The sequence below is a fragment of the Sulfitobacter sp. R18_1 genome (genome assembly GCF_017743915.1).
In the GTDB taxonomy this organism is placed as follows: Bacteria; Pseudomonadota; Alphaproteobacteria; order Rhodobacterales; family Rhodobacteraceae; genus Sulfitobacter; species Sulfitobacter faviae.
Genome location: NZ_JAGHRG010000004.1, coordinates 217,404 through 272,571, shown reverse-complemented (window position 1 = coordinate 272,571; position 55,168 = coordinate 217,404). Strand labels below are relative to the sequence as shown.

Sequence of the window (55,168 nt, the reverse complement as noted above, 5' to 3'; positions counted from 1 at the left end):
CAGCATAGCGCCGCCGACCCGCAGGGCCCGATTGTCGCCGAAGGGGTCGATGACGAACCGGTAGAAAGCAATCGCCGCATATTCACCGGGCGCACCTATCTGGTCGTTGCGGCCATGTCGGCGATCTATGCCTTCTTTCACATGGCGGCACTCAACGGCATGTCGATCGGAGAGCTGACCGGCATCCGCATCCCGCTTCTGCCGACCTTTCCGATGGAGACGTGGAACTTCCGCATCGTGCACATCGCGGGCGCGCTGATCCTTGGCTTTACCCTCTATTCCGCGCGGGGCTTTGTCGACGAAGGCACCGGGCAAGGCCGCCACCCGCTGGATTTCGTAGCATGGGCTGCGATGATCCCGGCGCTTTATTCGATTTGGACCGCTTGGAGCATCGCCAGCCAGATCGCTGGCGGCACCCAGTGGAACGGCATGAGCCCCGAGTTCAAGACCCTCGAAATCTATCATTATGGCCTGCCGCTGGTGGCGGCGACGGCCATCGGCATCGTCGTGGGGTGGCTGCGCGGACGCGAGCGGGGGCAGGTTTCGCCTGCGGACCTGTTGCTGTCCATCTGCGGGGTGGCCGTGGCGATTTACCTGATCACTATGTACGGCACCTTGATGCGCAACTCGACGGGCACGCCCTTTGCGCCCATCGGCATCTCTATCGCCGCGGTCGCGGGCACCGCGCTGATCATGGAGCTGACGCGCCGCGTGGCGGGGCTTGCGCTCATCGTGATCTCGGGTGTCTTTCTGGTCTATGTCTTCGTAGGGGACATGCTGCCGGGCTTCCTGAACGCGCCCAACATCCAGTGGACCCGGTTCTTTAGCCAGGTCTACACCGATGCGGGCATTCTGGGGCCGACCACGGCGGTGTCATCGACCTATATCATCCTCTTCATCATCTTCGCGGCCTTCCTTCAGGCGTCGAAGGTGGGGGACTATTTCGTCAACTTCGCCTTTGCTGCGGCGGGCCGCTCGCGCGGGGGGCCAGCCAAGGTCGCGATCTTTGCCTCGGGTCTTATGGGGATGATCAACGGCACCTCGGCGGGCAATGTGGTGGCGACAGGCTCGCTGACCATTCCGCTGATGAAAAAGGTGGGCTACCCGGCCCGGACCGCAGGCGCGGTCGAAGCCGCCGCCTCGACCGGGGGGCAGATCATGCCGCCGATCATGGGGGCGGGCGCCTTCATCATGGCCGAGATCACGGGCATCCCCTACACCGATATCGCCGTGGCGGCGATCATCCCGGCGGTGCTCTACTTCGTGTCGATCTACTTCATGGTGGATTTCGAAGCGGCCAAGCTGGGCATGCGCGGAATGCGTTCCGAGGAACTGCCCAAGCTCAAGGATATGCTGCGCCGGGTGTTTCTGTTCATTCCGATCATCATCCTGATCTATGCGCTGTTCATGGGCTATTCGATCATCCGCGCGGGCACGCTGGCGACGGCGGCAGCGGCAGCGGTGTCGTGGTTCACGCCCTTCCGCATGGGGCCGCGCAGCATCGTCAAAGCCTTTGACCTGGCCGGGATCATGTCGATCCAGATCATCGCGGTCTGCGCCTGTGCAGGCATCATCGTGGGTGTCATCAGCCTGACCGGTGTCGGCGCGCGTTTCTCTTCCGTGCTGCTGGGTCTGGCAGAGGCGAGCCAATTTCTCGCCCTGTTCTTTGCCATGTGTATCGCCATTCTGCTCGGCATGGGCATGCCCACCACGGCGGCCTATGCGGTGGCGGCTTCGGTCGTGGCGCCGGGGCTGGTGCAACTGGGCATTCCGCTGCTGACGGCGCATTTCTTTGTCTTCTACTTCGCCGTCGTCTCGGCCATCACGCCCCCCGTGGCGCTGGCCAGTTACGCGGCGGCGGGGATTTCGGGCGCCAACCCGATGGAGACTTCGGTGGCGTCGTTCAAGATCGGCATCTCGGCCTTCATCGTGCCCTTCATGTTCTTCTACAACGGCGCGATCTTGATGGACGGCACGTGGTTCGAGGTGATCCGTGCCGGTGTCACGGCGATCTTCGGGGTCTATCTGCTGTCTTCGGGCATGCAGGGCTGGTTCGCGGGCAGCGGGGCGGCTTGGTTCATCCGGCTGGGTCTGATCCTCGCGGCGCTTTGCATGATCGCGGGCGGTCTGATGACCGACCTCATCGGCATCGCAGTGGCGGCGGTGACCTTTGCGGTGCAGTGGAAGTTCCGCCCCGCACCCGACGCCCAAATCGCGGTACACGGCAGCGATTGACCCGTGATTGATCCATGTCCCGGCCCTTTGGGGCCGGGGCCGCCCGTTTGAGGCAACGCTCCCTGTTGCATCTGGGCCAAGCCGCGCCTAGGGTCCGCGCGATCCTTCCGGGCGGTTAATATGTTCACTATATTTTTGGCCATCGCGCCGGTCTTCGCGCTGATCCTCATGGGCTATGGCCTGCGCCGGGGCGGTATCCCTTCGACCAAGTTCTGGAACCTGAATGACCGGCTGGTCTATTGGGTGCTGATGCCCGCGCTGTTCTTTGCCAAGATCTCGGCGGCGGACCTCAGCGGCGGCTTGGGCGACTATGCGCTGCTGCTCTACGCTGGGTTCTTTGCAGCGATCTTTTGCGGCTGGCTGTTCGGTCGGGCCTATGCCGCGCCGCAGGGCAGTTCGCTGATGCAGGGCAGCGCGCGGTTCAACACATTTATCGGCCTCGCGATTGCCGAAGCCGTCTTTGGCACGGCGGGGCTACAGATTGCCGTTCTCGGTTCGGCCCTGCTGGTGCCCGTGGTGAATGTGACGGTGGTGACCCTGATGACCCGGCAATTGGGCGGCGGCGGCAAATCTATCCTCAAAGGCTTGGTCAAGAACCCGCTGATCCTCGGCATTCTGGCAGGGGTGCTTTTCAACTTCGCGGGGCTGCACCATGTGCCTGTCTTGCATGAAAGCGCGCGCATCTTGGGGGATGCGGCGCTGCCGATCATGCTGCTTTGCGTCGGCGCCAACCTGCGGCTGCGCGGGTTGTCGGGCTCGGTTTCGGTCATCGGCCTGTCGATCATCGGCAAGCATCTGGTGAACCCGCTGGCGGTGCTGCTGGCCGCGATGGTGCTGAACCCTGCGCCGCTGACGCTGCAAATCGCGCTGATCTTCGCGGCCCTGCCAACCGGGGTGGCCAGCTATACGCTGGCGCGGGAGATGCGCGGCGATGCGCCCTTGATGGCCGCGATCATCACCACGCAGACGTTGCTCAGCTTTTTCACCCTGCCGCTCACGCTCTATCTCGGCAGTCTGATCTCCGCGCCCTAGAGCGCGCTCCATGCGCGAAACGCGATTGTGATCTGCGCGGGCTGCATGGTCGCTGATTTACAGGTTGACATATTTGGTTCAAATGTCCAATTGCGCCTTGACCCATGTTGAGGAGCCCGCATGACCGAACTTGAAAAGACCGTGCTCGACGCTGCGCTGCATGTCTTTTCCCGCTATGGGGTCAAGCGCACCAGCATGGGTGATCTGTGCGAAGAGGCGGGTGTCTCGCGCCAGACCCTCTACAATCGGTTTCGCAACAAGGATGACATTCTGCGCGGGCTGATCGGGCGCTACACCGAATTGGCGCTGGAAGAGATCGCCGAAGAGATGCCCAATGCGCCCGATCTGGCGGCGCAGCTTGATCTGATCTTTGATCGGATGGTGGTGCGCGGCTATGACACGATGCAGGCGATGCCCAATGCGCAGGATTTCATCGACGGGGCCAATGCTGTCAGCCAAGAGGCGCTGCAATGTTCCGCCGGGCGCTTTCGCGACGTGATCGCTAAGGTGCTGATGCCCTATGAGGCGTCGATCACCCGCAATGACTTGAGTGTCGAGGCGCTGGCCGATTTCATCCAACGTTCCGCCAAGGCCGCTGGCATGCATGCGCTGGACCGTGACCATTTTCTCGCGCAGCTGCGCACCCTCAAACAACTTAGTCTGACCGCCGCCCTTGGGCCCGTGCCGGATGCTATTCATAAGGAAGACTGACCATGGCCAAGTGGCTTGTTGAGACGACGCGCGGGACCGGCGCGGGGCGGGTGTTGGGATTTGCGCTGGCCTTGGTCGGCGGTATCGCCGCGCCGATGGTGGCGGCCGCCGAAAAGCCGGTGGTAAAGCTGCAAACGGTCAAGGTCAGCGATGCCGAGATGGAGCGCGTGTTCTTCGGCAAGGTGGTTGCACGTGAAACCGTGGACCTCGCCTTTCAGGTTGGCGGCCAGATCGAGGAATTCCCCGTCGAAGAGGGGGCCACGGTCAGCAAGGGCACGCTCGTTGCGCGGATGGATCTGGAGCTGTTTCAACTGGCGTTAGAGCAGGCGCAGGCCAATGACGCACAGGTGCGCCGGACGATGGAGCGCTATCAAAAGCTTGCCGGGTCTTCGGTGGCCGAGGTCAACCTGCAAGATGCGGAAACCGCCGTGACGGTCAACGATATCGCCGTGCGCAACGCCGAGCGCGACCTTGAGAACGCGACCCTCCATGCGCCCTTCGATGCGATTGTCGCCTCGCGGCTGGTGCCCAATTACTCGACCGTCAGCGCAGGAACGCCGGTAGTGCGCCTGCATGACATGTCCGAGTTGCGGGTCGAGATCGACGTGCCCGAAACCCTGTTCCTACGCGCAGGGCGCGACCCCAGCGTGCGGTTCATGGCCAAGTTCCCGGCCAACGCCAACACCTACCCGATGCAAATCCGCGAATACAACGCCGAGACGGCGGATGTCGGCCAGACCTATAGCATCACCCTTGGGGCGGAATTGCCCGAAGATTTCGTACCGCTGCCCGGCGCCTCGGTCGAGGTGCGCGCCACGCTGAACATCGGCGGGTCGAGCATCATCGTGCCCGACACCGCCATCGTGGTCGGTAATGACCGCGGCACCTATGTCATGGTTTTTGACCCTACAGGGGCGCGCGAAGGCACCGTGACCCGCACCGCGGTCGAGATCACCCCCACCGCGCGCGGCGATGTCAAAGTCGAAGCCGGGCTTTCCGATGGGCAAGAGATCGTGGTGAGCGGCGCAAGCCAGCTTGAAGATGGTGCCGCCGTGCGCCGCTTCGTCGGTTTCGGAGACTGAGCGCATGGATATCGCACGTCTGTCGATCAACCGCCCGATCTATACTTGGATCATCATGCTGACCTGTCTTTTGGGCGGCATCTGGGGCTTTGCCACCCTTGGCCGTCTCGAAGACCCGGCCTTTACCATCAAAACGGCGGTGGTGGTGACCCAATACCCCGGTGCCTCTGCCGAAGAGGTGGCGCTAGAGGTCACCGAACCACTGGAATCGCAAATCCAGAAGATGTCCGAGATCAAGGACATTCAATCCATGAACCAGCCCGGTTTGTCGTGGATCACGGTCAATATGCAGGACACCTTTGACGGGTCCGAACTGCCGGAAATCTGGACCAAACTGCGCAACCGCGTGAACGAGGCCGCCATGCCCAGCGGGGCGACGCAGCCCTATGTGAACGACGGTTTCGGCGACGTTTACGGGCTTTACTACGCCGTGACGGCTGAGGGCTATTCCGACGCCGAGGTCAACGAACTCTCCAGCTATCTGCGGCGCGAATTGCTGCTGGTTGATGGTGTGTCGGATGTGGCGCTTTCGGGCCTGCCCAATGAGGTCATCTATGTCGAACCGCAACTTGCGCTGAGCACCACGCTCGGCATTCCGCCCTCGGCCATTGTCGGCGCGGTATCGAGCGCGAATGAAATCGTCGACGGCGGCGCCATTCAAGACGCGGACGGGCGCACCCTGATCCAGCGGCCCGAAGGCTCTGACAGCGTGTCCGAGATCGCCGCGCTGTCGGTGGGGGTTGGTGGTCAGGTGATCAACCTTGCCGATGTGACCAACATTAACCGCACCCGGGAGGCAAACCCCGATCTGGTGATCCGCCACAACGGGCAGGAGGCCTTTACCCTCGGGGTGGCCGGGATCGCGACCGAGAATATCGTCGATATCGGCAAACGGGTGGACGACAAGCTTGCGCAGCTGCGCGAAACGCTGCCCTTGGGCATCTCGATTGAATCCATCTACCGCCAGCACGCGGTGGTCGAAGAGGCGTCGAACGCCTTTTTGCTGAACCTCGCCATGTCGGTCGCCATCGTTGTGGCCGTGCTGGCCGTCTTCATGGGCTGGCGCGCGGCGGTGGTCGTGGGTTCCACCCTGTTGCTGACGGTGGTGGGCACGCTCTTTTTCATGGCGCTTGGCGCGATTGAGATGGAGCGTATCTCACTCGGGGCGTTGATCATCGCGATGGGGATGCTGGTCGACAACGCCATCGTTGTGGCCGAGGGGATGCAGATCTCCATGCAGCAGGGCAAAAGCTCACGCGAAGCGGCGACCGAGGCGGCGAGCAAGACACAGATCCCGCTTTTGGGGGCGACCGTCATCGGCATCATGGCCTTTGCCGGGATCGGGCTGAGCCCTGATGCCACGGGCGAATTCCTCTTCTCGCTCTTTGCCGTGATCGCGATTTCGCTGCTGCTCTCTTGGGTGCTGGCCATCACCGCCACGCCGCTTTTGGGGCACTACTTTTTCAAACGCGGCGTTGAAGGCGGGGCTGGCGGCTATGATGGCGCGATCTTCAAGGGCTATGCCGCCGTGCTGCGTGCCTCGCTCAAGCTGCGCTGGCTGGTGGTTGTTGGCCTCATCGCGGGCACGGTTGTCTGCTATGCCCTCTTTGGTCAGATCAAGCAGCAGTTCTTCCCCGACAGCAACACGCCGCTTTACTTCGTGCACTACAAACTGCCGCAGGGGTCGTCGATCCATCAGACCTCCAACGATCTGGCCGTGCTCGAGGACTGGCTGGTGGCGCGGGACAATGTCGAAGACGTGACCTCCTACGCGGGGCAGGGGGCTGCGCGTTTCATGCTGACCTATCAGGCCGAAGACCCCAACCCCAGCTATGGGCATCTGATCGTCCGGGTGTCTTCGCTTGAGGTGATCCAAGACGAGATGAACGCGCTTGAGGCTTTCGCCGCCGATGCGGTTCCGCAAGGGGAGTTCCGGGCCAAGCGTTTGGCCTTTGGCCCCGGCGGCGGTGCCCCGATCGAGGTGCGCTTCTCGGGCCGCGATCCCAATGTGCTGCGCGATCTCGCGGATGAGGCGATGGACCGGATGCAGGCGGCGTCGGACAATATCATCACCCCGCGTCAGGACTGGCGCGAGCGTGAATTGGTGCTGCGTCCGATCTATGCCGAAGAACGTGCGCAGGACGCAGGCATCTCGCGGACCGAGATCACGGAGACCCTCAAGTTCGCCACCGAAGGCACCAGCGGCGGCACCTTCCGCGAGCGGGATCGTCAGATCCCCATCGTGATCCGCGCCCCGCAGGATGCCGATTTGGCGCTGACGGATCATGTGATCTATGCCCAGAACACCAATGCGCTGGTCCCGATGGAGCAGGTGATCGACGGTTTCCGGTTCGAGCCGCAGGACACGCTGCTCTATCGCCGCGACCGGGCCGATGTGATCACCGTAGGCGCGGATATCCCGCGCGGCGTCACGGCGGCGCAGGTGCAGGCCGAGGTGCAGGAAACCATTGAGGCGATGGAAATCCCCGAAGGCTATGCCATGGAATGGGGGGGCGAGTTGGAAAGCGCGGGCGAGGCGCAGGCCGCCTTGGGCAAGCAATTGCCCTTCAGCATCATCATCATGGTGCTGATCTCGGTCCTGCTGTTCAACGCGCTGAAGCAGCCGATCATCATCTGGCTCTTGGTGCCGATGGCGGTGAACGGGGTCAGTCTAGCGCTGTTGGGGGCGGGTCTGCCCTTCACCTTCACCGCGCTTCTGGGGCTCTTGTCGCTCTCGGGGATGTTGATCAAGAACGGCATCGTGCTGGTCGAAGAGATCGACCTCACCCGTGCCGCCGATCCGACGCTGGACCTGAAGGAGGCAATCGTGACAGCCTCGACCTCGCGTTTGCGCCCGGTCTTCTTGGCCGCCGCGACGACCATTCTGGGGATGCTGCCGCTGTTGTCGGATGCCTTCTTCCAGTCGATGGCGGCGACGATCATGGGCGGGCTGGCCTTTGCCTCGGTCCTGACGCTGATCGCGGCACCGGTGCTCTACTTCCTCTTCTTCAAGCGCAGCGCCGCGCGTGAGGCGGAGGCTGCTCGGGCTGCCTGACCGGCGCGTGGCGGCGAGGCAAAGGGCGCGTTCGGTCACTCCGGGCGCGCCCTTTGTCGTACTCGGGGCGGTAAAAATTCCGCGCCGCCGTGCGATCCCGCCTTGGTTTCGCGAAATTGCCAGCTATCTTACCGTTTTCAAACGGCATGTCGCCGTGTCAGGCCATTGTTTCAAGGAGTTCTCGCCCATGGGTCCCCGCATTCTTTCCACTGCCGCCGCCGCTGGCCTTGCCGCCACTTTGGCCTCTGCCGCCTCGGCTGAGATCACCGTATCGTCGAAGATCGACACCGAAGGCGGCCTGTTGGGCAACGTCATCGCACTGGCGCTCGAAGACGCGGGCCTGCCGGTTGAGCGGCGTCTGCAACTCGGCGGCACGCAGGTCGTGCGCGAAGCGATCCTGTCGGACCAGATCGACATTTACCCCGAATACACCGGCAACGCGGCCTTCTTCTTTAACGAAGCGGAAAGCGATGTCTGGAAAGACGCCGCCAAGGCCCATGCCCGCGCCAAGGAATTGGACGGCAGTGAGAATAACGTCACATGGCTCGACTCCGCACCGGCCAACAACACCTGGGCCATCGCCGTGACCGGCCCGGTGGCCGAGGAGAATGACCTCACCACCATGTCCGATTTCGGCGCATGGGTGGCCGAGGGCGGTGAGGTGAAACTCGCCGCCTCGACCGAATTCGTGTCCTCTCCGGCTGTCTTGCCCGCGATGCAGGAGACCTATGGCTTCGAGCTGAGCCAAGACCAGACCGTGATCCTGTCGGGCGGCGACACGGCTGCGACCATTCAGGCGGCTGCGCGGGGCACATCGGGCGTAAATGCGGCGATGGTTTACGGCACCGATGGCGGCGTGGGTGCCACGGGTCTGGTGGTGATGGAAGACGACAAGGGCGTGCAGCCGGTCTATGAACCCGCCCCCATCGTCCGCGCCGAGGTGTTGGAGGAATACCCCCAAATCGCCGAGGTGCTGAACCCGATCTTCGCCGGGCTCGACATGGCGACCCTGCAGAAGCTTAACGGTCGCATTCAGGTCGGCGGGGAGCCTGCTGAGGCCGTGGCACGCTCCTATCTGACCGAGACCGGGGTGCTGGACTGATCTCCGCCGCCCGCACAATAACTGGCCCCGGCGCAGGAGTTTCTGCGCCGGGGCTTTTGTTCGCTGTGCTGGGCGCGGCGGCACTTTTCGTGCCTTTCATGACCCTTGCCGCCAACCGGATCGTGGCGGGCGAAGGGGTGATGGCATGGGGCGTGGCCAGCCTGCTGGTGGTGCTGCTGGGGCTTGCGGCGATCGGGGCGGGGCTGCTGATGGGGCTGCCTGCGGGCCGTAATGGTCTGCGTATTGCCGGGGCGGCTTTGGGCTTGGGCGGGCTGTTGTGGCTGCTGACCCAAGGCGCCTCCGGCCTGCTGGCCGAGGCGGGTGACTACGCCCGTGTCTCGCCCTCGGTGGGCTTCTGGTGTCTGCTGGTCGTTTTCATGTTGCTCATGGCAGATGCGCTTGCCGCGATGGCACCGGGGCCGCTGATGCGCGGGGCCGTGCTGGCGGGCGTGCTTGCGGTGCTTGGCGCGATCCTGTGGTCGGGGGCGCTGTCGGAGCTTTCGGTGATGCAGGAATACGCCAGCCGGGCCGATGCCTTTGGCCGGGAGTTCCTGCGCCATCTCGGGCTGGCCTTCGGCTCTCTCGCCGCGGCGGCGGTGATCGGCTTCCCGCTTGGCGTGCTCTGTCACCGTCTTGCCGGGCTGCGCGGAGCTACCTTGCCGGTGCTGAGCTTTTTGCAAACCATTCCCTCGCTTGCCATGTTCGGGCTGATGATCCCGATCCTCGGCTGGGTGGGGGCCAATCTGCCGGGCGCGCGTGCGCTTGGCATCGCTGGCATCGGCTTTGCGCCCGCCTTTCTGGCGCTGGTGCTCTATTCACTGCTGCCTGTGGTCGGCAATACCGTGGCGGGGCTGGCCTCTGCCCCGCCTGCGGCGCTTGAGGCCGCGCGGGGCATGGGGATGACGCCGCTGCAACGGCTGCTGCGGGTGGAACTGCCGCTTGGCCTGCCGATCATCCTCACCGGACTGCGCATCGTCTTGGTGCAGAACATCGGGCTCGCGGTCATCGCCGGGCTGATCGGCGGTGGGGGCTTCGGGACATTCGTCTTTCAGGGGCTGAACCAAACCGCGACCGACCTGATCCTGCTGGGTGCCCTGCCGACCGTGGTGCTGGCCCTGACGGCGGCCATCGTGATGGACATATTGGTCGAACTGACCCGCAAGACCCCAAAGGACAGCACATGATCGAGATCGACCGCATTACCAAGACCTATGGCGATATCCAGGCGGTGGATTCCGTGTCGATGACGGTGGAGACGGGCACGATCACGGTGATCGTCGGCACCTCAGGCTCGGGCAAGACCACGCTTTTGCGGATGATCAACCGGTTGGAGGAACCGACCTCGGGCGAGGTGCGGATCAATGGCGACTCCACGCTGTCGGTCAAGCCGCATATCCTGCGGCGGCGCATCGGCTATGCCATTCAGGGCCACGGGCTGTTCCCGCATCACAAGGTGGGGCGCAACATCGGCGCGGTGCCGCAACTGCTGGGCTGGCCGCGCGAAAAGATCGCGGCGCGGGTGGATGAGCTGCTTGCGCTTTTCTCGATGGACCCCGCGCAATTCCGCGACCGTTATCCGGCGGAACTGTCAGGCGGGCAGCAGCAGCGGGTCGGCGTGGCGCGGGCTTTGGCGTCGCGGCCCGATCTGTTGCTGATGGACGAACCCTTTGGCGCGTTGGACCCGATCATTCGCACCCGCGCGCAGGAAGACCTGCGGCACATCCAGCAGCGGCTGGGGTCGACGATCATGTTGGTAACACACGACATGGAAGAGGCGATCCGGCTGGGCGACCGGGTGGCGGTCATGGACGGGGGGCATCTGGTGCAGCACGGCACGCCGGCCGAGATCATCGCCGCGCCCGCAACGGATTTCGTAGCGGATATGGTCGGCGATGTGGAGCGGCCCCTGCGGCTTCTTTCATTGATCCCCGTCGCGGAATTGGTGGAAGAGGGCAGCACCGAAGGCGAAGCGCTGCCCGCCGATGCCAGCCTGCGCGACGCGCTCTCGGCCTGCCTGTGGACAGGGCGCGCGGCGGTGCCGGTGGCGAAAGACGGGGTGCCGATGGGCCGGGTGACCCTTGATGCAATCCGCGCCCGGGCCGGGCAGCACGCATGAGGATCGGCTGGATCCTGCGGCCGCTTCTGGTGGCGGTGCTGCTGGCGCTGGTCATGCGGCCTGAGTGGTTCACCCCGCTGCTTGCGCCCTTGGCTCCGGAGAATGGTCCGGTGATCTACACCCGCGCCTCGCTCTTGTCGCTGTCGCTAAGCCATCTGGCGCTGGTGGCCATGGCTTCGGCTGCGGCGACGGTAGTGGCGGTGACGCTGGCGGTCCTCGTGACCCGCCCGGCGGGCGCGGCCTTTCGCCCGCTGTCGCGCACCATCACCAATATGGGCCAGACCTTCCCGCCCGTGGCGGTGCTGGCGCTGGCCGTTCCGGCCCTGGGTTTCGGGGCGGGGCCGACGCTGGTGGCGCTGTTTCTCTATGGCCTGCTGCCGATCTTCGAGAATGCGGTTACCGGGCTCACCAACTTGCCGCCCGCCACGATGGAGGCCGCGCGCGGCATCGGGCTCAGCCGTTGGCAACGGCTGTGGCGGGTGGAACTGCCGCTAGCCCTGCCGGTGACGCTGACGGGCATTCGGCTTTCGGTGGTCATCGCGCTTGGCACGGCGACCATCGGCTCGACCGTGGCGGCGCGGACCTTGGGTGAGGTGATCATCGCGGGGCTTTTGACCAATAACACCGCCTTCGTGGTGCAGGGCGGGCTGGCGGTCGGCCTGTTTGCGGTGCTGATCTATGACGCCATGGTCCAGCTTGAAACGCGGCTGGCGCGGCGCATGGGCGGCTGAGGATCAGCGCCCGTTCGCGGCGATGATCTGCTCGGCCAAATCCGCCAGATCGTCCGAGAGGTAATGCGGCTGCGGCACCTCTTGCACCTCGATCAGGTTGTTGTTGGGCCGGGTGAGGAAAGCCCCCTGACAGCCCGCCGCCTGCGCGCCGATGGTGTCCCACAGGTGGCAGGCCACCATGCAAAGGTCATCGGTTTGTAGGTCCAACGCATCGGCCACCATCTGGTAGGTCGCCGGATGGGGTTTGAATTTTTCCACCTCATCAACGCTAAAGCTGCGGTCGAAGAAATCAGCGATGCCAGTTTTCTCTAGCGGCGTGGGCGCGGGGGAAGGGGGCGAATTGGTCAGCGTGACCAGCCGAAACCCCGCCTCTTGCAGCCTGCGCAGGGCAGGGGCGACATCCGGGTGGGCGGGCATGGAACCGATGCGGGATTTCAACTCGGCCAGGTCCTCATCCGTCACCGCCATGCCTTTGTTCGCGCCGACCATCCGCAAGACGCCACCCGCCAGTGCGCCAAAGGGCGCGTAGCGGCCCGAGAGGGTCATGGTCTGGGAATAGAGGATCAGCTCGGCAAACCATTCGCGCAGCACCGAGGCGTCGCCGAAGAGGCGCGTGAAGAGCGGCTCCAACGTGGTGATGTCGAGCAGGGTCTCGTTGACGTCGAAGACGATCACGGAGGCGGGCTTTTGATCGGGCATGGGGGTCCTTCCACTCATGACGTGCGCCGTGCCCGTCACTGTGAAGAAACCCCCGGCCCTGTCAAAAGGTTTCAGACACCCAAACGGTCGCGCAGCCCGTACCACCACGATCCCACGACCGAATAGGGCACGCGGAACATCCGCCCGCCGGGGAAGGGGAACCATGGCACATTGGCGAAAACGTCAAAGCGGGTGAGGTCGCCGTCGATCGCCTCGGAAAGGATGCGCCCGAAGGTATGCGATCCGGTCACGCCGTGGCCGCTGTAGCCATGGGCGAAATAGGTGTTGTCACCGATCCGGCCCATCTGCGGCACGCGGCTGAAGGAAAGGGCGAAATTCCCGCTCCAGGCATAGTCGATCTTCACGTCTTTCAACTGGGGGAAGACCTTGTCCATATTGCGTTTGAGCTTGGCCTTGATGTCGCGCGGGTCCGCGCCGCCATAGACGGTGCCGCCGCCAAAGAGCATCCGTTTGTCACCCGACAGGCGGTAATAGTCGAGGATATAGCGAATGTCTTCGACGCAGGCATCGGTGGGCAGCAGCGCATGGGCCTGCGCCTCGCTCAGCGGTTCGGTGGCCATGACTTGGGTCGAGACGGGCATCACCCGCGGGGTCAGCGTGGGCACCACATGGCCAAGGTAGGCATTGCCGCAGAGCACCAGCGTCTTGCAGGTCATCGTGCCCTTGGCGGTTCTGACCACGGGGCGTGGGGCGTCGTGATCGACATCCGTCACGGGGGACATCTCATAGATCGTGCCGCCGTTTTTCTCAAACGCCGCCGCTTCGCCGAGGGCGAGGTTCAGGGGGTGCATATGGCCGCCCGAATGGTCGATCAGCCCGCCCTCATAGAGGTCGGAATTGACGTGGGCGCGCAGTTGGTCCTTGTCCAGCATCTCTTGATTGTCGATGCCGTAGCTTTGCCAGAGCTTTTGACGCTCCTCCAACTCGCGCATATGCGCAGGCGTGAGGCCGGTGAAGATGTTCTTGTCCTTCAGGTCGCATTGAATGTCATAGGTGCGGACCCGCTCACGGATGATCTCACCACCCTCTTGCACGAGGCCGGCGACAAAGGTCGCGGTGTCCTGCCCGTAGCGGCGCTTGATCGTTTGGAGGCTCGCGTTCAGACCGTTGACGATCTGCCCGCCATTACGCCCCGAGGCCCCCCAGCCCACGCGCGCGCCTTCGATAATGGCGACCTTATAGCCCTTTTCGGCCAGATGCAGGCCGGTCGACAGCCCGCTGTAGCCCGCGCCGACGATGCAGACATCAATCTCGTGATCGCCGTGCAATTCGGGGCGCGCGGGGGCAGGGTTGGCCGAGGCGGCGTAGTAGCTTGACGTATGGCTGCCGTCTCCGGCGTAGGGATGGCGCGACATCAGACGATCTCCAGATAGGTGTCATATTCGAAATGGGTCACTTGCCGCGCAAATTTGCGCAACTCCTGCGTCTTGCATTCGACCATCATAGTCTGCAACCGGGCAGAGAACAGGCCGGGCACATCCGGCCCCTTGCGGAAGGCGTCGATGGCCGTGGCCCAGTCGAGCGGCAGGTTGTCGAGCTTCATTGTATAGGCGTCGCCGGTGATCGGAGCGACGGGCTGCATGTCCTGCTCGATCCCCAACAGCGCGCCGCCCAAGATGCTCGTCAGCACTAGATAGGGGTTGGCGTCGGCCCCGGCGACGCGATGCTCGATACGGCGGGCCTTGGGATCGCCACCCGGGATGCGGATCGCCGCGGTGCGGTTCTCATAGCCCCAAGCGACATTGGTCGGCGCATGGGCGCCCGGCAGCAGGCGGCGGTAGGAGTTTTCATGCGGCGCGAAGGTCAGCGTGTTTTGCTGCATCGTGGCCAGCAGACCGGCGACGGCGTTGAGCATCAGGGGTGTGCCTTCCTCCCCGCCATTGTCGAAGACATTGACGCCGTTTTCATCCACCAAGGAGAAGTGAACGTGAAAGCCGCTGCCCGCCAGATCGCCATAGGGTTTGGCCATGAAGGTGGCGGCGAAGCCGTGTTTGCGGGCGATGCCGCGGACCAGACGTTTGAACAGCACAGCGTCATCGGCGGCGCGCAGCGGATCGTCTACATGGCGCATGTTGATCTCGAACTGCCCCGCCCCGTTTTCCGAGATGGCCGCATCCGCCGGGATGCCCTGCAATTCGCAGGCGTCATAGACCTCGTTCAGGAACTCATCGAAATGCTGCAATTCGTCCAGCGACAGCGCACCGTCGGAATCCAGCCGTTTGCCCGTGACCGGAGAGCAGGGGGCCTGCGGGTGATCCTCGGTTGGGTCGAAGAGGTAGAACTCCAGTTCCGTGGCGACCACGGGGGTCAAGCCGCGGGCCTTGAACCGCGCGGCCACTTCGGCCAGCGCGCGGCGCGGATCGCCGGGGAAGGGCTTGCCGTTTTCCTGACGCATCCAAAGCATCGCCAGCGCCGTGGGGCGCGTGGTCCATGTGATGGGCATCAGGGGCCGCCCGGTGAAATCGCAAAGCCCGTCGGAATCCCCGGTCTCGAACACCAGCTCACTGTTTTCGACATCCTCGCCCCAGATATCCATGCCGACGATGGACAGCGGCAGGCGCAGCCCGCCTTCGACGACTTTGGACACCTGATCGGCGGGCACCCGTTTGCCGCGCATGGTGCCGTTGAGGTCACAAACGCAGGCAAAGATCGATTCGATCTCGGGATGTTGCGCCAACCACGCTTCGGCTCTGCTTTCAGACATGGGGTTCCTTTCGATATCGAACCTGAAAATGTGATACCATTTGTTGGAATGTCATATCACTATCCGCTTGTCTGTCAATTGTCGCCGCGCGTATGGTCGGCGACGAAAGACCAAAGGCGGCCAGATGATCGACACCGACAACGATGCGCTCAACATTCCCGAAATCCCCGAAATTCCGGGCGGGACGACGCAGGAATATGTTTACGAGCGGCTGCGCAATGCGATCATGCTGGGCGCGATCACGCCCGGCACCTCGCTGACCATGCGCGGCATTGCGGAGCGGCTCGGCCTCAGCCCGACCCCTGTGCGCGAGGCGGTGCGGCGGCTGAGTTCGGAACATGCCATCCAGATCAAGGACAACCGCCGCCTGACCGTGCCGCTGATGACCCCTGAGCGGTTTGAGGAGCTGGTCGCGCTGCGCATCGCGGTTGAGACCCACGCCGCCCTGCGCGCCTTGCCCTATATCTCGGACATCGTGATCGACCGGCTGACCGAGATCGACGGCAGCATGGACCGTTTTGTGGCCGAGCGGAACGCGGATCAACTGACGCTGCTGAACCAAGCCTTCCACCGGATGCTTTACTCCGTGAACCCCGCGCAGGCGTCCTTGCCGATGATCGAAAGCATCTGGCTGCAACTCGGCCCTTTCCAGCGGCAGGTCATCACCGAGGTGGCGGAATACTATCAAATCGACCGCCACAAAGAGGTGCTGGCCGCCCTCACTGCCCGCGATGGCGCGGCGCTGAGCGCGGCGATTGCCAATGACATCGTCGACGGCGTGCTCGACACGGGCCGCAAGCTGCTGGCGGCAGAGGCGAGCAGAGAGATCGGGCTGCCGTAGGTTAAAAGCGGGGCTGTTTCGTCGCAGTCGCAGGGGCCTTTCGTCTATGACTTTATGGGCCGATTGGGCTAGAACTGCGCCGAAGGAAGGGCCGGGGGGCGTTATGCAGCGACATGGGATTGGGGGCCGGGGGCTACAGACGCTCTGCGCGGTTGCGGTGGTCTTGCTGTCGGCCTGCGCACCGCGCCCGGGTGGGGAGACTTTGACGGTGGTGCCCGAGGCCGAAGCCGCGCAGAGTTTGGCGATCACCGTGGCCTCGACCCGCGGGCGCGATCCGCAGACCGGCACCTATACCGACGCCCGCGCGTGGGCGCTGAATTACGAGCGGTTCACCATCGCCATCCCGCCCGACCATGAGGCCAGCAAGATCGAATGGCCCAATGAGAAGCCAGACCCGAGCCGCAGCTTTGCGGTGACGGCGCGCGATCCGCTGCCGGGGCTCGATATCCACCGCTCTGACCGAGGGCGGCAGGATGTGCTGGTCTTTGTCCATGGCTACAACCAGACCTTCCCGGAATCGCTCTTCCGGTTGGCGCAGGTGACGGCGGATGGGCATTTGCCCGAGCAGCCGATCCTCTTCGCTTGGCCCTCTGCCGGGACGGTGGTGGGCTATGTCGCGGATAAGGACGCGGCGCTCTATTCGCGCGATGAACTGGCCGCCATGCTCGGCACCCTCGCCGCCGACCCCGACGTGGGCGAGATCACGCTTTTCGGCCACAGCATGGGCGGCTGGCTGGTGGTAGAGGCGCTGCGGCAGTTGCGCCTGTCGGGGCAGGATGAGGTGATCGCGCGGCTGAGCGATGTGGTCCTCGCAGCGCCCGACATCGACGTGGATGTCTTTCGCAAGCAGGTCGAGGTGATCGGGCCGCTCGATCCGCCCATGGCCATCCTTGTGGCACCGGACGACCGGGCGCTGCGCATTTCGGCGGGGCTTGCCGGGGCGCGGCCTCGGATCGGGCGCACAAGTGCCAGCTCCCCCGCGGTGCAGGCGCTGGCCAAACGCTATGGCGTCCTGCTGGTCGATATCTCGGCCATCGGCGCGGTGGACGGCACCCATCACAACCGCTTTGCCTCTCTCGTGCAGTTGATGCCGGAGCGGCGCGATGGGTTGGCGCAGGCCCGGGCGCAGGTGGGGGCCTTCATCCTCGATCCCGTCTCGGCCACGCTGGTCGCGCTGTCGCGCTAGGGCGGGCGGCTTGCACTTGGCCTGCGCCGCGCAGTATGGGGGCGCAAGCCACCATTGACCGATTTCCCCAGCCGCAGCGGAGCCAGCCCCATGACCATCACCCATCTTGTCACCCATTCGGGCGGCTTTCACGCGGATGAGCTTTTGTCCTCCGTCATCCTGACGCGGCTCTACCCAGAGGCGGTGCTGATGCGCAGCCGCGATGCCGCGTGGATCACCCCCGGCGCGGGGCGGATCATCTATGACGTGGGCCGCGACTATGACGCCGACGCGCTGATTTTCGATCACCACCAGCGCCCGGGACCGCTGCGCGAGGATGGCCAGCCCTACAGCTCTTTCGGGCTGATCTGGCAGCATTATGGCCGCGACTATCTGCGCAGCTTTGGCGTGCCCGAGGCGGATGTGGAGGATATCCACCACAGTTTCGATCAAGGCTTCGTGCTGCCGGTCGACCTGATCGACAATGGTGCGCTTGAACCCTCGGTCGCGGGGCCGCTGGCGGGCATGACCCTGCCGGTGCTCTTGGAGACGCTAAAGCCCGTTTTCGACGAACGTGGTGAGGATGCCGACGACCGCGCCTTCATGGCCGCCCTGCCGGTCGCGCGGGCCTTTGTGGAGGCCGCGATCAAGGGCAAGGCCGCCAAACGCCGGGCCGAGGCGATGGTGATGCAGGCGATTGAGGCGGCAGGCAGCGGGCGCGTCTTGGAATTGCCCACGGGCATGCCCTTCCGCTCGGCGGTGGAAAAGGCCGGGGCGGATCACCTGCTCTTCGTCGCGCATCCGCGCGGGGACGATTGGGCGCTGACCACGATCCGCAAAAGCGGCGATAGTTTCGAGGCCCGCGCCGATCTGCCCGAGGCTTGGGCCGGGCTAACGGATGCCGAATTGGAGGCCGCAAGCGGTGTGCCGGGGGCGAAATTCTGTCACAACGCGCGGTTCATCGCCGTGGCGGCAAATCGCGACGCGGCGCTGCGCATGGCCGAACTGGCGGTCGCGGAGGCGGGGTAAGGCCGAGGCCCGAAAGGGCCCCGGGCGCAGTCACATATAGGCGTCGGAGGTCAGGAAAAACATCGTTTCGCTGACCTGAACCTCATGGGCAAACGTCCATGTCGGCGCGTGGCGCTGGTAGCGGTCGGAGGCCATGAGCGCGCGAAAGGCGGCTTCGGTTCCCGGCCCCCATGCGCCGTCGATGGCCCCCTTGTAATAGCCCTCGTGTTTCAGGCTGTCCTGCACCATCCGGCGCGCGCCAAGGTCGCGGCTTTGGAACAAGGCGCGCACCTCGGCGATGGTCACCTCCGCCGATTGTGCGCAGAGCGGGCTGACGCTCAAAGACGCGGCACCGATTGCGGCGGCGGTGAAAAATCCTCTTCGCTTCATCGTAAATCCTCTCAAACTATACCGAAGCCGGAATAAAAACGCGTTGGCCTCGGCGCCCCCTCCCCAGGGCGGCATTTTCAATGGGGCATTGATGGAATCGAATTGCGGTTTTTTCTTGTCCGGTATTCGCTATTTAGGGGAATTATCGGAAATAGTTCCCGTAAATGGATAGGCCCGCTAGCGCTGATCGTCGAGCCAGATCGACAGAAAGCCTTCGGCTTGGGCGGCGGTTTCGGCCTCTTGCAGGGCCTGCCTGCGGGCCTCGGCCCGGCGGTTGCGGATCAGGTCGATGCGCTTGGCCTCGGCGAAAAGCCCGTTCAGCCTGTCGTGGATGCCCGCGCTGTCGGCGCGCAGGCGCTCGGCCTCGGCCTCTTTGCGGTGGATGGTTTCCGAGACGTTGCGGATAAAGGCCGAGACCACCCGCGTCGATTCCACCGCATCGGGATCGCCCCGGTCGTTGAGCTGCTCCATCAGGCTGTGGCGTTCGTTCTCGATCTGGGTCAGCGCACGGTTCACCTCGGCCATCTCCAGCGCGACATTCTCCATCTCAAAGCGTTTCAGCCGCGAGAGCACGGCCAGCCCGTCGCCGCGCTTCGGCTTCACTGCTCTACGCCCTGCGACAGGACGATCAGCCGCTCGCGCATCCGTTCCAGCACCGCGGCGTCGAGCAGCGGCAGCCCCTCCATTGGGGGGACGTGGCCGATGACACCGTGGCGGCGCATGGAATTGGGCAGGCGGGCCTCTGCTTCGGCGGTCTTGTCGACCTCTTCCGCGTCCTTCTCCTTGGCCGGTCCCGCCGCCAGCCCCGGCCCGGCAAGGAGCGCGATCAGCACGATCAGGGGCAGGGGGCGCATCATACCGCAGGCAGTTCGCGCTGCGAGGCCTCCACAGCGGAGAAGTTCGGCTGTTTCGTCGTGGGAATGTTGCCGCGGCCCAATTCAATGCAGATGCTGGGCGGATGGCCCGCGACGATGGCCACGATGACATCACGGATCACCGTATACATCGCGCCGTCTTCTTCCTCGATCTGCTCCAACCGGCCTGCGATGGGCTGCACCATGCAATAGGCAAGGAAAACCCCAAGGAAAGTGCCGACCAAGGCACCGCCGATCATCGCGCCAAGGATCTCTGGCGGCTTGTCGATCGACGACATGGTTTTGATCACCCCCAGAACCGCCGCGACGATGCCGATGGCGGGCAGGCCGTCCGCCATGCTCTGGATCGCGCGGGCCGAGACAAGCGCCTCGTGGTGGTGCTTTTTGATCTTGCGGTTCAACACGTCTTCCATCTGGAAGCGGTCATCGAATTGCATCGACATCATGCGAAAGCTATCGGCGATGAGGTCGGTCAGGAAGTGGTCTTTCATCAGCTTGGGGTAGCGCTGAAAGATCGGGCTGGCCTCGGGGTTTTCGATATGCTCGTCCATCGCGACGATACCCTTGGTCTTATAGAGACGCGCCAGTTCGAACATCAGCGCCAGCAGATCGTTGTAATCCGCCGCCTTCCAGCGCGGCCCCTTGATCACACGCATCACCCCGGCCAGCGATGACTTCACCACCGAGAAGGAGTTGGCGATCACGAAGGCCCCCAGGGAGGCGCCGCCGATCATCATGCCCTCGTAGGGGAGGGCGTGCAGGACGATGTCCATATTGCCCCCCGACAGCATGAAACCGCCAAAGACCAGACTGAAGACCATTACAAGACCAAGCAAGAGTGTCATTGCTGCACACGCCTCCAAAAAGAAACTATTCATACTTTATCCTTGAGTGAATGGGCCTATACAAGTATTATCTAGGAAAGAACTTGGGTTTCTATGATGAATAGTGGTTTTTCGGTCAAAGAAGAGTTGAAGGGTGATGTCGACGCTCTGCAAGAGCCCGATGCCTTCGCCTATTTCGTCGATCCCTCCGAGCTTTCGGTGCTCGTGCCGGGCTGGCCCGAAGAGATGCGGCTGCTGCTGTGCATGGATGCCGCCGGTCTTTGCGAGTTCGTGGTCTTTCACAATGACGAAGAACATGCAGTTTTCGACCGGGTGGCGGATATCCTCGACCGTCCCGTGGGCAGCTTTGCCGTCAGCCCCGAGGTTGAGGGCCACCCCTGCCGTAGGCTCTTGTTCTCTGAGGAAAATGCGCTGTTGAAGGCCATTCAGGACAGCAAAACGCTTGAGGAAACCGCGGCGGATTATCTGATCAACTACAATTTCGCCCGCGAAGAGGGGCTGGATTTCGACGAGCTGATGCGTCAGCGGCCCGAATTGGACCAGTTTCAGCGTGTTAGCACCAACAAGATCTTCCCTATCGGCAACCGCAAGCGCCGCAAGCTGCGCTCGGGCCCGCCCGAAGGCTATATGCCCTCTGCCGAGGTGCAGCCCGGGGAGTGTTTCTACGTCCGTCTTGAGATGTGGCTCGCCGGGGGGCGCATGCGAATCGCCTCCAACCCGGAACAGCCGCTGCCCATGGTGCCGACCTTGGTGCGTGACATCGCCTTTCGGGATGATTTCGCATCGGTCTATATCCCCCGTGACACGCTGGCGGCAGAGTGGCGGCCCAAGGATGACATGGTGATCGACATCCCGGCCGAACTCTTCCCTGCGGGCTTCAGCGACAGCTGCGCGCGGCGCGAAGTGAAGGTCGCGGTTATGCCGCGCGGCATCTTTGTCGAGTTCGGCACGCCGATCGAGGTGCCCCCGGCGCCCGAGCCTGAGTTGCTCGACCCCGCCGCATTAGCGCCGCAGCCGCCCGCGCCCCGCAAGAGCCTGTGGAAGTCCCTGCATGTGCCGCTGATCGCGGTGGCAGGGCTGGGGGTGACCGGTCTGTTCAGCACGATCATCGCCCAGACCACCGGAAATGACGTGGCCCCCGATCCGGCCCCGAAAAGCGCGATCTTCAAGACCGTCGCGCAGATGGAGCCGTGATGCATTCCGCACGATATGGCGAAAAAGTGCTTGCCAATGCTTGCGCGGGTTCCAAATACAATTCGAATCGTGATAAGAATAAACGGCGAAGAATTATTTATCTTTGCTGCGTCCCTTGCGAAGCGCTCTTTGAATGCTTCGCGAACCTTGCAGAAGGCAAGATTAACTTAACAAGGAAGTTGCTTCATGCCTAATGTACCCTCCAAACAGAATCTGAGCGATACCGCGATTGCGACCATCGTTTCGGGGTTCGCCAGCCGCAGCGACGTGACCATCGACGATATCCTGACCTTGGTCGAGCGTCTGCGCGCGACCCCCGCTGAAGCTCCGGCAACCGCATTGGCCAATATCCCCGCCGCCGCCGTGGCCCCCGTCGCGCCCAAGGCGCAGGGGATGACCGCCGCACCGGGCGAGCAGCCGATGACCGAAGACACGATCTTTTGCCTGTGCTGCGGCAAGGGGTTCAAGATGCTGAAACGTCACCTCGGGGCCGAACATGGGCTGACCGAAGCGGAATACCGCGTGATGTTCAACCTGCCTGCCGACACGCCGCTGGTCGCGCCGAGCTATTCCAAGCGCAAGGCCGAATACGCCAAACGCGCAGGTCTGGGCAAATACAGCCGCGACAAATCGGACAACAACGCAGAGCTTTCCTGATCTGGCCCCCGTGCCCGGTCTTGCGTAATCGGGAGGCCGCGTGATGGCTGACAAGAAGAACGCGATGATCATCATCAAGCGCTACGACGCGGAGGGCGGCCACGCCCACCATGGCGGCGGTTGGAAGGTGGCCTATGCGGACTTCATGACCGCGATGATGGCGTTTTTCCTGCTGCTGTGGATCCTTGCCGCCTCGGATGAGGAAAAGCTGCGCGGGCTGGCCAATTACTTTACCCCCACGGTGTCGGACGGCGGATCCTCTTCGGATGCTGCGGCGGACCTGCGCCCGTTGATGGCAGCAGGGGTGATGACCGGCGCGGTCGACAACACGGGCAATGTGCAAAAGCCGACTTTTGGCCGCGACAATCCGATGATGGTCTTCGACAGCCGCCTGCGCGACAAACCGGCCGCCGTGGTCGTGGAATATGCCGAAGCGCCCGAACCTGCGGCGCCCGCCGATCCCGCCACGCTGGCCGCGATCGAGGAATCCGAGCGCCGCCAGTCCGAGATCGACCGCATGGCCGAGGACATCGCCGAGCGGATCACCTCGGACAGCGCTTTGAACGATCTGGCGCGCAATGTCCGGCTGGAGAAATCGAACGGGGCGCTGACGGTTCAGGTCTTGGACCAAGATGAACGGTCGCTCTTTGCGCGGGGCAGTGCGGACGTGACCCCCAAGACCCGCGAATTGCTGCTGGCCATTGGCGACGTGATCGCCGAACAGAACCAGCCGGTCGAGATTGTGGGTCATACTGATGCTGCCGCCTTTGGCGCGAACAATGGCTATACGAATTGGGAGCTTTCGGCAGACCGCGCCAATGCCACGCGTCGCACGCTGATGGCCGCAGGCATTGCAGGCGCGCGCTTTATGCGGGTGTCGGGTGTGGCCGACACGCAACCGATCAACACGATCGATCCCTTGGCCCCGGAAAACCGGCGCATCTCGATTCGCTTGGTCTATCAAGCCGAGTAGTCCTTGTTTTCAAGGCTCTACCGGCCCGGTTGTGCGAATTTACAACCTTGGCAAAAGTGCGACATCCCTGCCGCGGATTCCCAAAAAAATGGCACGGTCTTGTAAAATTGTTGACGGTCAAGGTCTTGCGATCTAGACCTTATGTAATAATCGAGCACCGGGCACCTAAAAAACCTTTAAAAATCGCCCGGATAAACCATGGACAGAACGTCCTGAACGAGGCGGAAATGCAGGTAAACTCTCTTATAGGTGGCATCTGGAAGGGTGCCTGCCACATGGATTCATCGGCCGATGGCCGTCATTTCAACATGCTGATCCGGGCGCTTATTCCGGTTCAAGCTTCGGTCTTCGAGATGCAGGATTGGGCCGGTCACCCGGTAGCAATGCCTGATTGCATCGAACCGATCCCGGGCATTTGCCTTGGCGATATCCTTGCCGAAGAACTCGACGCCGATGTGCCTTACGGCTCGCTCGTCGTTATTCGCAAAAGCGACAATTTCACCAATATCTCCCAAGCCGCCGGCGCGCTGGTGGGCGAAGTCCTGATCGGGATCATCGGGCGCGGCCTGTTCCCGATGATGGACGAAGACAGCGTTCTGCACGCCTTGGGTCAGGCCTACCATCACGCCGCTGAGGCGGATGAGCTGCTCAAGCTTGGGCTTGAGCCTGCGGCCTTCCGCATGGGGCTGAGCGCGGTTCTGGGGCAGTACTGGGGCCGTCCGGTCGACAGTCATTCGGTCTTTGCAGCCCCCGCCGAGGGCGCGCAGATTTCGCTGCGTGCGCTGACCGGGACAGAGACGCCGGTGACCCTTAACCAGTGGACCCTGCGGCTAAAAGCCCTCGTCGAGGCCCGCAGCGCACGCCGCGCCTTTGAAGATCAGCGCGGGAACGTGCGGATCTCCTGATCCTACAAGAGCCTTCGGAATCCCGCCGTGGATCCCAAATTGGAGGACGTCAGATGATCGCTCAACTTCAGGCAGCATCTGCGGTGTCGAATGCCGCAGGTCTCGGGCAGCCCTCGGAGAAGGGGGCTGCCGAAGGTTTTGCCGCCCTGATGCAGGGGTTGGCCGGGCAGGGGCGCGAGTCGGAGGCGCAGGGCCAAGACCTGCAAGCCGCCGCGCCAGAGGCGGAAGCCGCCCCCGATACGCTGCCCGAGGACATCGACCTTGAGACGGCAGAGGGGCTGATGGCCCTGATGGATCACACCCTCGCGGGGTTGGAGGAAACCAGCCAGCCGATCACCCCGAAAGCCGCCCTCGCCGCATTTGCCGAAGCCTTGGGCGAAGCGCCGCCCGAAAACCTCGGCGCGCTGGAGGCGGTGGCGAATTTGGATGACCCCAGCCTTGAGGCCGCGTTGGGGGAGAGGATCGCCGGTGCCCTGCGCCTGCCCACCCCGGCGAGCCAATTGAGCATCGCTTCGGCGGCGCTGCCGGTTGTGGGGCGTATGGCCATGGGGCAGGCCCAGCAGGGGGCGCGCGTGATGGCCTCCGAAGGGGGCGCGCCGGTGTTGCAGGCCGAAGGCCCTGCCGAACAGAGCGGGTTTAAAACGGTCCTGCCGAGTGAGGGACCGGCCCCGAAAGCCGCCACCGTGGGGGCGACAGAACCGCCCCTCGCCGCGAAGGCCGAGGGCAGCACGACCGCCCCCAAGGTGGACTTGAGCAGTGAAGCCGCAGACCCGCGCCTCACCGCCGCCGCCGAGCGTTTCAGCGCCGCTGTCGATACCGCTAAGGCCGCCCAGCCCGGCGCAAATGCCCCTGCGGCAGAGGCCGTCCTGCGCGAGGCCGCCGCTTTGACCGCGCCGCAGGCACCGCAGAGCGAGGGGCTACGCCTCAGCCCGCCGCAGCCCACGCCGGCCCCCGCGCCGAACCCTGCCGCCGCGCCGGAAGAACAGCTTCGCCAACACGTCAGCCAACAGATCCGCAGCCTTGATACGGCGGACAACAAGCTGCGTTTCTCGCTCTCCCCCTACGGTATGGGCGAGATCGAGATCGAGGTCGTGCGCAGTGAGGCGGGGCGCATGCAGATCGCCATGACCACCGAAAGCGCCTCGGTCCTGAACATGCTGCGGCAAGACCGTGAGCAACTGTTGGACGCGCTGCAATCGCGCGGCATCAGCGCCGAGAATGCGGATCTCGATTTCCAGACCTTCGGCGACCGGGGCCGCAACGGCGGGCAGCAACAGGGCCCTGCGTTCACCCAGACCACAGCACAGGCCGATGACGCGCAGGGCGGTGACGCCGCGCCCTTGGCCCCAACCCCCAGCCCGCGCCTTGGCGCCGGGCAGCTAGATATCCTCACCTGAAAGGCGAGACCATGATCGACGCGACCACAGCAAGCACCCTGAGCACCGCCAACACTTCGGCGGCGGCGACCTCATCCGCTGAGCTTCAGGAAAGCTACAACAGCTTTCTCACCCTGCTGACGGCGCAGATTTCGAACCAAGACCCGCTGAACCCGGTGGATTCGACGCAGTTCGTCTCGCAATTGGCGCAGTTGACCCAAGTGGAGCAGAGCATCGCCACCAACGCGAGCCTTGAGCAAATCTCGACCATGCTTTCCACCGTGGGTGCAATGTCGGACCTGCAATTGATCGGGCGCGACGTGTTGGTGCCCTCGACCCAAGTGCGCATGACCGAAGATGAATTCCCGCTGAGCTACCAGCTCAATGCCGGGGCGGAGGAGGTGACCGTTCGGATCTTCTCCGAAGACGGCACCCTGATCCGCGAGATGCCCGGCCCCTCCACCGCCGAAGGGGAGGTGATCGACGTGGAGTGGAACCGCCTCGATTCCGTGGGCCTGCCGGTGCCGCCCGATACCTTCCGGGTTGAGATCACGGCAACGGATGCCGAGGGCAACGATGTGGGTGTCACCCCGCTGACCCGGTCCGAAGTGACGCGGGTGAACTTCACCGCCTACGGGCCGGAGCTGGAGCTTGATAACGGGGAATCCGTGCTGTCCAACGTGGTGCGTTCGGTTCTTTAAGCCTGCGCTGTGGCGCGTGTCAGAGCCGCGCCACGTCTTGTTTGTAAAGCGATACGAACATCACATCATCGACGCCCTTATGCTCTTTGCTGATCAGATCCCGCAGCAGCCGCGATAGGGCTTCGCTGTCGATCGCCACGCCGCGCAGCACGGCACTTTCGGCGGCTAGGTTCATCGCCTGCAAAAGCGAATCGCGCATCCGCGTCGCGTCTTCCACGCGGCGGTAGCGTTCGGCCAATTCCAGTGACCCCATCTTGAGCGCGAAATCCGCGACCACATAAGAGACGCTGTTGGTCTTCTCCACCGGGATCGTCATCTGCCCAAGACGCACCACCGTGCGGTCCTTGGCCAGTTCATAACTGTCCATCGGCGCGTGCTCATCGCCCTTGGCGGATTTCTCACCTTTCTCGCCATGGGCGTCTTTCTCGGGCGCATGGGCGGCGTCCTTTGCCGTCTCCTTTGCGTCATAAGCGGTCTTGTCATCACTCTTTGTCCCCGCCGCTTCGGCTGGGGCAGGGGCGAGGGCCAGACCGGCGCCATAGCCCGCACCCATGCAAAGCAAGGGGAGTGCTACGAATGCGATTGCTGCCTTTTTCATGTTCGACCTTTCCTGAGCTTTCGTCAGGTTTAACGGTCGATTGCGACGGCAATGGTCTCACTTTGTGACCAAGTCAGGAATTAATAGGGCAGGATCACATCCATCGCGTCTTCGCCGTAGCTGCGCTCTTGCGCGCGCGACAGCGTGCCTCTGCCGCCATAGGCGATGCGGGCCTCGGCGATCTTGTCGTAAGAAATGGTGTTGTCATCGCGGATGTCGGCAGGGCGCACGATCCCGGCCATGCGCAGCTCGCGCAGCTCCTGATTAACCAATATTTCCTGGCGTCCCGCGACGACGAGCGTGCCGTTTGGCAGATTGTCGATCACCAAAGCGGCGACTTTCAGCTCGATCCGTTCATTGCGCGAAATGGCGCCCGACCCGCTGGCCTCAGAGGCCGATCCCACCTCGACGATATCGCCGCTCGGCAGATCGGCGGCGCTGATTCCGGGCAGAATTGCGGCAATTTTCGCGCCATAGCCAAAGAATGTCGGGAATCCGACCGAGCTTGCCCCCTCGCGCTCACGGTCCGTCGAATTGCGCAGCTGTGCGCGGTCGTCGATAGAGATCACGACCGTGACGATATCGCCGATGTCATCGGCGCGCTGGTCGGAAAACAGCGGCTGGCTGCGCGCGGTAAAGAGTGAGGCTTTGGCGCTGCCGCGCCGGGGCGGCTCCATCGCGACGGCGGGCATCGGCACCTGCACGCGGGCAACCTCGGGGATGGCTTGGCCATCCACCACAATCGGGGAGGGCTGCGGATCGCGGTCGAAATGATCGGCGGTATCGCAGGCGGACAGGGCAAGGGCGGCGCCGAGCATCAAGACAGAGGGGCGCACGAAAGCGGTGGTCATCGAATGATCTCCACGGTCCCTTCGCCGGTGGCGATGCCGGTGACCGTTTTGTTGCTGACAAGGTTCACGATACGGATTTCCTGCCCCTCATGCGCGTCATCAAGCGCGCGCCCCGGAGAGGAGAGGGCCAGAAGCCCATCGCTGAAATAGATCTCCACCCGCTCGCCCCGGTTGATGACCAGCGGCTGAATGATGGACTGCGTCTGAATGGGCCGCCCCGGCGTCAGCACGCGGCGCACTTGTTTGCCAACGACCTCTTCCAAATCGGTCATCACATAGGCGCCGATCCGGCCCACGGGCAGGCGCATGACGGTCAGGTCGTCTTCCATGATGATGTCATCGGGCAGCAGGCGGGTGATGGGCACAGGGACCGGCATGGTAACAAGGGCATAGCCCGCGATGCGCTGCACCTCGCCCGTCTCAAGCACCGCATTGGCCAGAAACTTGCCGCTGCGCGGGTCCATCCAGAACTCGGCCAGCGTCAGCACCTCTTCGGCGGGGGCGTCCTTGACCGTGATCTCGAAGGCACCCTCTTGCGGCAGGCTGTCGGCGTAGTCCACCCGCGCGCGTTCCTCGACCAATACGCCGATGGGCGCCGAGAGGGCAGGGCCCGTCAGCGCCATCAGGCCAAGGAAGAGGGCGGCGAGCCGTCGCATTAGCGGATTTGGTTCGCAGCCGAGAGCATCTGGTCTGCGGTCTCGATGGATTTGGAGTTCATCTCATAGGCGCGCTGCGCCGAGATCAGATCGGTGATCTGCTGGATGACATTCACGTTGGACGCCTCAAGATAGCCCTGACGGATCATCCCCGCGCCCGGATCGCCGGGGTTCACCACCTGCGCTTCGCCGGAGGCTTCGGTCGCCAGCAGGAAGTTGTTGCCCACGGGGCGCATCCCCGGCTCGTTCACGAAGGTGGTCAGGTTGAACTGGCCAAGCTCCACCGGCACGGGATCGTTTTCGACATAGGCCATGACGACGCCCTGTTCGTTGATTTCGACCGCTGTGGTGTTTTCGGGCACGACCATGCCCGGCTCGACACGGTAGCCCTGCATGGTGACGATCTCCCCCTCGGGGGAAAGCTGGAACGACCCGTCGCGGGTATAGGCGGTGCCGCCATCGGGCAGCGTGACAGAGAAATACCCGCGCCCGTCGATAGCGACGTTAAGCTGGTTCTCGGTGGCAACCATGCCGCCTTGGGTATTCAGCCGCACGGTGCCTGCAGTCTGCACGCCCATGCCGATATCGATGCCCACGGGGCGGGTCGATCCGGCCTCAGAGGTGACGGCGCCTTCGCGCTGCATGGATTGATAGATCAGATCCTGAAAGGCGGCGCGGCTGGCTTTAAACCCGGTGGTATTCGCGTTGGCGATGTTGTTCGAGATCACATCGACATTGGTCTGCTGCGCCATCATGCCGGTTGCGGCGATGCTAAGTGCCTTCATTGTCTCGTTCCTTCCGGTTCACGGATGTCGGGGTCAGACCGCCTGCGCGATCCGTTTGAGCGAGTCGCGGCGCAGATCGTCCGCATTGCCCATCATGGTATTGGTGCGCTCATAAGCGCGCTGCACGTCGATCAGGCGCGTCATCTCGCGCACCGGGTTCACGTTGCTAAGCTCCAGCGTGCCTTGGCGCACCTGCACGGCTTCGGCCGCGCCCGGTTTGGCGGCCCCCTCAGGTGCCACGAGCATGCCGCCGCCAAGGCGCTTGTAGCTTTGGATTTCTGGGATATTAAAAACGCCGATACGGCCCAGCGGGCCGGTCTCACTGCCCGAAATCGTGCCGTCTTCAGAAATGTTGATGTCGCCCAGGCCTGCGGGTGGCAGTTGGATCGGCGCACCGCCCGCGTCGAGCACTTTGGCCCCCGACAGCAGCGTCAGATTGCCCTCAGGGTCGATCGCAAAGCTGCCGTCGCGGCCAAAGGCCTGTTGCCCGTCGGCGGTTTGATAGCTGAACCACCCCTCACCGTGCAGGGCCACGTCCAGCGGGTTGCCGGTTTGCGACAGCGCGCCGGGGCGGGTGTCGATGTAGGAGCCGGTATCGCTGACGAAAGCCGCCTGATCGTCGCCAAGCGCGGTGTTGTCCTGCAACAGCGCCTCGAACACCACGTGTTCGCCCTTGTAGCCCGCGGTGCTGGCGTTGGCGATATTGTTGGCGGTGATGTCGAGCTGGCGCTGGAGGGAAGTCGCCAGCGACATGCTGATATGGCTGGTTTCCGTCATAACGGGCCTCAGTTTGGGCAAGGATGGCGTGACATTATGAAGATCAGTGTGAAATAAAGAATGGATCTTTACAAGAATAAAGTGCATCTATTCATATAATGAAGCATCTGCACAACATTATCCTTGGCTTGTCTTTGCTCCTGGCCCCGCCCGCGACGGCGGAGGAGGGTGCTGTCTTTGCGCTTTTGACCTTGGCCGAGCAGGGGGAGCAGGACTTTCTCGCCGCGCGCGAAGGATTGATGACGCAGCTGGCAGAGGTCTCCGCGCCGGAGGATCCTGCGCGGGCCGAGGCGCTGCTGGGGCTGGCGGAATTGCACCTTGCTTGGATGATGCGCCCCGAGGCGGCGGGCTTTCTGGAAGCGCTCGACGCCGAAACCCTCACCGGCGAAGCCGCGCGGCGGCACCGGACCCTGAGCCTCGCGCTCGCCCTGCTCGACGGGGGCGCGGGTGGCGATCTGGGGCGGGCGGTGTCATGGTCCGTTGGCTGGGGGCAGGGGCAGGCCCTGCGCGCAGCGGCCTTTGCCCGGCTGGGCGCGGTGGAGGAGACGGCCCGCTTGATGCCGCGCACCTTGGAAAGCCTCGCCGACCTGTCACCAGCCATTCAAGCCGCCGTCCTGCCCGACCTGCTCGAAGCGGCGCTGGAGGCCGAGGATTGGGAGGTGGCGCAGGCGTTGGCCGCGCAATTCCCCGACCATGCCGAGCTGCGCGAGGGCCCCGCCTATCGCTTCCTTCTGGCCCGCGCCTCAGAGGTGTCGGGCGATCTTTTGATGGCTTTCGATGGCTATGCCCAAGCCGCGCAGGGCCGCGATGCCTATGCGCAGCGGGCGCGGCTCGCGCTGGTCCGGATGGGGCGCGAGACCGAGACCCTACCGGGGCAAGACGCGCTGTCGCTATTGAAAACCGCGCGTTGGATGTGGAGCGGGGATGCCCTCGGGCGCGAAGGCGCGCAGCTTTTGGCTGAGGTCGCCGCAGAGCAGGACGACACCGATACCGCGTTGTGGGCGCTGCATAATTTGCTGCGCACCGCCCCTGAAGAGGAGGCCCGGGCGCTGCGCATGCAGGCGCGGGCGATCTACGGTGCCTTCTATGCCGAGGGGGCGGCGGGGGAGATCGACCTCGGGCCTTTCCTTGAAGGGCATACCCGTATCAGCGCCCGCTGGCGTTTCGATCCGGGCTTTGTCGGCCATGCTATGGCCGTGCCGCAACGCCTGCTGGATACCGGGATGACCGCCCTTGCCGCGCGGGAGTATCGCGCCCTGCGCGAAATGGCCCAGACTTTGGAGCGGGGCGGGGCGACTGCCCCCGATGCGGCCCTTATGGCCCGCTTGCGGCGCGGTGAGGCGCGCGCGCTTTTGGCAGGTGGGCAGGCGGATGCGGCAGTGGACCTGCTCAGCGGCTATGCCGACGATCAGGGCGCCGAGGCCGAAGCGCTTTTGGTCGAGGCCTTGGCGCAGGCGGGCCGGTCGGATGAGCTCGCCGCCCTGCGCCTGCGCGCCCAAGACATGGGCCTGCGCCGCAGCCGCGCGGTGGCCCTCTACGAGACCGGCAAATGGGGCGCTGCACGCCACGCCTATCTTGAGATGTGGGAAGCGCACCCCCAGCAGTTCGCCTTCACCGATGCCACGCGCCTGACCCTCGCCGCCTATCAGGCGGGCGACAGTGATACGGTCGCAAGGGCCGCCACGGCCTTTCCCGCGCTGGCCGATCTGCCCGGCTGGGCCGAGATCGCCACGGGGCTGGGCGCGCGCCCTGCCGAAGAAGGGCCGCTTGGATCGGACGTGATGCGGCTGAGCATGGAGAGCGCGAACCGTATCCTAGATGCCGTGACCAAGGTCACGGACGTCAAGGAAAGTCAGTGACATAAATATCAAATACAAATTTTATTCTTGCTTTAGTCATGAAGAATCGGCTTTCTCATGTATAAGTCAAGAATAACAAGAACGAGCAGGATCAAGTCATGAGCATTACAAGCGCCCTTCAAATCGGGGTCAGCGGGTTGCAGGCCAACTCCTCCCGCGTCCAGAATATCTCTAGCAATATTGCCAATGCCAATACCGTGGGCTACCGGCGGACCTTCTCGGAATTCGTGACACAGAACACCGGGTCGACGCAGGCGGGGGTGCTGACGGATGTGCGCGCCGATATCTCGGCCAATGGCAATATCATGGGCACGGGGCGCTCGACCGACTTGGCGGTGCAGGGCGACGGCTTCTTCGTTGTGTCGCGCAACCCGAACGATCCTGTTGAATCAAACTACTACATGACACGGGCCGGTTCCTTCACCCCGGATCAGGACGGCAACCTGCGCAACTCTGCGGGCTATTTCCTGTCGGGCTTCCCCACGGACGCCAGCGGGGCCACCGGCAGCGTCAGCAGCACCAGCTACAGCGACCTCAGTACCGTCAATGTGGCGAGCTATCAGGTGCAGGGGACGCCCAGCACCCGCGTTGGCGTTTCGGGCAATGTCCCCGCGCAGGAGACCGGCGCTGGCACCACCGGCACGGCCTTTGAATCCACCCTGCGCTATGTGAACCAATTGGGCGGCAGCGATGCGCTGAACCTGTCTTGGACGCCGGGGGCCACGGCCAATGAATGGACCGTCAGCATCAGCGATGAGGCAGGCAACAGCTACGGCGATGCGACGGTGAATTTCACCGACAGCGGCGTCAATGCCGGCAGCCCGGCGAGCTACACGCCCGGCACCCTGCCGATTGATCCCGCGACCGGCGTGGTGACCCTGCAAATCAACAACGGCGGCACCCCCCAACCGCTTGAGATCGACTTCGGCGCGCCCGGCACCTTTGAGGGGATGACCCAGTTCTCGGGCGACTACACGCCTCCGGCCTTTTCGGATGACGGCACCGAGACCGGCAGCCTCGAGCGGGCCGAGATGAGCGACAGCGGCATCCTTTACGGCGTCTTCGACAATGGCCAGCGCCGCGCGCTGTTCCAAGTGCCGCTTGCCAATGTCGCCAACCCTGACCAGATGCGCTCGGTCGACGGCAACGCCTATGTGGCGACCCGGGATTCCGGCGCGGTGAGCATCGGCAACCCGATGTTGAACGGTCTCGGCAGCATCAACAGCGGGGCGCTCGAAGGCTCCAACGTGGATATCGCGGAAGAGCTGACCGACCTGATCCAGACGCAGCGGGCCTATTCCTCCAGCGCCAAGATCATCACCACCAGCGATGAGATGCTGAGTGAAACGCTAAGCATCAAACGCTAACCAGGTGCATGAATGAGCATCTCATCTGCCTTTAGCATTGCCCGCAGCGGGCTGAGCACGACAGAGGGTCGCGCCAACCTCGTTGCGGGCAATATCGCCAATGCGCAAACCGAAGGCTACGTCCGGCGCGAGGCCGCGCAGGTCACGACCAACGGACAAAGTGGCACGGTGGAGCTGCGCATCGCGCGGCAGGTGGATGAACGCCTTGCAGGCATGTCGCGGAATGCTTCGGCTGAATTGGGCCGCGCCTCTGCCACCAGTGAGATACTCGGCAGCTATCTGATCACTCTGGGTGAGCCGGGCGATGAAGTCTCCCCTGCCGCCCGTCTGGCAGAGTTTCAGGCAGGGCTCGACCTTTTGGCCAACAACCCCTCCGACCCCGCCGCGCAGAACGATCTTTTGTCGCGCAGCGAGACCTTGGTGCACAGCATCAACGAGGCCGCCATCGGGCTTGAGGCCAGCCGCGCCCAGGCCGGTGACAGCCTTGTGGCGAGCGTGGCTGAGGTGAACGCGGCGCTCTCGGATATCGCCGCGTTGAATGAACGTCTGGCCCTTGCCGGGACCGATCCCACCGGCACCAGCGGGCTGATGGATGAGATGAACCGCCGCCTTGATGCTTTGGGCAGTCAGATGGATTTCCAAAGCCGCTGGGAAGCGGATGGAACGCTGACGCTGCACACCACCGGCGGCACGGAACTGGTCTATGGTGAAACCGCCGTGCGGCTGAACGCCAACCCCGAGACGGGGCGGCTGATGGCAGGGGACATCGACATCACGCCAAACAGTGCCACCGCACGCGGGTCCGACAGTGGCCGCCTTGCGGGGCTGAGCGGGCTGATCGCCAATGACCTGCCGCAGATGAAGCTGCAATTGGATGAACTCGCCCGCGGGCTGGTGCAGAGTTTCGAGACCGCAGATGCCTCCGTCGGGGTCGGGCAGCCGGGGCTTTTCACCGATGCGGGTGGCGCTTTCGATCCGGCGCAGTTGGACGGGCTGGCCGGGCGGCTTGCACTCAATGACAGCGTCCAGCCCGACAAGGGCGGTGCGCTTTGGCGGCTGCGCGACGGTGCCGGTGCCACATTCCCCGGCGAGCCGGGCGACACCACGCAGTTGAACGCCTTTGTCGACGTGCTTGAGACGGGCATGGCTTTTGACGCGGCCACCGGTCTCAGCTCCAACGCGCGATTGGGGGATTACGCCGCCGATCTGGTCAGTCAGCAAAATGTGCTGCGGGTCGGGGCGGATGGGCAGGCCGAGACGGCGCGCGTGCGGCTCATCACCTTCGAGGACAACCGCAGCAGCATCGAGGGCGTGAACGTCGATACCGAATTGCAAAAGCTTCTGGAAATCGAACAGGCCTATGGCGCGAATTCGCAGGTGCTTACCAGCCTGAGCGATATGCTCGACACCCTTTTGGCCAGCGTGTGAGGATAGGATGACCGAGATTTCCCGCACCGTCTCCACCGCTTTGCAAAGCCTGCGCCAGCGCGAACAGACCAGCCGCCTCGCCGCCGAGATCTCGGACGTGTCGAAAGAGGTGACAACGGGGCTGAAGGCCAACCCCTATGACGATCTGGGCCACCGCTCTGCCGATGCTATTGCCATACGGATGCAGATCACTCGCAACGATGGTTTCCTGACCTCCAATGCGCTTTTGGACCGCCGTTTCCTCGCCGTGGAAACATCGCTTGGGGCCATGCGCGACGTGGGCCAGGAGGTGCTTGAGCAAGCCTTCACCGCCGACAGCGCGGGCGGGCTTTCGACGACCTACCTGTCGCAGGCGGCGCGGACGGCGCTTGACCGGGTGTTGGAACGTGCGGCGGTCAGCGACAGTTCGGGCTTCCTGATGTCGGGCACCCGCAGCGACACCAACCCGCTGCAAGCTTGGGACGAGGTCAACCCGCGCACCGGCGAATCCCCGGCCATCGCGGTGGATCACATGATCGGCGGCCCTCTGACCGATGTGGCGGATGTGCAGCGCGCCATCGATGACCTTAAGGCGGGCTTTGGCGATAGTTCGGTGTTCTTCAACCACAATTTCGAGAACACTTTTTACAACGGCGCGCCGTCGGGCAATCCGCCGCTGACCTCGCGCACGTCTGAGACGCAAACCCTGACCCAGACCGCCCAAGCCAATGATTCGGCAATCCGCGATCTGGTCCGTGGGCTGGCGATGCTGAGCGCGGTGAACCCCAGCGACATCCCCGATGAGGCCGCCCGCGATGCATGGCTAACCGAGGCCCGCAGCGCCATCGGCGCGGGGCTTGAAGGGCTGACCGATCTGGAAACCCAGACCGGCCTGAAACGCGCGCAGCTCGCTGATACGATCGCGGCTCAAGAAAGCCGGGCGCTGTTTCTGGATGGGGAGGTGATGAGCCTCGAAGGGGTCGACCAATATGACGCGGCCACCCGTCTGACCCAATTGCAGAACCAACTCGACTCCAGCTTTGCCATCACCGCGCGGCTCTCGCGCCTGTCCTTCCTGAACTACCTCTAACCGGAACCGCCGCCCATGAACGCCCTGTTTAAACTCCTGCTGATCGGCCTCACCTTCGCGCTTGCCGCGCCGGCGGCTGCACAGGTGCGGATCAAGGATATCGTCACCGTCGAGGGTGTGCGGTCGAACCAGTTGGTCGGCTACGGGCTGGTCGTGGGGCTGAACGGCACGGGCGACAGCCTGCGCAACGCGCCTTTCACCGAACGCGCCATCGAAGGCATGTTGGAGCGGCTCGGCATCGGCAACCTGACCGAAGACCAGATGCGCACGGCCAATACCGCCGCCGTCATGGTCACCGCCTCCCTGCCGCCCTTCGCGCGGGCCGGTAGCACCATCGACGTAGTGGTCTCCTCCTTGGGCGATGCGTCATCGCTGCGCGGCGGCACGCTGATCGTCACCCCGCTGACCGCGGCCGATGGTGAGATCTACGCCGTGGCCCAAGGCCCGATTGCCGTCGCCGGTTTCGCCGCACAGGGGCTGAACGCCTCCATCGTCGAAGGCGTGCCGACAGGCGCGCGGATCGACAATGGCGCCATCGTCGAGCGTGAGGTCGATTTCGACTTTAGCGAGATGAACAGCATCAAACTGGCCCTGCGCAACGCCGATTTCGTCACTGCACAGCGGGTCGAAGCGGCGATCAACCAAGCCATGGGCCCGGTCGCCAAGGCCATCGATTCGCGCACCATCACCGTATCGGCCTACGGCAAAGGATCGTTGATGGAGACGATGGCCCTGATTGAGCCGCTGCAAGTTCAGCCCGATCAGGTCGCCAAAGTGGTGATCGACGCGCGTTCGGGCACCATCGTCATCGGGGCCAATGTTCGCATCGACCGCGTCGCGGTCAGCCAAGGCGGGCTGACCGTCACCGTCCGCGATGATTTCAACGTGAGCCAGCCCGAATCGCTGTCCATAGGCGGGACCACCGTGGTGGTCCCGAACTCTTCGGTCGGCGTGGAAGAGAAAGACGCGAAATTCGCCGTCATCGACGGGTCGGTCAGCCTGCAACGGCTCGTCGACGGGCTGAACGCCATCGGCGTCGGCGCGACCGAGACGATTTCAATCCTTCAAGCCATCAAGGCGGCGGGCGCTCTCCATGCCGACCTTGAGATCATCTAGGGGCAGGTCATGGAATTCGCATCTATCCCAATCCCTTCGGCGACCCCGGCGGCCAAACCGGCAGCACCGCAGGCCGATGCCGTCACCGCCGAAAAGGCGCAGGAGTTCGAGGCGATGTTCCTCGGGCAAATGGTCGATGAAATGCTTTCGACCGTGGACATCGGCAGCTTCGGCGGGGGGCATGCCGAAGAGACTTGGCGCAGCTTTCTGTCCAACGCGATTGGCGAAAGCATCGCCGAGCAGAACAGCACCGGAATCGCCCGCACAATTGAAACTGCCATGCAGCGCTATCAAACGGGGGCCGACCGATGAGCGATCCGCGCAAAGCACTCGCCGCCGTTGACGCATTGGGCAACCTGCTGCGCCGCGAAATCGCCGCGGTCGAGGGCGGGGCGTTCAATCAACTGGTCGAATTCGCCAGCGAAAAAGCCCGACTCACCGCCGTGCTGGAAGAGCAACTCAGCCACGATCCCGAGGCGGTCAGCAAAGATAAATTGCGCGATCTAAAAGATCTGATCGCGCGCGATCATCACCACCTGCAATTGGCCCGCCAAGCCACGTCAGAGATGATCTCACAGGTTTCCCAAATCCGGGAAAAGCACAGCATTGCAGGCATTTACGGCCGAAGCGGTGCGAAACGTGACAACCGCGCAACACTGATGACAACCGTGGACAAAAGTTTCTGAATTGCCTCAATGTTGCCAGTTTTTCGCGTAAAAACGTAATCAAGCGGGTTCGCCCCGCAGTTGTCAGAAAGACGACATAACGAACTAGAATAGTCTGGAATAAGAATATGTCTTCGATCAACACAAACACATCCGCAATGAACGCTCTGTCGACTCTGCGGAGCGTCAATTCCAACCTGAATCAAACTCAGGACCGTATCTCGACCGGGCTTAAGGTTAGCTCTGCCAAAGACAATGCATCCTACTTCGCGATTTCGGAAGGGATGAAGGGCGACAGTGGTATGACCAAAGCGGTCAATGAAGGTTTGACCCTCACGAAAAACTCTATCGCTACTGCTCGGGTCGGCGCAGACGCGTTTAAAGATCTTGCGGCGCAGTTTGCCGAGAAAGTTTTGACTGCTAAGAACAATACAACAGGACTTGCGGAGATCGAGACCGATCTGAAAGCACTCGTCGCAACAATGAAAACGACGATCACTCAGTCTACCTTTGCGGGCGATGATCTAGTCAATGCAACCGGCACCGCGAAACAGTTCGATAAGTCCGGGACGCAGACTGATGCTGTAGTGGCAATCAACGCTGGGACAGGTGAGCTTCAATATGAAGATCCTGCGGTAGCCGACACTGCCGTAACAACTAACACAGTGGCGACCGAGACGCGATCAGTAACCACAGGTATTACGCGGACTGGTGGGACATTTGGTACCACCAGTATTGATGTCAATTCGGTTGACCTGTATGACATGATGAGCAAATTCGAAGCAATCGCGAACGATTTTAAGACGAACGCTTCCGCAGAATTTACCTACAAGGACTCTAGTAACAGCGACGCACTGTCTACCGATGTTAGTGCGTACGATTCGGCTAACGATACCGTAACTGCGGACGGTGAAGCGTTTCTTACTGGTGCGCTGGCAGCCGCAGACTCGCTCGCAAGTTCCGCGATCGATGCTTCGACCAGCCTTGGTATCGCTGAAAAGTCTATCGAAACTCAGCAAGAATTCCTGACCAAGCTCTCCGACAACCTCGACACTGGCGTTGGCGCCATGGTTGACGCCAACATGGAAGAAGAAGCCGCCCGTCTTCAGGCACTTCAGGTTCAGCAGCAGTTGGCATCGCAGTCCCTGTCGATCGCCAACCAGGCGCCGCAGAACATCCTGAGCCTGTTCCGTTAAGGAATAGGGTTTTCGGGGCCAGAGCCTAGCGCTTTGGCCCCGGTCCAACCGCCTCAGAATTTGCGGTTGGCAGGCAGCAATATATAAAAACAAGGAAGAATTCCTATGGGGCTGGCAGCATACAAACGAACAATTCGCGAAAGCGAAACCCCGCGGCAGATCGAGCGCCGCATCCTGAGCCGCGTCACACATGACCTTGCCGAAAAGGGCCAAGGCTTTGATGCGACCGAGGATAAAAGTGAGCGGTTGAACATCCTCGCCTCCGGTCTGCGCGACGCGATCTACGAAAATCAACGGTTCTGGTCGGCCCTGCGCTATGACCTTGCTGAGCCGGAAAACAAGATGCCTGACGGGCTGAAAGCCTCGCTCATTTCCATTGCGCTTTGGGTGGACCGTCATAGCACCGCGCTGATGGCTGGCGAAGGCCGCCTGGCGGGTCTTGTCGAAATCAACGGCAACATCGCCGCCGGTCTGGCCGGGCAGGCCGCACCGCAGATGCAGGAGGTGTAAGATGCTGAAACTCACCCTCCGCCCCCGCGAACGCGTTGTTGTAAACGGCTGTGTCATCCGCAACGGCGACCGCCGTCAGGCGCTGACGGTCGAGAACCGCGCCGACATCGTGCGCGAATCCGATCTGCTGAAGCCAGACGCGGAATCCACGCCGGTCTCCAAGGTCTACTTCTTGGTGCAGACCGCGCTGATCCGTCCCGACACCCGCGACCAAATCCTGCCGATGATCCAACAGGGTTTGGCCGATCTGGCCTGCTGCTTTGGCGCAGACATGCGCGCCCGGATCATGGAAGCGGCGAACTTTGTCTCGATGGCTGATTTTTACAAAGCGATGAGCGAGCTGCGCGCGGTGCTCAAATACGAGACCGAGCTCATGCAGCTGCGCCCGGTGCCGCCCGCGGCAAACCATGAGGCCGCGCACGCATGATTTCGCTGGGCGGCATGGGCACGCAGGTGGCGGTCAAACTGTTTGACGCAACGCGCGACAAACAGCTCGACCTTGCCGCCAGCAATGCCCTGAACGCCCGGCAGATCGAAGCCTTTGAAGAGCGTATCGGCAGCATCTCTTCCCCACAGGAACTGATTGCCGATACGGAAGTCTATACTTTCGTCATGCGGGCCTTCGACCTTGAAGATCAGATCTTTGGCAAGGCAATGATCCGCAAGACGTTAGAGAGCGATATCACCGACAGTTCCGCACTGGTGAACCGCCTCAGCGACCCCAAAATTCGCGAGATGTATCTGACTTTGGGCTTCACGCCCGGAGGGGGGAGCAGCGCGAACCTTGATAAGGTCGATTGGCAGGCCGAGATGATCGACCGCTTCAAGGAACGTTTCGTGCTGAACGAGGCCGGAGAGGACAACGAAGGCGCGCGGATTGCGTTGGAGTTCAAATCCAAAGCCGCTGAGATTGACTCATGGCTCGACGTGCTGAAGGACGAAGACCTCGGCACATTCATGCGCCGTGCGCTTGGTGTGCCGGATGAGGCGATCCAAGTCGATCTCGACCGTCAGATCGCGCTTTTCGAGCAAAAGTTCGACATCGAAAAGCTGCAAGACCCGGCGGAGGTCGACAAGCTCGTCTCGCGGTTCTCGGCGATTTACGATGCGGTCGAAGGTGTCTCTTCGTCGTCGAGCACGGTGCTTTCGCTGATGCAGGGGGCTGTCTCGATCGGGCAGGGCGGCAGCTTTACAGCCGCGACCATTGACATCCCCACGATCACCGGCGGCTATAGCGCGTCAAGCGTCTACCGCTGACCCCCTTTATTCGATGAATTCGTCGTCATCGGCGGCCGAGGGCAGTTCGATCACGCCTTGATCGGCAAGGCTCTTGGCATATTCCACCATGGCGGCCTGTGCCGCGCGCACGTCCCGGCCCCGGACTGGGCCGGTGGCCGCCATCTCGTCCATCAGCATCTGACGCGAGCGTTGCGGCAGGCATTCCATCAGGTGATCGCGCTGCTCTTTCTTGGCGCCGCGCATCGCCATCGGCAGGGTCGCCCCATCGAGCCCGCGCATGACCTGCGCCAAGTCCTGCATCGGCAGTTTGAACAGGTCGTCAAAGACGAACATGCGCTGTTTGATGGCTTGGAAAGCGTCCGGAATACGCGCATCGAGTGCGCCGGAGAGCTCTTCGAAGGCCTGCACATCCAATTGGTTGAACAGATCCGCCATGCGCTGATGCGTTTCGATCGAATTGGTATGCATCGCATTCGACAGGATATCTTGTTTCAACGTCTCTTCGATCTGCTGCATCATATGCAGCGGTACGGCTTCCATCGCGATCATGCGCTCGGCGATGTCTTGCATGCGCTCAGGACCCAGTAGCGGCAGAACCTTGGCGGCCACGTCGGTGTCGACGTTGTTGAGGATCGCCGCGGCGGTTTGGTCATGCTCGCCCTTGAGGTAATTGGCGATCACCGTCTCATCCAGCGCGCCAAAGCCGCGCCACATGGCGTTCTCCCGCTCGCTGTTCTTGAGCCCCTCCATGATGTTGCTCACCTGCTCTTCGGGCATGAATTTGCGCAGCATGGATTCCGCCGTCGACAGCGACCCCACAACCGATCCGGTGCCGCTGACGACCTTTTGGGTGAACTCTTTGAGCACATGTTCCACCACCTCTGCCGGGATCGGGCCAAGGCGGCTCATGGCGCTGGTGATACGCTCGATCTCGGCGGTGCCGAGCTTTTGCATCAGTTCCGATCCGGTCTGCTCGCCAAGGCAGAGAAAGGTGATGGCTGCCTTGGTCGGACCGTTCAGATCCTCCACCGTGATGGGCTTTCTGCGGGATTTGGAAAGGGCATTGGTCGACATGGAGAGATCCTTTCAGAGCAGGTCAGCCACCGGCAAGCGGCACATAGCTTTCGATCAGAGACCCGGCCAGCATGTACCAACCGTCGATCAGCACAAAGAAAATCACCTTGAACGGCAAGGAGATCAGCACCGGGGGCAGCATCATCATGCCCGCGCTCATCAAGACCGAGGCGACGATAAGGTCGATGGCGACGAAGGGCAGGTAGATCAGAAAGCCGATGGTAAAGGCGCGGCGCAGTTCCGAGATCATGAAGGCGGGCACCAGATGGCGGAAGGTGGCCTCTTCCGCCGAGGCGGGCAGGGGGCTTTCTTCGGCCTCTTCATCCGCGGGCGCGATGCGCAGGAACAGGGCGTAGTCTTCGGGCCGCGTGTTGACGTACATGAAGGTCTTGAAGGGCGCGGCGATCCGCTCCAGCGCCTGTTCCTCGGCGATGGCGTTTTCCAACAGCGGCTCGACCCCGGCCTCATAGGCGTCCTCGAACACCGGCTGCATGACGAAGAAGGTCATGAACAGCGCCAGCGAGGTCAGCACGATATTGGGCGGGGTCTGGTTCAGCCCAAGGGCGGAGCGCAGCATCGACAGGACGATGACAAAGCGGGTGAAACTGGTCATCACCACCAAAAGCCCCGGCGCGATGCTGAGCACGGTGATCAGCGCGATGAACTGGACGATCCGCCCTGAAAGGTTGGCGTTCTCATCACTGCCCGGCGCGGTGTCGCCAATCACATCCGACAGCGTGGAGAGAAACCCTCCGTCTTGGGCCACGGCCATGCCGCCGCTGGCGAGAAGCACCAGCAGGGCAAGGCCCATACGGCCCGACGCATAGCTGCGCAGAGAGAGGCGATCAGTCAGGGACATAGTCCTTGACGATCTGTGTCAGGGACACGCCAAGCCGGTCTTCACCGACCTTCACGAGATCACCGCGCGCCACCAGACGGTCCGAGACCATGAGGTCCACCGGTGCACCGATCTTGCGGTTCAACTCCACGATAGAGCCGCGGGTGAGTTCCAGCAGACGCGAGATCGGCATGCGGGCTTGGCCCAGCACGATCTGCACATCAAGGCCGACGTTCAGCATCGCGTTGATGCCCGCGCCGCCCGCCTCGGGGCGGGGGGCCAGCGCGTTGCGCGAGTCTTCGGTGTCGAGCTGCGGGAAGACGCCCGCATCATCGCCGCCCGCGCTGGCGGCGTTGCCAAAGGCATCGGCGCGCGGCTGCTCTGGCATGGCGTCGGGCGCTTTGCCGTCTGTGGCGTTGTTGTCGTCTTGGGGGGATTGCAGGTCAGGCTTGTCCATTTCCGTCCTTCTCCTTTTGTGCTTTCAGCGCCCGCGCATGGGTGTCGCGCAATTCGGCAAGCAGGCGGTCGCAAATCTTTTTGAACCCGTAGTCAAGGTTGCCGTGGTCCCATTCCATGCGCGCATCGCCATCGGGCAGTTCGGGATCGGCCCGCAGGTCCAGCACCCTGTCGCATTTGTAATAGACCGCCCGTTGACGCAACTCGGGGCCGATCTGATCCAGCGTGGCGGGCGACAGGCGCACTTTGATATGGCTCGACCCGATGGCCATTTTCAGCGATTGGGTCACGGTCTTTTTCACCCGCGCGGTCGAGAGCCGTTCGATCACCTCGGGCAGGACGATCTCGCAGGTTTGTAGGGTAAAGCCCACGATCTGCGCCATAAGCGCGTCTTGATGGGCCTGCATTGCCTGCGCCAGCCGCGCGAGTTCCTGCGCCAGCTTCTCGGCCATGGCGGCATGTTCGGCCTGCATGGTCTGATGCATCTCGGCCCGGCCCGCATCGGCCCCGGCCAGATAGCCTTCGATATGGCCCTGCTTATGGGCCTTCTTGATCTTTGCTTCGATCTCTTCGGGGGTGGGCAGCGCCGGGTCTTGCGGCTTGCTCTTGCCGTCCTCGTCGAAGTTCTGAAGCTTGAGGCTCGTGATCACAGATCATCCCCTTCCGACAGCCATTCGCCCAGAACGCGCAGGGCGTCATCGGTGTTGTCTTCGGCCAGTTCGGCCACGGCGCGCAATTGGCTGTGTTGCACCGCGCCCTCGACCGAAGCAAGTTGCACCATGTCGCGGGGCATCTCGTCCATTGGGCCAAGCACGGCACCGGTCTGGCCGCCCGCCGGGGTGGGCAGGCGGTTTGGCGGGGTCTCGTTCTGGGTGCCGCCGGTTAGCGCTTTTGGCGCGTTATCCTGCTCAGGGCCGTCTAGCAGGCCCGCGTCGGCGCCAGCACCGGCCAGCGCGGGCTGGGGCAGGGTGGCATCCAGCACCATGCGCAGCGGGCGCGCGCCCAGCACCATGATGATCGCCACCAGCGCCAAGGCAAAGAGCGACCGCAGGATGGTCATGGCGTTATCGGCCAGCACCGCGCCCAAGCCACGGCCTGCGGGGCTGCTGAACTCTGAATCGAAATCAAGGAACTGAAGGCTATCGACCTGCACCTGATCGCCGCGTGCCTGATCAAAACCGATGGCCGTGCTGACCAATTGGCTCAGGCGCTGCATTTCTTCATCGCTGCGCTCGATATAGCCCTCGGACCCGTCGGGCAGGGTGCCATAGCTGCCGTTCACCAGAACGGCGACCGAGATACGCTCGATATCGCCCGGCTCGCGCACCATTTCACTTTGGACCGAACCGATCTCGTAGTTGATGATCTCGTCGTTCTCAGAGCGGGTGGACTGCCCCGCGCCGCCGCCTGCATCGTCGCGCAGCTCATCGGGGATGTTATTGGCCACATCGACTGTGCCCGTCGCCGGATCGGTCTCATTGGAGTTGCGCACGCGGGTCTCAATCGACCGGGCAACCTGTTGGGCGGGATCAAACGTGCGGGACACACGCACCTCACGCTCGGTCGTCAGATCAACGCTGACCCGCACGCGGGCATTGCCCGGCCCGACGCGGGCGTTGAGGATCGATTCAACCTTTTGCGCCAGTTGCTCTTCGATCATGTTGCGCTGACCTTGGAGCGAGAAGTCAGAGCTGCCGCCCTCGTCCTTGGCCAAAATCGTCTCACCGGAGGCCGACAGGACGGTCACGTTCTGCGCTTCCAAATCCGCCACGGCAGAGGCCACCAGCGCTTGGATCGCCTGCGCTTGGCTGCGGGTCATGCTGGCATTGGCCTGCGAGCGCACGATGACCGAGCCGCTGGCCTCGGCCCGGCTGCGGGAGAAGGCGGCGCGTTCGGGCAGAACCAAGTGCACCCGCGCGGCCTTGATGCCGCTGATGGTTTGGATCGACCGGGCCAGCTCGCCTTCCAGCGCGCGCAACCGGTTCACCTTTTGCATGAAGGAGTTCATCCCCATGCCGGACATATTGTCGAAAATCTCCCAACCCGGCACACCTTCGCCCGGCAGCCCCGCATCAGCCAGCGCCATGCGGGCACGGGCGATATCGGTCTCGGCCACGGAAATGGTATCGCCATTGCGCGACAGATCGACCGTCAGCCCCGCCTGTTCCAGCGTCTGCATCATCTGCGACGCGGTGCCGGGGCTAAGCTGGCTGTAAACCGGAACATAGGTAGGGGCGAGGATGGTCCGCGCGCCGATAAAGATGGCCGCGGTGATCGCCAGACCGATGCCGCCCAGAAGAGCCAGCCGCTTTGGACCTAAATCCTTAAGGTTTTCAACGATCTGATTCACGGGCCCTCACTCGATTGGATAGTCCGAGCATTCCCCGCTCGGTCGCCACTATGCAAGCATATATCGATTTATACTTGTGAGAACCGAAAAATAAACAGGTTTCTGTTGCAATAAAGCTTGTTTGGGGATGTATTTGTTCTTGCATATGGCGCTCCGCGCAGGATCCGATTAAGAGTTGAAGAATGAAAAAGCCTCTTGCTATCCTTGCTGTCGTCTTGCTCTGCCTTCTTGCTGGCGTCGGTGGGGTGACACTTGCCATTGGCCCTTCGGGGCTGTTGAAAATGGTGGGGCTCGGCGGGGATGAAACCGTCGAGGAAGCGGTTGAGACCGCGGACAACGCCCATGGCGAGGAAGGCAGCGAAGACGCGCATGGCGAAAAGCCAAAGACCGAGGTCAAGATGCCGGTCATGCCTTTCCCCGAGATCATCGTGAACGTCACCGACACCGGGCCGCAGGGTGGGCAGACCAGCCGGTTTCTCAAGCTGAACATGCTGATGGTCTATGACGAAACCGCCGAGGGCGCGGACCGTCTGGTCGCGCGTGAGATTTACCTGCGCGACAGTTTCCAAGATTTCCTGCGGCAGTTGCATGTCAGCGACCTGACTGGCAGCTATGGGCTGGCGATGCTGAAAACCGAACTGCTGCGCCGGGCGCGGGCGGTGGGCCACACTGACGCGCCGCATGAAATACTGATTGCCGATATGGTGGTGCAATGACGATAGCGGATTCCTCCGATGCGCTAAGCCTCGAAGAGACGATGATCCGTCAGGCGCGCGAAAGCTTTCAGCGCCTGCCCACGCTTGAGATCATCATCGACCGTCTGTTGCTGGCCTTGGTGCCCGACCTCAAATCCTATTGCACCGTAGCACCAGAGATCGAGCTTAGCTCGCTGGAATATATGCCCTATGAGGACGCGATGGAGAGCATTCAGGCGCCCTCGCTCATCGCCATCGCCAATGCCGAGGGCTGGGGCAGCCAGATCGCCTGTGTTGTCGAGCCGGATCTGCTGTTTTCGGTCCTAGAGATCATGCTGGGCGGCCGCCGCGCCACGAGCCAACAATGGAAGCCCCGCGGGTTGACTGCGATTGAGCAGAAACTGGGCCGCAGACTGGCGGAACTGTCGCTCAAAGGGCTGGCGCATTGCTTGCAGGATGTCAGCCCCGTGCAATTCGACATCCAATCGTTGGAGTCCAATCCCCGGTCGGTCATGCTGGCCGCGCCGCGCACCGCGACGGTGCTGGTCCGGATGCATCTGCAATTCGAAGACCGCAGCGGCCATATGGCGCTGGTGCTGCCCTATGGCACGCTGGATGAGGTCAGCGCGCAGTTGGCGCAGCCCTTCCTTGGCGGGCGTTCGCCCACCGACAGCAACGCCCGCAAGGATATGAACAGCCAGATATCAAGCACCACGGTCACCATCACCGGCGTGCTCCAAGAGGTGACGATCCCGCTGCATGAGGTGCTGGAATGGAAGCCCGGTCAGGTGATTGATCTTGGCATGACGGTCGATACCCCCGTGGTCGGCATGGTGAACGCGCAGCCGATGTTCCAAGCCGCCTTTGGCCAGCGCAGCAATGGCGCTTTGGCACTGCGGGTGATCCAGTCCTTGCTGCCCAAGGAAAGTCAGGAGGACAGCGACGATGATGCCGGCCTTGATTGATATCCTCATCATCGTGCTGCTGGTCGGCACGCTGGTCTATGCCTTTATCCTTGATCGTCGGGTTCGCGCGCTCATGGCCACCTTGAAGGAAATGGAGCCGATGGTCGGGGCCTTTTCCAGCGCGGTCGATCAATCCGCCAAATCGGTAGAGGACCTCCGCGATCTCAGCACCAAGGTGCAGCGCCCCGAGCCACCCGTGCAGCGCGACACCCCGCAGCCGCGCCAAGCCGCGGCCGAGCCTGCCACCGCAGGCCAAAGCCCGGCACAGATGCGTGCCGCGCGTCTCAAAGGGCGCAGCCAAGTGCGCGGGCAGGCGGCGGTGCAGGGCAAATCCGAACTGGTCCGCACCTTTTTCGACATCACCAAGGAGCGTAAGGAATGAGCCGTATCTCCCTACCAAAGATCGCGCTTTTTGGCCTTGGCGTCGCCGGGGTGCTCAAGCTCACGGTTGAGTTCATGCCGATGATGGCCATCGCCGAAACCCCCGATGACACGCCCCCGGTTCCTGTTGAGCTTGCCGCCGCCCCCGCGCCACCCAACTATGACGCCAGCGCCCCGGGCGAGAGCGGCATGTGCGAGCCAAGCCATCTGATCGCCGAAGCCATCGCCGAAGAGCGCGCGCTGCTGAAAGAGCAACGTGACACGATTGCCGACCGCGAAGCCAAGCTTGCGCTGGCCGAACAGAGCCTCAAGGCCGAACAAACCCGCCTCGCCAGCCTGCGCGACGAGATCGGCGCGCAGCTCAAGGTGATCGAAGAGGCGAACAATCAGGACATGACCAAGCTGGTCGAACTTTACCGCAACATGAAGCCGCAGGTGGCGGCGGGCATCATGGATGAGATCGACGTGGAAACCGCCGTGCAGGTCATCGGTGCCATGCCCGAACGGGACGCGGCGCAGATCATGGGCTCGTTCAGCCTTGTCCGAGCGCGGTTGATTACGAAAATCCTGCTGGAACGCTCCAAACTCCCTGCCGACCGCAACCTCGAAGGGCTGCGCCTGCGCTAAGCGCGCGTCACTCCTCGCGGATTGACGACCCGGCAGGGGGCTTGCGGCGCACGTTGCGGCGCATGTCCATAACAAAGCCGATGATCTCGGCCACGGCTTGCCAATGCTCCATCGGGATGCGGTCGTCCACCTCCACCGCCGCGTGTAGGGCGCGGGCCAGCGGGCGGTTTTCAATCATCGGAATGTCGTGTTCCTTGGCCAACTCGCGGATGCGGTGGGCCATGACATCGGCCCCTTTGGCCACGCAGACCGGCACATCATCGACACCCTGTTCATATTTCAGCGCCACGGCGTAATGGGTCGGGTTGGTCAGGATCACACTGGCATTGGGAATGGCCTGCGCGATGCGCTGGCGGGCACGGGCGCGGCGCAATTCGGCGCGGCGGCCCTTGATCTGCGGATCGCCCTCGCTGTCTTTATGCTCGTCGCGGATTTCCTTGAGGCTCATCATCTGTTTCTTTTTCCACTGCGCCCGCTTCCAGATGATGTCGGCGATGGCGATGGGCACCAGAAGCACGGTGGTGACCAGAAAAATCCAGCGCACCTTTTGCAGGGTCGCTTGCAGCAGCGTCTCGGGGATGAAAGCCTGCGTCTGGCCCAGCGACTGCGCGATGTCGCGCACGGCCCAGACGGTGATGAAACCGATCACCAGCACCTTGGCCGTATTCTTGGCAAACTCCACGAAAGCCTCGGCCGAGAACAGCCGCTTGAACCCCGACAGCGGGTTCAGCTTGGAGAACTTCGGTTTGATCCGCTCGGCCGAGACGACAGTCTCGCCTTGGATTAACACGCCGAAAAGGGCTGCCAGCACCATGATCCCCACCACCGGCATCATCGCCAGCCCCAGCGTAAAGCCGAGCGATTTCAGCACCTGGCCCGCTTCGGCGACGCCAGTGCCGCCGGTGCCGATGGCGGTGACGCCCGCCCCCAAAAGGGGGCTTTGCAGCGCCGCCACAATACCGTCGATCGAGGCGGGCAGCACGAAGATCAGGATCATCAGCAGGGCAAAGACCAGCATCGCGGTGCCGGTCTCGCGCGATTGCGGCACGTCGCCTTTCTTGCGCGCGTCGCGGAGCTTTTTCTCCGTCGGCTCTTCGGTCTTACTGCTCTTGTCCTCTTCCGACATGGGCTAGAATCCGTAGGTGGTGAGCCAATTCGCGAAAGGCTCAAGAAACCCGCGCATCATGGTCGGAACCGCCAGCACCATCAAGGCCAGCCCGGCGGCGATCAGCAAGGGCTGGGCGATAAAGAAGACCTGAAGGCTTGCCATCATGCGGTTAGCCAGACCCATCCCGACGTTCAGCACCAGACCGGCGACATAGAAGGGGGCTGCGATGGACAGACCAAGGTAGAGGCTCACCTGCGTCGCCCGCGCGAATTGGTCAGTCAAATCGGCCAGCATGAAGGTGCCGGGCACGAAGACCTGATAGGACATCAGCAGCGATTCAATGATGAGGTGGTGCAGGTCGGTGATGAAGATCAGCGCCGTGGCCCCGATCAACAGCATGGCCGCCATAGAGGTCGCCCCCTCGAAGGCGCCGATGTTCGGGGCCAAAGCATTGGCCAGCCCCGACATCAGTGCCATCTGATAGCCCGCGAATTGCAGCGCCGAGAGCAGCGTGCGCGCCACCAGCCCGATCCACAGCCCCACGGTGATCTCGGACCCGAAGATCAACAACAGGGCCCCGGGGCGATCCTCGGCCACCGGGCCAAGGCCCGTGACCGGATAAAGCGCGGCACTCAGGATCAGACCAAAGAACAGCCGGTGCCGCGTAGGTACCGAGGTTTCAGCAAAGCCCGGCATGAACAAAAGCGCGCTGCCGATGCGGGCGAAGACGACGAAGTATCCCATCAGCGCGTCGGTCAAAAGGGCGGAGACGTCCATCCCTAGCCCCCGATGGTGGCGACGGTCCGCAGGGACACCTTGCGGTGGATTTCGGCGTTGGAAATGACCGGCGTCATCGGGCTGACCCGCTCCAGCATGGAGCGCACATAGGACCGCGCCTCGGGGCTGACCATCAGCGCGGGCCAGCTGTCCTCAGAGGCGAAGCGCTGGATTTGCTGGCGGGCTTGCAGCACGAATTCCTGTACCCGTTTGGGCGACATGACGAATGTGCGATCCTCGCCGACGATCTTGACCGCCTCAATGAACTCGGCCTCCCAAGAGGGCGACAGGGTGATGACAGGCACGAAACCCTGACCATCGGACAGGCCTTGGCAAATCTGGCTCGACAGGCGGCGGCGCACGTTCTCAAGCACCAGTGCGGGTTTGGAAGTTTGGCGCGTCGCCTCGGCCATCGCCTCGACGATCAGCGGCAGGTTGCGGATCGAGACACGCTCGAGCAGCAGTTCCTGCAAGACCTGCTGCACCAGAATGGCGGGGGAGGGGACGGGCAGGTCGTTGACCAGCTTTTGATAGTTCCGGTCCAGCCCCTCAATCGCCTCTTTCGCCGAACCGTAGGTCAGTAACTCCGACATGTTCTCTTTCACCACTTCGGTCAGATGCGTGGTGATGACACTTTCGGGATCGACGACCGTATAGCCCTGCGCCTCGGCCTGATCGGCAACCTTGCTGTCGACCCAAAGCGCGTCCAGCCCAAAGGTGGGTTCGCGCGTGGCCTCACCGGGCAGTTGCAGCGGCGCGCCCTCGGGGTTGATCACCATCATCTGATTGGCGCGGATGTCGCCCTTGGCCACGTCGACGCCGTGGATTTGAAAGGAATAGCTGTTGATCGGCAGGCTCACGTCATCCTTGATCCGGACCGAGGGCATGGGAAAGCCGAACTCTTCGGCGAAATGCTTGCGCAGGGATTTGATCTTGCTCGGCAGCACCGCGTCGGGGCGGTTGGCCAGCGCCACCAGCCCTTCGCCCAGCACCAGCCGCAGCTCATCCAGATGCATCGGATTGTTGTCGACCTCCGGCATCTCCTGCTTTTTCTGCGCCTCGGCATCGGCCTTCGCCTTGGCCTCTGTCGCCTCGGCCGCGCCACGCTGGATCATCAGGCCCAAGCCCACCATGGCCGCGGCCAGAAGGGCAAAGACCAGCAGCGGGAAGCCGGGCAAAAGACCGATGCCAAAGAGCAGCAGAGCGGCCATGTAAAGCGCCTTGGGGAAGTTCGAAAGCTGATCGAACACCGCCTCATTGGCCGCCCCCCGCGTGCCGCCCTTGGTCACGATCAGACCGGCGGCGAGCGAGACGACAAGCGCCGGAATTTGGCTCACCAGCCCGTCGCCGATGGTCAGTGAGGTAAAGACGTTGAAGGCATCGCCCACGCCCATGCCGCGCTGCACGACGCCGATGAGGATGCCGCCGATCACATTGATCAGCGTGATGATCAGCCCCGCCACGGCATCGCCACGCACGAATTTCGAGGCACCGTCCATCGCCCCGAAGAAGGCGCTTTCGTCCTCAAGCTCCTTGCGGCGGCGGCGGGCCTCATCCTCGTCGATCAGCCCCGCGCCCATATCGGCGTCGATCGCCATCTGCTTGCCCGGCATCGCATCCAGCGAGAACCGTGCGGCGACCTCGGCGATGCGGGTCGACCCCTTTGTAATCACGACGAAGTTGATGATCACGAGGATGGCAAAGATCACCACGCCGATGACGAAATTGCCCGCCACGATGAACTTGGAGAACCCTTGAATCACATCCCCCGCCGCATGCAGACCCGCGTGCCCTTCGCTGAGGATCAGCCGGGTTGAGGCCACGTTGAGCGACAGGCGCAACATGGTCGTGACCAGCAGCAGCGTCGGGAAAGAGTTGAACTGCAACGGTGAAGGGATCCAGAGCGCCACCATGAAGATCAACACGCTGAGCGACAGTGACAGCGCAAGCCCGAAATCAAGCAAGATCGGCGGCAGCGGCAAGAACAGAACCGCTAGCACCAGCGCCATGCCAACGGCAAAGCTGACGTCTTTGTTGGCGCCGAACATGCTCAGCTGCGGCAGGATGGTGTTGGGTTTCGTACTCATCCCGCATCCTCCGCGCGGACGGTGGTGAACTGCGGCAGAACCGGCTGCATCTCATGTGCCGAATAAAGCGAACGGCGCGCGTTCGCCGCCCCGCCGATCTGCGCGCCCCATGTGGCCTTGGCCGCCAGCCTGTCATAACTGCCCGACGTACTCCGGGGGGACTTGCGCGGACGCGCGGGAACGGGGCTGGCGCTGGCCAGCGCCTGAAACTCCGGCAGCCGCGCATTGGCGGCAGAGATGTTCTTTTGCAGTCGGTCGAGGTAGGTGTCGCGGAACTCAGGCTCAAAGGAGTGATACGACCCGGCGGCCTGCATCCAACTGCCCGTGCGGCGGTGCAACCGCTTGAGGAACCGCGCGGCGTAATCGACGTTCACGCGCGGATCGAACCCCTGGGCGGGGTTGTCGAAAGCATCCGGATGCCAGCGCATGTTGATCTGCATGCAGCCCACGTCGATCGAGCGGATACCGCGCGCTTGCCGCTCTGCGATCCAATCAAGCGCGGCGTTGCGGCTGTCGAACAGCCGCCCTTCGCCCGCCGCGTTGACCGCATAGGGCCAAACCGTGAAATGCCCGTTGCGCCGGGTGCCCGCCTCTTGCAGGCCAATGGCCAGCAGTAGGTTATCTGGGATGCCATGCCGCGTTTGTGCTGCCAGAATTTCGCGGATGCAGATGCCTTCAGGCCCGCCCTTGGCGGCCAGCGTCCGGGCCGTCTTGGTCACCGCGTTCTTCCGCGACGGCTCATAGAAAGACCCCCAGCCCTGCGCGAGGGCGGGGGAGGCGAGCGCGGCTGCCAAAAGCGCCGCCGCGATATGCCGCCAGCCCCTCACAGCCCACCATTCTGCACGAGGTCAAAGACTGTATCCGACAGGTTCTTCAGCGTGGCATACATAAACGGCGTCGCGGCCAGCAGCGTGACAAAGATCATCACGATCTTGGGCACGAAGGTCAGCGTCATTTCCTGAATCTGCGTGAGCGCTTGAAAGAACGCGATCACCAGACCAATCGCCAGCGCCACCCCCAACACCGGACCCGAGGCCAGAAGCACGGCCCAGACGGTAGCAGAGATGATGTCATAGGTCTGGGTTTCGGTCATGGCCTAGATCGGCATCCGCAGAATTTCCTGATAGGCTTCGACAAAGCGGTCGCGCACGGAGACGGCCACTTTGACGGTGGATTCCATCGCCAGCATGGCTTCGACCACCTGCTGGGTATCCGCCTCACCGCGCAGCCCGGCTTGGGCCACGGCTTCGCCCTCGCGCACCGTTTCCAGCGCGCTTTCCGAGGCTTGCTGCACCATATTGGTGAAACTATTGGCGCTCGCGCCTGCCTCTTCGGCGATGGCTTCGCCCTTTTGCGCCGTCAGCGATTGCGAGGTGCGATAGGCACCGCGGACCGCGGCGGTCGAGATCAGGGAGGCGGGATCGCTCATCTCAGGTCAGCCTCACTTCAGCAGGTCGAGCATCTGACCGCGCATCCGGCGGCCTGACTCGAACATGTTCATATTGGCCTCGTAGTTGCGCGAGGCTTCGCGCATGTTGGCCATCTCGATGATCGGATCCACGTTGGGGCGTTTGACATAGCCGGTTTCATCTGCCGCCGGATGCGCCGGGTCATAATCGCGGCGAAAGGGGGATTGGTCGCGCCCGATGCGGTCGACCTCCACCAAAGAGCCGCCGCCATTGCGGTCGATCAACTCTGAGAAACTGATGGTCTTGCGGCGAAACGGATCGGCGCCGGGCGTGGTGCCCGTTGAATCGGCATTGGCCACGTTTTCCGAGATCACCCGCAAACGCGCGGTCTGCGCGGTCATCCCGCTGGCGGCGATTTTGGCGATGGACTGAAGCGGATCCATGGGCTTTCCTTACCTGTTTCCGGTGACGGCCATGGTCAGCATGTCATAGCTTTTGCGGTAAAGCTGTGCGGCCAACCTGTAGTGATCGCCGATCTCGGCGGCCTTCACGGCCTGTTCTTCGAGGTTCACGGTATTGCCATCCAAAGTGGTGCCCTTGGCGTGGCCATCCGTCACCTCGCGCACGCCGGGCGTGCCATGGGCGACGCCGGTGAAGTGTTTGTCATGGGTGGTCACCAGCCCGGTATCGCGCGACAACTCGCCGCTGAGCATCGATTTAAAGGACGATACATCGCGCGCCTTGTAGTTCGGGGTCGAGGCATTGGCGACGTTTTCAGACACGACCTTCTGCCGGGCCGAAAGCCACTGCATCCGGTCCGACGCAAGTCCAAGAATAGAAAGATTAGACAAGTTCATTTTTTTGCCTATAGCCTGTTTAATCCTTGTATAGTAAATATTGCCCCGCGCTCCTAGAGGAAATTTATCCATGCAGACACTCTTTTCCGAGCTGACCAGTTTCGCCCGCGAGGCAGGCGAGGCCGAGATCACCGGCGAAGTGCGCGCGATCACCGGCATCACCCTGACTGCCGTGGGGCTCGAGCGGGTCTTGGGCATCGGCGAGCGTTGCATCGTTCATGGCTCCGACGGGCCGGTCCATGCCGAGGTGGTGGGGCTGGGCAGTCACGGCACCGAATTGCTCCCCTTCGGCTCATGGCGCGGGGTGGCGGCGGGCGACCGGGTCGAGGTCGCGATTGGCCGCGATGTGATCCGCCCCGATGAAAGCTGGAAGGGCCGGGTGATCAGCGCCTCGGCCACGCCGCTCGACGGGAAGGGGCATCTGCCCGAGGGCAACGACCCCCGCCCGCTGCGCGCCGCCCCGCCGGGCGCTTTCGACCGCAAGCGCATCGGCCCGAAACTCGCGACCCATGTCCGCGCGCTGGATGTTTTCACGCCGCTTTGTCAGGGCCAGCGCTTGGGCATTTTCGCAGGCTCCGGCGTCGGGAAATCGACGCTCATGGCCATGCTGGCACGCTATACGGACTGCGATGTGGTGGTGATGGCACTGGTCGGCGAACGCGGACGCGAGGTGCAGGATTTCATCGCCTCCGACCTCGGCCCCGAAGGGATGGAAAAGGCGGTTCTCGTCGTCGCCACAGGGGACGAGCCGCCGCTCACCCGCCGCCAAGCCGCTTGGACCGCCATGGCCGTGGCCGAGCATTTCCGCGATCAGGGCCAGCATGTGCTGCTCTTGATGGACAGCGTCACCCGTTTCGCCATGGCGCAGCGCGAAATCGGCCTCGCCTCGCGGGAACCGCCGACCGCCAAGGGCTATCCGCCGACGGTTTTCTCGGAGCTTCCGCAGATGCTGGAACGTGCCGGGCCGGGGCCGGTGGGCAAGGGGGATATCACCGCAATTTTCACCGTTT

At 63.0% G+C, this 55,168-nt stretch carries 59 protein-coding genes (2 of these 59 only partly in view); 34 read left to right on the top strand and 25 right to left on the bottom strand.

Features of this window, described 5'->3' with window-relative positions:
- The 9 genes from J7392_RS10775 to J7392_RS10735 all read left to right on the top strand — a co-directional run.
- On the top strand, positions 1–2,235 hold the 3' portion of the coding sequence (locus J7392_RS10775; RefSeq protein WP_209217540.1) for a TRAP transporter permease. The gene continues 9 nt to the left of window position 1, outside the view; 2,235 of the gene's 2,244 nt are visible here — the last part of the coding sequence; its start codon lies beyond the left edge, outside the window; it ends in the stop codon at positions 2,233–2,235.
- A 120-nt stretch (positions 2,236–2,355) separates the two neighbouring features.
- A complete protein-coding gene (locus J7392_RS10770; protein WP_209217539.1) occupies positions 2,356–3,267 on the top strand; it encodes an AEC family transporter in 912 nt (303 codons plus the stop codon).
- A gap of 120 nt (positions 3,268–3,387) precedes the next feature.
- Positions 3,388–3,978 carry a TetR/AcrR family transcriptional regulator gene (locus J7392_RS10765; protein ID WP_209217538.1) on the top strand — a complete coding sequence of 197 codons (591 nt, stop codon included), beginning with the start codon at positions 3,388–3,390 and terminating at the stop codon, positions 3,976–3,978.
- 2 nt (positions 3,979–3,980) lie between these two features.
- A complete protein-coding gene (locus J7392_RS10760; RefSeq protein WP_209217537.1) occupies positions 3,981–5,060 on the top strand; it encodes an efflux RND transporter periplasmic adaptor subunit in 1,080 nt (359 codons plus the stop codon).
- 4 nt (positions 5,061–5,064) lie between these two features.
- On the top strand, positions 5,065–8,115 hold the full coding sequence (locus J7392_RS10755; RefSeq protein WP_209217536.1) for an efflux RND transporter permease subunit: 3,051 nt from the start codon (positions 5,065–5,067) through the stop codon (positions 8,113–8,115).
- 187 nt (positions 8,116–8,302) lie between these two features.
- Positions 8,303–9,217, top strand: coding sequence for an ABC transporter substrate-binding protein (locus J7392_RS10750; protein ID WP_209217535.1), 915 nt, complete (start codon positions 8,303–8,305; stop codon positions 9,215–9,217).
- A gap of 98 nt (positions 9,218–9,315) precedes the next feature.
- On the top strand, positions 9,316–10,401 hold the full coding sequence (locus tag J7392_RS10745) for an ABC transporter permease (RefSeq protein ID WP_247744553.1): 1,086 nt from the start codon (positions 9,316–9,318) through the stop codon (positions 10,399–10,401).
- Positions 10,398–11,333 (top strand): ABC transporter ATP-binding protein, encoded by a 936-nt coding sequence (locus tag J7392_RS10740; RefSeq protein ID WP_209217533.1) that lies wholly within the window; start codon positions 10,398–10,400, stop codon positions 11,331–11,333. Before J7392_RS10745 ends, J7392_RS10740 begins: the two co-directional genes overlap by 4 nt.
- A complete protein-coding gene (locus J7392_RS10735) occupies positions 11,330–12,064 on the top strand; it encodes an ABC transporter permease (RefSeq protein WP_209217532.1) in 735 nt (244 codons plus the stop codon). The genes J7392_RS10740 and J7392_RS10735 overlap by 4 nt, the downstream gene beginning before the upstream one ends.
- A gap of 3 nt (positions 12,065–12,067) precedes the next feature.
- Here the strand turns inward: J7392_RS10735 and J7392_RS10730 are convergent, their stop codons facing one another.
- From J7392_RS10730 to J7392_RS10720, 3 genes are all read right to left on the bottom strand, one after another.
- Positions 12,068–12,763 carry a haloacid dehalogenase type II gene (locus J7392_RS10730; RefSeq protein WP_209217531.1) on the bottom strand — a complete coding sequence of 232 codons (696 nt, stop codon included), beginning with the start codon at positions 12,761–12,763 and terminating at the stop codon, positions 12,068–12,070.
- 71 nt (positions 12,764–12,834) lie between these two features.
- Positions 12,835–14,139, bottom strand: coding sequence for an FAD-binding oxidoreductase (locus J7392_RS10725; RefSeq protein ID WP_209217530.1), 1,305 nt, complete (start codon positions 14,137–14,139; stop codon positions 12,835–12,837).
- Positions 14,139–15,488, bottom strand: coding sequence for a glutamine synthetase family protein (locus J7392_RS10720; RefSeq protein ID WP_209217529.1), 1,350 nt, complete (start codon positions 15,486–15,488; stop codon positions 14,139–14,141). The genes J7392_RS10725 and J7392_RS10720 overlap by 1 nt, the downstream gene beginning before the upstream one ends.
- Before the next feature lie 124 nt (positions 15,489–15,612).
- Here J7392_RS10720 and J7392_RS10715 point away from each other — a divergent pair, with 124 nt between their 5' ends.
- The 3 genes from J7392_RS10715 (at position 15,613) to J7392_RS10705 (ending at position 18,523) form a co-directional block, all read left to right on the top strand.
- Entirely contained in the window at positions 15,613–16,329 is a 717-nt protein-coding gene (locus J7392_RS10715; protein WP_209217528.1) for a GntR family transcriptional regulator, read from the top strand.
- Between the two features lie 103 nt (positions 16,330–16,432).
- Positions 16,433–17,515 carry an alpha/beta fold hydrolase gene (locus J7392_RS10710; RefSeq protein ID WP_209217527.1) on the top strand — a complete coding sequence of 361 codons (1,083 nt, stop codon included), beginning with the start codon at positions 16,433–16,435 and terminating at the stop codon, positions 17,513–17,515.
- A gap of 90 nt (positions 17,516–17,605) precedes the next feature.
- Positions 17,606–18,523: an MYG1 family protein gene (locus J7392_RS10705; protein ID WP_209217526.1), complete on the top strand. Its 918-nt coding sequence runs from the start codon at positions 17,606–17,608 to the stop codon at positions 18,521–18,523.
- Between the two features lie 30 nt (positions 18,524–18,553).
- On the opposite strand, the gene J7392_RS10700 is transcribed toward J7392_RS10705, so the two are convergent.
- The 4 genes from J7392_RS10700 to motA form a co-directional block, all read right to left on the bottom strand.
- Complete coding sequence (locus J7392_RS10700; protein ID WP_209217525.1) at positions 18,554–18,892, bottom strand: peptidoglycan-binding domain-containing protein; 339 nt, start codon at positions 18,890–18,892, stop codon at positions 18,554–18,556.
- 177 nt (positions 18,893–19,069) lie between these two features.
- Positions 19,070–19,495 carry a hypothetical protein gene (locus J7392_RS10695; protein ID WP_209217524.1) on the bottom strand — a complete coding sequence of 142 codons (426 nt, stop codon included), beginning with the start codon at positions 19,493–19,495 and terminating at the stop codon, positions 19,070–19,072.
- On the bottom strand, positions 19,492–19,749 hold the full coding sequence (locus J7392_RS10690; protein WP_209217523.1) for a hypothetical protein: 258 nt from the start codon (positions 19,747–19,749) through the stop codon (positions 19,492–19,494). Before J7392_RS10690 ends, J7392_RS10695 begins: the two co-directional genes overlap by 4 nt.
- Entirely contained in the window at positions 19,746–20,612 is an 867-nt protein-coding gene (motA, locus tag J7392_RS10685) for a flagellar motor stator protein MotA (protein WP_209217601.1), read from the bottom strand. The genes J7392_RS10690 and motA overlap by 4 nt, the downstream gene beginning before the upstream one ends.
- A gap of 93 nt (positions 20,613–20,705) precedes the next feature.
- Here motA and J7392_RS10680 point away from each other — a divergent pair, with 93 nt between their 5' ends.
- The 6 genes from J7392_RS10680 to J7392_RS10655 all read left to right on the top strand — a co-directional run bounded on the left by J7392_RS10680 (position 20,706) and on the right by J7392_RS10655 (position 26,418).
- Positions 20,706–21,806, top strand: coding sequence for a hypothetical protein (locus J7392_RS10680; protein WP_209217522.1), 1,101 nt, complete (start codon positions 20,706–20,708; stop codon positions 21,804–21,806).
- A 186-nt stretch (positions 21,807–21,992) separates the two neighbouring features.
- Positions 21,993–22,463: a MucR family transcriptional regulator gene (locus J7392_RS10675; protein ID WP_209217521.1), complete on the top strand. Its 471-nt coding sequence runs from the start codon at positions 21,993–21,995 to the stop codon at positions 22,461–22,463.
- 43 nt (positions 22,464–22,506) lie between these two features.
- On the top strand, positions 22,507–23,436 hold the full coding sequence (locus J7392_RS10670) for a flagellar motor protein MotB (protein ID WP_209217520.1): 930 nt from the start codon (positions 22,507–22,509) through the stop codon (positions 23,434–23,436).
- A 275-nt stretch (positions 23,437–23,711) separates the two neighbouring features.
- Positions 23,712–24,341, top strand: coding sequence for a hypothetical protein (locus J7392_RS10665; protein WP_209217519.1), 630 nt, complete (start codon positions 23,712–23,714; stop codon positions 24,339–24,341).
- Positions 24,342–24,394: 53 nt separating this feature from the next.
- A complete protein-coding gene (locus tag J7392_RS10660) occupies positions 24,395–25,738 on the top strand; it encodes a flagellar hook-length control protein FliK (RefSeq protein ID WP_209217518.1) in 1,344 nt (447 codons plus the stop codon).
- A gap of 11 nt (positions 25,739–25,749) precedes the next feature.
- Positions 25,750–26,418 carry a flagellar hook capping FlgD N-terminal domain-containing protein gene (locus J7392_RS10655; RefSeq protein WP_067262400.1) on the top strand — a complete coding sequence of 223 codons (669 nt, stop codon included), beginning with the start codon at positions 25,750–25,752 and terminating at the stop codon, positions 26,416–26,418.
- 19 nt (positions 26,419–26,437) lie between these two features.
- On the opposite strand, the gene J7392_RS10650 is transcribed toward J7392_RS10655, so the two are convergent.
- From J7392_RS10650 to flgF, 5 genes are all read right to left on the bottom strand, one after another.
- On the bottom strand, positions 26,438–27,016 hold the full coding sequence (locus tag J7392_RS10650; protein WP_209217517.1) for a hypothetical protein: 579 nt from the start codon (positions 27,014–27,016) through the stop codon (positions 26,438–26,440).
- A gap of 80 nt (positions 27,017–27,096) precedes the next feature.
- Complete coding sequence (locus tag J7392_RS10645) at positions 27,097–27,867, bottom strand: flagellar basal body L-ring protein FlgH (protein WP_209217516.1); 771 nt, start codon at positions 27,865–27,867, stop codon at positions 27,097–27,099.
- Positions 27,864–28,523, bottom strand: a complete 660-nt coding sequence (gene flgA / locus J7392_RS10640) for a flagellar basal body P-ring formation chaperone FlgA (protein ID WP_209217515.1) — start codon at positions 28,521–28,523, stop codon at positions 27,864–27,866. Before flgA ends, J7392_RS10645 begins: the two co-directional genes overlap by 4 nt.
- Positions 28,523–29,308 (bottom strand): flagellar basal-body rod protein FlgG, encoded by a 786-nt coding sequence (gene flgG, locus J7392_RS10635; protein ID WP_067262392.1) that lies wholly within the window; start codon positions 29,306–29,308, stop codon positions 28,523–28,525. Before flgG ends, flgA begins: the two co-directional genes overlap by 1 nt.
- A gap of 33 nt (positions 29,309–29,341) precedes the next feature.
- Positions 29,342–30,085 carry a flagellar basal-body rod protein FlgF gene (gene flgF, locus J7392_RS10630; RefSeq protein ID WP_209217514.1) on the bottom strand — a complete coding sequence of 248 codons (744 nt, stop codon included), beginning with the start codon at positions 30,083–30,085 and terminating at the stop codon, positions 29,342–29,344.
- 98 nt (positions 30,086–30,183) lie between these two features.
- On the opposite strand from flgF, the gene J7392_RS10625 reads away from it, so the two are divergent.
- From J7392_RS10625 to J7392_RS10575, 11 genes are all read left to right on the top strand, one after another.
- Entirely contained in the window at positions 30,184–31,944 is a 1,761-nt protein-coding gene (locus tag J7392_RS10625) for a hypothetical protein (RefSeq protein WP_209217513.1), read from the top strand.
- A gap of 98 nt (positions 31,945–32,042) precedes the next feature.
- Positions 32,043–33,311 (top strand): flagellar hook protein FlgE, encoded by a 1,269-nt coding sequence (locus J7392_RS10620; protein WP_209217512.1) that lies wholly within the window; start codon positions 32,043–32,045, stop codon positions 33,309–33,311.
- Between the two features lie 12 nt (positions 33,312–33,323).
- On the top strand, positions 33,324–34,739 hold the full coding sequence (flgK, locus tag J7392_RS10615; protein ID WP_209217511.1) for a flagellar hook-associated protein FlgK: 1,416 nt from the start codon (positions 33,324–33,326) through the stop codon (positions 34,737–34,739).
- A gap of 7 nt (positions 34,740–34,746) precedes the next feature.
- Positions 34,747–35,808, top strand: coding sequence for a flagellin (locus J7392_RS10610; RefSeq protein ID WP_209217510.1), 1,062 nt, complete (start codon positions 34,747–34,749; stop codon positions 35,806–35,808).
- Positions 35,809–35,823: 15 nt separating this feature from the next.
- Positions 35,824–36,924 (top strand): flagellar basal body P-ring protein FlgI, encoded by a 1,101-nt coding sequence (locus tag J7392_RS10605; RefSeq protein WP_168612836.1) that lies wholly within the window; start codon positions 35,824–35,826, stop codon positions 36,922–36,924.
- A gap of 9 nt (positions 36,925–36,933) precedes the next feature.
- Positions 36,934–37,236 carry a rod-binding protein gene (locus J7392_RS10600; RefSeq protein WP_209217509.1) on the top strand — a complete coding sequence of 101 codons (303 nt, stop codon included), beginning with the start codon at positions 36,934–36,936 and terminating at the stop codon, positions 37,234–37,236.
- Positions 37,233–37,610 carry a hypothetical protein gene (locus tag J7392_RS10595; RefSeq protein ID WP_209217508.1) on the top strand — a complete coding sequence of 126 codons (378 nt, stop codon included), beginning with the start codon at positions 37,233–37,235 and terminating at the stop codon, positions 37,608–37,610. Before J7392_RS10600 ends, J7392_RS10595 begins: the two co-directional genes overlap by 4 nt.
- A gap of 107 nt (positions 37,611–37,717) precedes the next feature.
- The gene (locus tag J7392_RS10590) at positions 37,718–38,785 is read left to right on the top strand and encodes a flagellin (RefSeq protein ID WP_209217507.1); all 1,068 of its coding nucleotides are present in this window, start codon (positions 37,718–37,720) and stop codon (positions 38,783–38,785) included.
- A 105-nt stretch (positions 38,786–38,890) separates the two neighbouring features.
- Complete coding sequence (gene flaF, locus J7392_RS10585) at positions 38,891–39,295, top strand: flagellar biosynthesis regulator FlaF (protein WP_209217506.1); 405 nt, start codon at positions 38,891–38,893, stop codon at positions 39,293–39,295.
- 1 nt (position 39,296) lies between these two features.
- Positions 39,297–39,722: a flagellar biosynthesis repressor FlbT gene (locus J7392_RS10580; protein WP_209217505.1), complete on the top strand. Its 426-nt coding sequence runs from the start codon at positions 39,297–39,299 to the stop codon at positions 39,720–39,722.
- Positions 39,719–40,552, top strand: coding sequence for a DUF1217 domain-containing protein (locus J7392_RS10575; RefSeq protein WP_209217504.1), 834 nt, complete (start codon positions 39,719–39,721; stop codon positions 40,550–40,552). The genes J7392_RS10580 and J7392_RS10575 overlap by 4 nt, the downstream gene beginning before the upstream one ends.
- A 6-nt stretch (positions 40,553–40,558) precedes the next feature.
- On the opposite strand, the gene J7392_RS10570 is transcribed toward J7392_RS10575, so the two are convergent.
- From J7392_RS10570 to fliF, 5 genes are read right to left on the bottom strand one after another with little or no spacing between them, the layout of a single operon-like run.
- Positions 40,559–41,608 (bottom strand): flagellar motor switch protein FliG, encoded by a 1,050-nt coding sequence (locus tag J7392_RS10570; RefSeq protein ID WP_209217503.1) that lies wholly within the window; start codon positions 41,606–41,608, stop codon positions 40,559–40,561.
- A gap of 22 nt (positions 41,609–41,630) precedes the next feature.
- On the bottom strand, positions 41,631–42,467 hold the full coding sequence (gene fliP / locus J7392_RS10565; protein ID WP_247744534.1) for a flagellar type III secretion system pore protein FliP: 837 nt from the start codon (positions 42,465–42,467) through the stop codon (positions 41,631–41,633).
- Positions 42,454–42,903, bottom strand: a complete 450-nt coding sequence (locus J7392_RS10560) for a FliM/FliN family flagellar motor switch protein (protein ID WP_247744533.1) — start codon at positions 42,901–42,903, stop codon at positions 42,454–42,456. Before J7392_RS10560 ends, fliP begins: the two co-directional genes overlap by 14 nt.
- On the bottom strand, positions 42,890–43,552 hold the full coding sequence (locus J7392_RS24230; protein ID WP_209217502.1) for a FliH/SctL family protein: 663 nt from the start codon (positions 43,550–43,552) through the stop codon (positions 42,890–42,892). Before J7392_RS24230 ends, J7392_RS10560 begins: the two co-directional genes overlap by 14 nt.
- A complete protein-coding gene (fliF, locus tag J7392_RS10550) occupies positions 43,549–45,252 on the bottom strand; it encodes a flagellar basal-body MS-ring/collar protein FliF (RefSeq protein WP_209217501.1) in 1,704 nt (567 codons plus the stop codon). Before fliF ends, J7392_RS24230 begins: the two co-directional genes overlap by 4 nt.
- Positions 45,253–45,434: 182 nt before the next feature.
- Here fliF and J7392_RS10545 point away from each other — a divergent pair, with 182 nt between their 5' ends.
- Genes J7392_RS10545 through J7392_RS10530 form a run of 4 tightly spaced genes read left to right on the top strand, consistent with a single transcriptional unit; the run spans position 45,435 to position 47,920 of the window.
- On the top strand, positions 45,435–45,968 hold the full coding sequence (locus tag J7392_RS10545) for a flagellar basal body-associated FliL family protein (RefSeq protein WP_209217500.1): 534 nt from the start codon (positions 45,435–45,437) through the stop codon (positions 45,966–45,968).
- On the top strand, positions 45,965–46,912 hold the full coding sequence (locus J7392_RS10540) for a FliM/FliN family flagellar motor switch protein (RefSeq protein ID WP_067938964.1): 948 nt from the start codon (positions 45,965–45,967) through the stop codon (positions 46,910–46,912). The genes J7392_RS10545 and J7392_RS10540 overlap by 4 nt, the downstream gene beginning before the upstream one ends.
- Positions 46,893–47,294, top strand: a complete 402-nt coding sequence (locus tag J7392_RS10535) for a flagellar motor switch protein (RefSeq protein ID WP_209217499.1) — start codon at positions 46,893–46,895, stop codon at positions 47,292–47,294. The genes J7392_RS10540 and J7392_RS10535 overlap by 20 nt, the downstream gene beginning before the upstream one ends.
- Positions 47,291–47,920 carry a hypothetical protein gene (locus J7392_RS10530; RefSeq protein WP_209217498.1) on the top strand — a complete coding sequence of 210 codons (630 nt, stop codon included), beginning with the start codon at positions 47,291–47,293 and terminating at the stop codon, positions 47,918–47,920. Before J7392_RS10535 ends, J7392_RS10530 begins: the two co-directional genes overlap by 4 nt.
- Before the next feature lie 7 nt (positions 47,921–47,927).
- Here J7392_RS10530 and flhB read toward each other — a convergent pair whose 3' ends face one another.
- The 8 genes from flhB to flgB are packed head-to-tail and all read right to left on the bottom strand — an operon-like array spanning position 47,928 to position 54,158.
- Positions 47,928–49,046, bottom strand: coding sequence for a flagellar biosynthesis protein FlhB (gene flhB / locus J7392_RS10525; protein ID WP_209217497.1), 1,119 nt, complete (start codon positions 49,044–49,046; stop codon positions 47,928–47,930).
- Between the two features lie 3 nt (positions 49,047–49,049).
- Positions 49,050–49,805, bottom strand: a complete 756-nt coding sequence (locus J7392_RS10520; RefSeq protein ID WP_209217496.1) for a flagellar biosynthetic protein FliR — start codon at positions 49,803–49,805, stop codon at positions 49,050–49,052.
- Positions 49,806–49,807: 2 nt separating this feature from the next.
- Positions 49,808–51,892 (bottom strand): flagellar biosynthesis protein FlhA, encoded by a 2,085-nt coding sequence (flhA, locus tag J7392_RS10515; RefSeq protein WP_209217495.1) that lies wholly within the window; start codon positions 51,890–51,892, stop codon positions 49,808–49,810.
- Positions 51,889–52,719, bottom strand: coding sequence for a lytic transglycosylase domain-containing protein (locus J7392_RS10510; protein ID WP_209217494.1), 831 nt, complete (start codon positions 52,717–52,719; stop codon positions 51,889–51,891). The genes flhA and J7392_RS10510 overlap by 4 nt, the downstream gene beginning before the upstream one ends.
- Positions 52,716–52,985: a flagellar biosynthesis protein FliQ gene (fliQ, locus tag J7392_RS10505; RefSeq protein ID WP_067630399.1), complete on the bottom strand. Its 270-nt coding sequence runs from the start codon at positions 52,983–52,985 to the stop codon at positions 52,716–52,718. The genes J7392_RS10510 and fliQ overlap by 4 nt, the downstream gene beginning before the upstream one ends.
- 3 nt (positions 52,986–52,988) lie before the next feature.
- Complete coding sequence (locus J7392_RS10500) at positions 52,989–53,321, bottom strand: flagellar hook-basal body complex protein FliE (protein WP_067261033.1); 333 nt, start codon at positions 53,319–53,321, stop codon at positions 52,989–52,991.
- Positions 53,322–53,333: 12 nt separating this feature from the next.
- On the bottom strand, positions 53,334–53,744 hold the full coding sequence (flgC, locus tag J7392_RS10495; protein WP_067261031.1) for a flagellar basal body rod protein FlgC: 411 nt from the start codon (positions 53,742–53,744) through the stop codon (positions 53,334–53,336).
- Positions 53,745–53,753: 9 nt separating this feature from the next.
- Positions 53,754–54,158 (bottom strand): flagellar basal body rod protein FlgB, encoded by a 405-nt coding sequence (gene flgB, locus J7392_RS10490; RefSeq protein ID WP_209217493.1) that lies wholly within the window; start codon positions 54,156–54,158, stop codon positions 53,754–53,756.
- 70 nt (positions 54,159–54,228) lie between these two features.
- Between flgB and J7392_RS10485 the strand changes: the two genes are divergently transcribed.
- On the top strand, positions 54,229–55,168 hold the 5' portion of the coding sequence (locus tag J7392_RS10485; RefSeq protein WP_209217492.1) for a FliI/YscN family ATPase. 401 nt of this gene lie beyond the right edge of the window; only the first 940 of its 1,341 coding nucleotides appear in the window; its start codon is at positions 54,229–54,231; its stop codon lies beyond the right edge, outside the window.

Excerpts from the sequence above, each read along its gene's own strand:
- J7392_RS10770 (WP_209217539.1), top strand. The coding sequence starts at position 2,356 with ATGTTCACTATATTTTTGGCCATCGCGCCGGTCTTCGCGCTGATCCTC.
- J7392_RS10765 (WP_209217538.1), top strand. The coding sequence starts at position 3,388 with ATGACCGAACTTGAAAAGACCGTGCTCGACGCTGCGCTGCATGTCTTT.
- J7392_RS10760 (WP_209217537.1), top strand. The coding sequence starts at position 3,981 with ATGGCCAAGTGGCTTGTTGAGACGACGCGCGGGACCGGCGCGGGGCGG.
- J7392_RS10755 (WP_209217536.1), top strand. The coding sequence starts at position 5,065 with ATGGATATCGCACGTCTGTCGATCAACCGCCCGATCTATACTTGGATC.
- J7392_RS10750 (WP_209217535.1), top strand. The coding sequence starts at position 8,303 with ATGGGTCCCCGCATTCTTTCCACTGCCGCCGCCGCTGGCCTTGCCGCC.
- J7392_RS10745 (WP_247744553.1), top strand. The coding sequence starts at position 9,316 with ATGACCCTTGCCGCCAACCGGATCGTGGCGGGCGAAGGGGTGATGGCA.
- J7392_RS10740 (WP_209217533.1), top strand. The coding sequence starts at position 10,398 with ATGATCGAGATCGACCGCATTACCAAGACCTATGGCGATATCCAGGCG.
- J7392_RS10735 (WP_209217532.1), top strand. The coding sequence starts at position 11,330 with ATGAGGATCGGCTGGATCCTGCGGCCGCTTCTGGTGGCGGTGCTGCTG.
- J7392_RS10730 (WP_209217531.1), bottom strand. The coding sequence starts at position 12,763 with ATGCCCGATCAAAAGCCCGCCTCCGTGATCGTCTTCGACGTCAACGAG.
- J7392_RS10725 (WP_209217530.1), bottom strand. The coding sequence starts at position 14,139 with ATGTCGCGCCATCCCTACGCCGGAGACGGCAGCCATACGTCAAGCTAC.
- J7392_RS10720 (WP_209217529.1), bottom strand. The coding sequence starts at position 15,488 with ATGTCTGAAAGCAGAGCCGAAGCGTGGTTGGCGCAACATCCCGAGATC.
- J7392_RS10715 (WP_209217528.1), top strand. The coding sequence starts at position 15,613 with ATGATCGACACCGACAACGATGCGCTCAACATTCCCGAAATCCCCGAA.
- J7392_RS10710 (WP_209217527.1), top strand. The coding sequence starts at position 16,433 with ATGCAGCGACATGGGATTGGGGGCCGGGGGCTACAGACGCTCTGCGCG.
- J7392_RS10705 (WP_209217526.1), top strand. The coding sequence starts at position 17,606 with ATGACCATCACCCATCTTGTCACCCATTCGGGCGGCTTTCACGCGGAT.
- J7392_RS10700 (WP_209217525.1), bottom strand. The coding sequence starts at position 18,892 with ATGAAGCGAAGAGGATTTTTCACCGCCGCCGCAATCGGTGCCGCGTCT.
- J7392_RS10690 (WP_209217523.1), bottom strand. The coding sequence starts at position 19,749 with ATGATGCGCCCCCTGCCCCTGATCGTGCTGATCGCGCTCCTTGCCGGG.
- motA (WP_209217601.1), bottom strand. The coding sequence starts at position 20,612 with ATGACACTCTTGCTTGGTCTTGTAATGGTCTTCAGTCTGGTCTTTGGC.
- J7392_RS10680 (WP_209217522.1), top strand. The coding sequence starts at position 20,706 with ATGATGAATAGTGGTTTTTCGGTCAAAGAAGAGTTGAAGGGTGATGTC.
- J7392_RS10675 (WP_209217521.1), top strand. The coding sequence starts at position 21,993 with ATGCCTAATGTACCCTCCAAACAGAATCTGAGCGATACCGCGATTGCG.
- J7392_RS10670 (WP_209217520.1), top strand. The coding sequence starts at position 22,507 with ATGGCTGACAAGAAGAACGCGATGATCATCATCAAGCGCTACGACGCG.
- J7392_RS10665 (WP_209217519.1), top strand. The coding sequence starts at position 23,712 with ATGGATTCATCGGCCGATGGCCGTCATTTCAACATGCTGATCCGGGCG.
- J7392_RS10660 (WP_209217518.1), top strand. The coding sequence starts at position 24,395 with ATGATCGCTCAACTTCAGGCAGCATCTGCGGTGTCGAATGCCGCAGGT.
- J7392_RS10655 (WP_067262400.1), top strand. The coding sequence starts at position 25,750 with ATGATCGACGCGACCACAGCAAGCACCCTGAGCACCGCCAACACTTCG.
- J7392_RS10650 (WP_209217517.1), bottom strand. The coding sequence starts at position 27,016 with ATGAAAAAGGCAGCAATCGCATTCGTAGCACTCCCCTTGCTTTGCATG.
- J7392_RS10645 (WP_209217516.1), bottom strand. The coding sequence starts at position 27,867 with ATGACCACCGCTTTCGTGCGCCCCTCTGTCTTGATGCTCGGCGCCGCC.
- flgA (WP_209217515.1), bottom strand. The coding sequence starts at position 28,523 with ATGCGACGGCTCGCCGCCCTCTTCCTTGGCCTGATGGCGCTGACGGGC.
- flgG (WP_067262392.1), bottom strand. The coding sequence starts at position 29,308 with ATGAAGGCACTTAGCATCGCCGCAACCGGCATGATGGCGCAGCAGACC.
- flgF (WP_209217514.1), bottom strand. The coding sequence starts at position 30,085 with ATGACGGAAACCAGCCATATCAGCATGTCGCTGGCGACTTCCCTCCAG.
- J7392_RS10625 (WP_209217513.1), top strand. The coding sequence starts at position 30,184 with ATGAAGCATCTGCACAACATTATCCTTGGCTTGTCTTTGCTCCTGGCC.
- J7392_RS10620 (WP_209217512.1), top strand. The coding sequence starts at position 32,043 with ATGAGCATTACAAGCGCCCTTCAAATCGGGGTCAGCGGGTTGCAGGCC.
- flgK (WP_209217511.1), top strand. The coding sequence starts at position 33,324 with ATGAGCATCTCATCTGCCTTTAGCATTGCCCGCAGCGGGCTGAGCACG.
- J7392_RS10610 (WP_209217510.1), top strand. The coding sequence starts at position 34,747 with ATGACCGAGATTTCCCGCACCGTCTCCACCGCTTTGCAAAGCCTGCGC.
- J7392_RS10605 (WP_168612836.1), top strand. The coding sequence starts at position 35,824 with ATGAACGCCCTGTTTAAACTCCTGCTGATCGGCCTCACCTTCGCGCTT.
- J7392_RS10600 (WP_209217509.1), top strand. The coding sequence starts at position 36,934 with ATGGAATTCGCATCTATCCCAATCCCTTCGGCGACCCCGGCGGCCAAA.
- J7392_RS10595 (WP_209217508.1), top strand. The coding sequence starts at position 37,233 with ATGAGCGATCCGCGCAAAGCACTCGCCGCCGTTGACGCATTGGGCAAC.
- J7392_RS10590 (WP_209217507.1), top strand. The coding sequence starts at position 37,718 with ATGTCTTCGATCAACACAAACACATCCGCAATGAACGCTCTGTCGACT.
- flaF (WP_209217506.1), top strand. The coding sequence starts at position 38,891 with ATGGGGCTGGCAGCATACAAACGAACAATTCGCGAAAGCGAAACCCCG.
- J7392_RS10580 (WP_209217505.1), top strand. The coding sequence starts at position 39,297 with ATGCTGAAACTCACCCTCCGCCCCCGCGAACGCGTTGTTGTAAACGGC.
- J7392_RS10575 (WP_209217504.1), top strand. The coding sequence starts at position 39,719 with ATGATTTCGCTGGGCGGCATGGGCACGCAGGTGGCGGTCAAACTGTTT.
- J7392_RS10570 (WP_209217503.1), bottom strand. The coding sequence starts at position 41,608 with ATGTCGACCAATGCCCTTTCCAAATCCCGCAGAAAGCCCATCACGGTG.
- fliP (WP_247744534.1), bottom strand. The coding sequence starts at position 42,467 with ATGTCCCTGACTGATCGCCTCTCTCTGCGCAGCTATGCGTCGGGCCGT.
- J7392_RS10560 (WP_247744533.1), bottom strand. The coding sequence starts at position 42,903 with ATGGACAAGCCTGACCTGCAATCCCCCCAAGACGACAACAACGCCACA.
- J7392_RS10545 (WP_209217500.1), top strand. The coding sequence starts at position 45,435 with ATGAAAAAGCCTCTTGCTATCCTTGCTGTCGTCTTGCTCTGCCTTCTT.
- J7392_RS10540 (WP_067938964.1), top strand. The coding sequence starts at position 45,965 with ATGACGATAGCGGATTCCTCCGATGCGCTAAGCCTCGAAGAGACGATG.
- J7392_RS10535 (WP_209217499.1), top strand. The coding sequence starts at position 46,893 with ATGATGCCGGCCTTGATTGATATCCTCATCATCGTGCTGCTGGTCGGC.
- J7392_RS10530 (WP_209217498.1), top strand. The coding sequence starts at position 47,291 with ATGAGCCGTATCTCCCTACCAAAGATCGCGCTTTTTGGCCTTGGCGTC.
- flhB (WP_209217497.1), bottom strand. The coding sequence starts at position 49,046 with ATGTCGGAAGAGGACAAGAGCAGTAAGACCGAAGAGCCGACGGAGAAA.
- J7392_RS10520 (WP_209217496.1), bottom strand. The coding sequence starts at position 49,805 with ATGGACGTCTCCGCCCTTTTGACCGACGCGCTGATGGGATACTTCGTC.
- flhA (WP_209217495.1), bottom strand. The coding sequence starts at position 51,892 with ATGAGTACGAAACCCAACACCATCCTGCCGCAGCTGAGCATGTTCGGC.
- fliQ (WP_067630399.1), bottom strand. The coding sequence starts at position 52,985 with ATGACCGAAACCCAGACCTATGACATCATCTCTGCTACCGTCTGGGCC.
- J7392_RS10500 (WP_067261033.1), bottom strand. The coding sequence starts at position 53,321 with ATGAGCGATCCCGCCTCCCTGATCTCGACCGCCGCGGTCCGCGGTGCC.
- flgC (WP_067261031.1), bottom strand. The coding sequence starts at position 53,744 with ATGGATCCGCTTCAGTCCATCGCCAAAATCGCCGCCAGCGGGATGACC.
- flgB (WP_209217493.1), bottom strand. The coding sequence starts at position 54,158 with ATGAACTTGTCTAATCTTTCTATTCTTGGACTTGCGTCGGACCGGATG.